The organism is Streptosporangium sp. NPDC049248 (assembly GCF_040678965.1).
GTDB classification, from domain to species: domain Bacteria; phylum Actinomycetota; class Actinomycetes; order Streptosporangiales; family Streptosporangiaceae; genus Streptosporangium; species Streptosporangium fukuiense.
The window spans coordinates 1-57,671 of record NZ_JBFAQY010000040.1; the positions used below are offsets into that span (position 1 = coordinate 1).

Annotated in this window: 50 protein-coding genes (1 of these 50 running past the window's edge); 33 read left to right on the forward strand and 17 right to left on the reverse strand. The window is 70.7% G+C overall.

Going from position 1 to position 57,671, the window contains the following annotated elements; genetic code table 11:
* The 3 genes from AB0K21_RS40970 to AB0K21_RS40980 form a co-directional block, all read right to left on the reverse strand.
* Window positions 1–4,673 (reverse strand): choice-of-anchor X domain-containing protein (locus tag AB0K21_RS40970; RefSeq protein WP_364157943.1); only part of this gene is annotated, 4,673 nt, incomplete at its 3' end.
* 671 nt (window positions 4,674–5,344) lie between these two features.
* Window positions 5,345–6,352 carry a 1-aminocyclopropane-1-carboxylate deaminase gene (locus tag AB0K21_RS40975; protein ID WP_364157946.1) on the reverse strand — a complete coding sequence of 336 codons (1,008 nt, stop codon included), beginning with the start codon at window positions 6,350–6,352 and terminating at the stop codon, window positions 5,345–5,347.
* A 28-nt stretch (window positions 6,353–6,380) separates the two neighbouring features.
* Window positions 6,381–7,076 (reverse strand): GntR family transcriptional regulator, encoded by a 696-nt coding sequence (locus AB0K21_RS40980; protein WP_364157949.1) that lies wholly within the window; start codon window positions 7,074–7,076, stop codon window positions 6,381–6,383.
* Between the two features lie 164 nt (window positions 7,077–7,240).
* On the opposite strand from AB0K21_RS40980, the gene AB0K21_RS40985 reads away from it, so the two are divergent.
* The 3 genes from AB0K21_RS40985 to AB0K21_RS40995 all read left to right on the forward strand — a co-directional run bounded on the left by AB0K21_RS40985 (window position 7,241) and on the right by AB0K21_RS40995 (window position 10,271).
* Complete coding sequence (locus AB0K21_RS40985) at window positions 7,241–7,942, forward strand: CBS domain-containing protein (RefSeq protein ID WP_343977993.1); 702 nt, start codon at window positions 7,241–7,243, stop codon at window positions 7,940–7,942.
* A gap of 464 nt (window positions 7,943–8,406) precedes the next feature.
* Entirely contained in the window at window positions 8,407–9,390 is a 984-nt protein-coding gene (locus tag AB0K21_RS40990; RefSeq protein ID WP_343977996.1) for a hypothetical protein, read from the forward strand.
* Window positions 9,391–9,563: 173 nt separating this feature from the next.
* Window positions 9,564–10,271: a hypothetical protein gene (locus AB0K21_RS40995; RefSeq protein ID WP_343977999.1), complete on the forward strand. Its 708-nt coding sequence runs from the start codon at window positions 9,564–9,566 to the stop codon at window positions 10,269–10,271.
* A 93-nt stretch (window positions 10,272–10,364) separates the two neighbouring features.
* On the opposite strand, the gene AB0K21_RS41000 is transcribed toward AB0K21_RS40995, so the two are convergent.
* Window positions 10,365–11,162 carry an IclR family transcriptional regulator gene (locus tag AB0K21_RS41000; RefSeq protein WP_364157954.1) on the reverse strand — a complete coding sequence of 266 codons (798 nt, stop codon included), beginning with the start codon at window positions 11,160–11,162 and terminating at the stop codon, window positions 10,365–10,367.
* A gap of 187 nt (window positions 11,163–11,349) precedes the next feature.
* Here AB0K21_RS41000 and AB0K21_RS41005 point away from each other — a divergent pair, with 187 nt between their 5' ends.
* The 9 genes from AB0K21_RS41005 (at window position 11,350) to AB0K21_RS41045 (ending at window position 22,332) form a co-directional block, all read left to right on the forward strand.
* Complete coding sequence (locus tag AB0K21_RS41005) at window positions 11,350–12,639, forward strand: flavin reductase (RefSeq protein WP_343978005.1); 1,290 nt, start codon at window positions 11,350–11,352, stop codon at window positions 12,637–12,639.
* Window positions 12,640–12,679: 40 nt separating this feature from the next.
* Complete coding sequence (locus tag AB0K21_RS41010; RefSeq protein ID WP_343978008.1) at window positions 12,680–13,957, forward strand: acyl-CoA dehydrogenase family protein; 1,278 nt, start codon at window positions 12,680–12,682, stop codon at window positions 13,955–13,957.
* A 38-nt stretch (window positions 13,958–13,995) separates the two neighbouring features.
* Window positions 13,996–15,435, forward strand: coding sequence for an aldehyde dehydrogenase family protein (locus tag AB0K21_RS41015; protein WP_364157959.1), 1,440 nt, complete (start codon window positions 13,996–13,998; stop codon window positions 15,433–15,435).
* A gap of 217 nt (window positions 15,436–15,652) precedes the next feature.
* A complete protein-coding gene (locus AB0K21_RS41020; RefSeq protein ID WP_343963055.1) occupies window positions 15,653–17,086 on the forward strand; it encodes an aldehyde dehydrogenase family protein in 1,434 nt (477 codons plus the stop codon).
* A 308-nt stretch (window positions 17,087–17,394) separates the two neighbouring features.
* The gene (locus tag AB0K21_RS41025) at window positions 17,395–18,921 is read left to right on the forward strand and encodes an ABC transporter substrate-binding protein (protein WP_343963056.1); all 1,527 of its coding nucleotides are present in this window, start codon (window positions 17,395–17,397) and stop codon (window positions 18,919–18,921) included.
* Window positions 18,918–19,871, forward strand: coding sequence for an ABC transporter permease (locus tag AB0K21_RS41030; RefSeq protein WP_343963057.1), 954 nt, complete (start codon window positions 18,918–18,920; stop codon window positions 19,869–19,871). The genes AB0K21_RS41025 and AB0K21_RS41030 overlap by 4 nt, the downstream gene beginning before the upstream one ends.
* Entirely contained in the window at window positions 19,868–20,695 is an 828-nt protein-coding gene (locus tag AB0K21_RS41035; RefSeq protein ID WP_343963058.1) for an ABC transporter permease, read from the forward strand. Before AB0K21_RS41030 ends, AB0K21_RS41035 begins: the two co-directional genes overlap by 4 nt.
* Window positions 20,688–21,602 (forward strand): ABC transporter ATP-binding protein, encoded by a 915-nt coding sequence (locus AB0K21_RS41040; RefSeq protein ID WP_364157965.1) that lies wholly within the window; start codon window positions 20,688–20,690, stop codon window positions 21,600–21,602. Before AB0K21_RS41035 ends, AB0K21_RS41040 begins: the two co-directional genes overlap by 8 nt.
* A complete protein-coding gene (locus tag AB0K21_RS41045) occupies window positions 21,595–22,332 on the forward strand; it encodes an ATP-binding cassette domain-containing protein (protein WP_343963060.1) in 738 nt (245 codons plus the stop codon). Before AB0K21_RS41040 ends, AB0K21_RS41045 begins: the two co-directional genes overlap by 8 nt.
* 3 nt (window positions 22,333–22,335) lie before the next feature.
* On the opposite strand, the gene AB0K21_RS41050 is transcribed toward AB0K21_RS41045, so the two are convergent.
* Entirely contained in the window at window positions 22,336–23,637 is a 1,302-nt protein-coding gene (locus tag AB0K21_RS41050) for an LLM class flavin-dependent oxidoreductase (RefSeq protein WP_364157970.1), read from the reverse strand.
* Window positions 23,638–23,710: 73 nt separating this feature from the next.
* The gene (locus AB0K21_RS41055) at window positions 23,711–23,992 is read right to left on the reverse strand and encodes a Dabb family protein (RefSeq protein WP_343963063.1); all 282 of its coding nucleotides are present in this window, start codon (window positions 23,990–23,992) and stop codon (window positions 23,711–23,713) included.
* Between the two features lie 88 nt (window positions 23,993–24,080).
* Between AB0K21_RS41055 and AB0K21_RS41060 the strand changes: the two genes are divergently transcribed.
* From AB0K21_RS41060 to AB0K21_RS41120, 13 genes are all read left to right on the forward strand, one after another.
* Window positions 24,081–25,715 carry a nitrilase-related carbon-nitrogen hydrolase gene (locus tag AB0K21_RS41060; RefSeq protein WP_364157974.1) on the forward strand — a complete coding sequence of 545 codons (1,635 nt, stop codon included), beginning with the start codon at window positions 24,081–24,083 and terminating at the stop codon, window positions 25,713–25,715.
* Window positions 25,712–26,518: an oxidoreductase gene (locus tag AB0K21_RS41065; RefSeq protein WP_364157977.1), complete on the forward strand. Its 807-nt coding sequence runs from the start codon at window positions 25,712–25,714 to the stop codon at window positions 26,516–26,518. The genes AB0K21_RS41060 and AB0K21_RS41065 overlap by 4 nt, the downstream gene beginning before the upstream one ends.
* The gene (locus AB0K21_RS41070) at window positions 26,515–27,426 is read left to right on the forward strand and encodes a dienelactone hydrolase family protein (protein ID WP_343963067.1); all 912 of its coding nucleotides are present in this window, start codon (window positions 26,515–26,517) and stop codon (window positions 27,424–27,426) included. The genes AB0K21_RS41065 and AB0K21_RS41070 overlap by 4 nt, the downstream gene beginning before the upstream one ends.
* A gap of 8 nt (window positions 27,427–27,434) precedes the next feature.
* Window positions 27,435–28,571, forward strand: coding sequence for an aromatic ring-hydroxylating dioxygenase subunit alpha (locus AB0K21_RS41075; RefSeq protein ID WP_364157981.1), 1,137 nt, complete (start codon window positions 27,435–27,437; stop codon window positions 28,569–28,571).
* Complete coding sequence (locus AB0K21_RS41080) at window positions 28,546–29,262, forward strand: hypothetical protein (protein ID WP_364157984.1); 717 nt, start codon at window positions 28,546–28,548, stop codon at window positions 29,260–29,262. Before AB0K21_RS41075 ends, AB0K21_RS41080 begins: the two co-directional genes overlap by 26 nt.
* On the forward strand, window positions 29,259–30,182 hold the full coding sequence (locus AB0K21_RS41085) for a hypothetical protein (RefSeq protein WP_343963070.1): 924 nt from the start codon (window positions 29,259–29,261) through the stop codon (window positions 30,180–30,182). Before AB0K21_RS41080 ends, AB0K21_RS41085 begins: the two co-directional genes overlap by 4 nt.
* A complete protein-coding gene (locus tag AB0K21_RS41090) occupies window positions 30,173–30,937 on the forward strand; it encodes an SDR family oxidoreductase (protein WP_364157988.1) in 765 nt (254 codons plus the stop codon). The genes AB0K21_RS41085 and AB0K21_RS41090 overlap by 10 nt, the downstream gene beginning before the upstream one ends.
* Window positions 30,934–31,566, forward strand: coding sequence for a hypothetical protein (locus AB0K21_RS41095; RefSeq protein WP_343963072.1), 633 nt, complete (start codon window positions 30,934–30,936; stop codon window positions 31,564–31,566). Before AB0K21_RS41090 ends, AB0K21_RS41095 begins: the two co-directional genes overlap by 4 nt.
* Entirely contained in the window at window positions 31,563–32,306 is a 744-nt protein-coding gene (locus AB0K21_RS41100; protein ID WP_343963073.1) for an arylmalonate decarboxylase, read from the forward strand. The genes AB0K21_RS41095 and AB0K21_RS41100 overlap by 4 nt, the downstream gene beginning before the upstream one ends.
* Window positions 32,307–32,523: 217 nt before the next feature.
* Entirely contained in the window at window positions 32,524–33,498 is a 975-nt protein-coding gene (locus AB0K21_RS41105) for a hypothetical protein (RefSeq protein WP_364157992.1), read from the forward strand.
* Between the two features lie 95 nt (window positions 33,499–33,593).
* A complete protein-coding gene (locus AB0K21_RS41110; RefSeq protein ID WP_343963075.1) occupies window positions 33,594–34,499 on the forward strand; it encodes a hydroxymethylglutaryl-CoA lyase in 906 nt (301 codons plus the stop codon).
* 71 nt (window positions 34,500–34,570) lie between these two features.
* On the forward strand, window positions 34,571–36,067 hold the full coding sequence (locus tag AB0K21_RS41115; protein WP_343963076.1) for an AMP-binding protein: 1,497 nt from the start codon (window positions 34,571–34,573) through the stop codon (window positions 36,065–36,067).
* 12 nt (window positions 36,068–36,079) lie between these two features.
* On the forward strand, window positions 36,080–37,330 hold the full coding sequence (locus AB0K21_RS41120; RefSeq protein ID WP_364157996.1) for a DUF4437 domain-containing protein: 1,251 nt from the start codon (window positions 36,080–36,082) through the stop codon (window positions 37,328–37,330).
* 20 nt (window positions 37,331–37,350) lie between these two features.
* Here the strand turns inward: AB0K21_RS41120 and AB0K21_RS41125 are convergent, their stop codons facing one another.
* Together AB0K21_RS41125 and AB0K21_RS41130 are read right to left on the reverse strand one after the other, a co-directional pair.
* Window positions 37,351–37,971 carry a hypothetical protein gene (locus tag AB0K21_RS41125; protein ID WP_364157999.1) on the reverse strand — a complete coding sequence of 207 codons (621 nt, stop codon included), beginning with the start codon at window positions 37,969–37,971 and terminating at the stop codon, window positions 37,351–37,353.
* The gene (locus AB0K21_RS41130; RefSeq protein ID WP_343963079.1) at window positions 37,968–38,102 is read right to left on the reverse strand and encodes a hypothetical protein; all 135 of its coding nucleotides are present in this window, start codon (window positions 38,100–38,102) and stop codon (window positions 37,968–37,970) included. The genes AB0K21_RS41125 and AB0K21_RS41130 overlap by 4 nt, the downstream gene beginning before the upstream one ends.
* Before the next feature lie 243 nt (window positions 38,103–38,345).
* On the opposite strand from AB0K21_RS41130, the gene AB0K21_RS41135 reads away from it, so the two are divergent.
* Entirely contained in the window at window positions 38,346–38,981 is a 636-nt protein-coding gene (locus AB0K21_RS41135) for a LuxR C-terminal-related transcriptional regulator (protein WP_343963080.1), read from the forward strand.
* Here the strand turns inward: AB0K21_RS41135 and AB0K21_RS41140 are convergent.
* The 4 genes from AB0K21_RS41140 to AB0K21_RS41155 all read right to left on the reverse strand — a co-directional run bounded on the left by AB0K21_RS41140 (window position 38,960) and on the right by AB0K21_RS41155 (window position 42,634).
* Window positions 38,960–39,862, reverse strand: coding sequence for an alpha/beta hydrolase (locus AB0K21_RS41140; RefSeq protein WP_343963081.1), 903 nt, complete (start codon window positions 39,860–39,862; stop codon window positions 38,960–38,962). The genes AB0K21_RS41135 and AB0K21_RS41140 overlap by 22 nt on opposite strands.
* Window positions 39,863–40,077: 215 nt before the next feature.
* Complete coding sequence (locus tag AB0K21_RS41145) at window positions 40,078–40,698, reverse strand: isochorismatase family protein (RefSeq protein ID WP_343963082.1); 621 nt, start codon at window positions 40,696–40,698, stop codon at window positions 40,078–40,080.
* A gap of 110 nt (window positions 40,699–40,808) precedes the next feature.
* Window positions 40,809–42,005, reverse strand: coding sequence for a CoA transferase (locus AB0K21_RS41150; RefSeq protein ID WP_343963083.1), 1,197 nt, complete (start codon window positions 42,003–42,005; stop codon window positions 40,809–40,811).
* On the reverse strand, window positions 42,002–42,634 hold the full coding sequence (locus AB0K21_RS41155) for a GntR family transcriptional regulator (protein ID WP_343963084.1): 633 nt from the start codon (window positions 42,632–42,634) through the stop codon (window positions 42,002–42,004). Before AB0K21_RS41155 ends, AB0K21_RS41150 begins: the two co-directional genes overlap by 4 nt.
* Before the next feature lie 319 nt (window positions 42,635–42,953).
* On the opposite strand from AB0K21_RS41155, the gene AB0K21_RS41160 reads away from it, so the two are divergent.
* Complete coding sequence (locus AB0K21_RS41160; protein WP_343963085.1) at window positions 42,954–43,640, forward strand: class I SAM-dependent methyltransferase; 687 nt, start codon at window positions 42,954–42,956, stop codon at window positions 43,638–43,640.
* 158 nt (window positions 43,641–43,798) lie between these two features.
* On the opposite strand, the gene AB0K21_RS41165 is transcribed toward AB0K21_RS41160, so the two are convergent.
* Window positions 43,799–44,374 (reverse strand): helix-turn-helix domain-containing protein, encoded by a 576-nt coding sequence (locus AB0K21_RS41165; protein ID WP_364158007.1) that lies wholly within the window; start codon window positions 44,372–44,374, stop codon window positions 43,799–43,801.
* 212 nt (window positions 44,375–44,586) lie between these two features.
* Here AB0K21_RS41165 and AB0K21_RS41170 point away from each other — a divergent pair, with 212 nt between their 5' ends.
* From AB0K21_RS41170 to AB0K21_RS41185, 4 genes are all read left to right on the forward strand, one after another.
* A complete protein-coding gene (locus tag AB0K21_RS41170) occupies window positions 44,587–45,342 on the forward strand; it encodes a glucose 1-dehydrogenase (protein ID WP_343963087.1) in 756 nt (251 codons plus the stop codon).
* Between the two features lie 145 nt (window positions 45,343–45,487).
* On the forward strand, window positions 45,488–47,116 hold the full coding sequence (locus AB0K21_RS41175) for an FAD-dependent oxidoreductase (RefSeq protein WP_343963088.1): 1,629 nt from the start codon (window positions 45,488–45,490) through the stop codon (window positions 47,114–47,116).
* 133 nt (window positions 47,117–47,249) lie between these two features.
* Window positions 47,250–47,882, forward strand: coding sequence for a helix-turn-helix domain-containing protein (locus tag AB0K21_RS41180; protein ID WP_343963089.1), 633 nt, complete (start codon window positions 47,250–47,252; stop codon window positions 47,880–47,882).
* On the forward strand, window positions 47,879–49,396 hold the full coding sequence (locus tag AB0K21_RS41185; protein WP_364158012.1) for an MFS transporter: 1,518 nt from the start codon (window positions 47,879–47,881) through the stop codon (window positions 49,394–49,396). Before AB0K21_RS41180 ends, AB0K21_RS41185 begins: the two co-directional genes overlap by 4 nt.
* Before the next feature lie 273 nt (window positions 49,397–49,669).
* Here AB0K21_RS41185 and AB0K21_RS41190 read toward each other — a convergent pair whose 3' ends face one another.
* Window positions 49,670–50,884 carry an acyl-CoA dehydrogenase family protein gene (locus tag AB0K21_RS41190; protein ID WP_343963091.1) on the reverse strand — a complete coding sequence of 405 codons (1,215 nt, stop codon included), beginning with the start codon at window positions 50,882–50,884 and terminating at the stop codon, window positions 49,670–49,672.
* Window positions 50,885–51,138: 254 nt separating this feature from the next.
* Complete coding sequence (locus AB0K21_RS41195; protein WP_343963092.1) at window positions 51,139–52,089, reverse strand: glucosyl-3-phosphoglycerate synthase; 951 nt, start codon at window positions 52,087–52,089, stop codon at window positions 51,139–51,141.
* A gap of 132 nt (window positions 52,090–52,221) precedes the next feature.
* Here AB0K21_RS41195 and AB0K21_RS41200 point away from each other — a divergent pair, with 132 nt between their 5' ends.
* Window positions 52,222–54,006 (forward strand): hypothetical protein, encoded by a 1,785-nt coding sequence (locus tag AB0K21_RS41200; RefSeq protein WP_364158017.1) that lies wholly within the window; start codon window positions 52,222–52,224, stop codon window positions 54,004–54,006.
* Between the two features lie 23 nt (window positions 54,007–54,029).
* Here AB0K21_RS41200 and AB0K21_RS41205 read toward each other — a convergent pair whose 3' ends face one another.
* A complete protein-coding gene (locus tag AB0K21_RS41205; RefSeq protein ID WP_343963094.1) occupies window positions 54,030–55,466 on the reverse strand; it encodes a helix-turn-helix domain-containing protein in 1,437 nt (478 codons plus the stop codon).
* Window positions 55,467–55,933: 467 nt separating this feature from the next.
* Here AB0K21_RS41205 and aceA point away from each other — a divergent pair, with 467 nt between their 5' ends.
* Window positions 55,934–57,226: an isocitrate lyase gene (gene aceA / locus AB0K21_RS41210; RefSeq protein WP_030909255.1), complete on the forward strand. Its 1,293-nt coding sequence runs from the start codon at window positions 55,934–55,936 to the stop codon at window positions 57,224–57,226.
* 175 nt (window positions 57,227–57,401) lie between these two features.
* Here aceA and mihF read toward each other — a convergent pair whose 3' ends face one another.
* Window positions 57,402–57,671, reverse strand: partial view of an integration host factor, actinobacterial type gene (gene mihF, locus AB0K21_RS41215; RefSeq protein ID WP_343963095.1) — the 3' portion only. 39 nt of this gene lie beyond the right edge of the window; the window shows 270 of its 309 coding nt (coding positions 40–309); the start codon falls outside the window, past its right edge; its stop codon occupies window positions 57,402–57,404.

The window sequence follows — 57,671 nt, forward strand, 5'->3', positions numbered from 1 at the left end:
CGCACCGGCGCGGCCGGCACCTGGAGCACCGGCGTGCCGCCGGCTTTGGCGCCCTGACCCGTCAACGACACGGTGAACGCCGCCTCGGCGCCCTCGGCGGTGGTGAACGTCAGCGCACCGCCGGCCGGGCCTTCCACGGTGGGAGCGAACCTGACCTGCACCGTGCACGCCTTACCCACCGCCAGCTCCACCGGGCAGTCGTTGGTTTGGGTGAACGGCCCGCCGGCCGCGATCACCCTCAACGGGATCGGATCGTTGAGCCGGTTGGTCAACGTCACCGTACTCGCGTAGCTGACCTGACCGACCTGCACCGGCTCCGGCCAGACGATCCCGGTGGTACTCAACAACGGACGAACCGTGGAGGTGACCTCCACCCCATTGTTTGTGATCTTGGGGTCGGACACGGCCAGGCTGTCCGCCATCGCGTGGGTCTTGAACTCGGTGCCGTCGGCGGTGCCGGCCGGGATGGTCGCACTCACCTCGACGGTGGCGCTCCAGCCCTTCTCCAAGACCTTGACCGTGTTGCGGAACCCGCCCTTGATCGGCGTGCACTTGCCCCGCCAGGTGTCACAGGCCGCGCCGGTGACGCCCGGGGGGGTGAACACATCCAGCCGGACATCGGTGGCGGTGTCCTCACCGGTGTTGGTCACCGTGGCCGTCCAGGTCACCTTCGCCCCCGGGCCCGGCTCGGTGGCCGACACCGCGGCGCTGACCTCCAGATCAGCTTGCGCCGTGGTCGGGGTCAGCAGGAACGACCGGTCCCGCTCGGGGAAGCCTTCGCTGTCCGGCGAGCGGTCGCGCACGTAGCCCTGCACCAGGATCTGGCCTGAGGAGTTGATGTCCTGTACCTTCCTCACGCCCATGCACGGCTGGATCGTCTTCAGGGCGTCCTGCGGGCACAACGGCCGAGACAGCACACCCGCCAGCGGGTACTTCGTGCCGTCCACCCACATCATCGGCTGCTTATGCCAGCCGAGATAAGGCTCCTGCTCGAAACCGACGATCACACCGTTGTCGTTGACCGCGGCCGCCTCACCCACACCCAGATCGGTCGGCTTGCCGTCCTTCCACACATGGGCGCGCTTGATCGTTTTGCCCTCGTCGCGGCCGCACCGCAGGGTGCCGACCACCAGACCGGCGTTGTTGATGTCGGAGGTTTGGCCGGCCGTCGCCGCACACCCCTTCACCGTGCCCGCGAGTTTGGTCAGCACACCATCGGTGTAGACCGCCGGACCCGAGTCCCGGGGGAGACCAGCGGCGTCCCGGCCAATCGCGTAGCCGCCCGTGACCGCACCGCGGCCGTTGATACGCGGGAGGTGGTTGGAGTACGGGTCGTCGTCGTAGCCGAGGCCCTCAGCGTACTCGGAAGGCAACGCAACCGCGGCCCCCCGGTCCCATATCACGTACCTGCGCACACCCGCATCACCGAACACCTGGCCGTTGTCGTTCACCGCGATGGCGGCGCTCACCGTGTTCGTCGCACTGTTGCCCGGCTGCAGATCGGTCACCGACCCGTCGTTGCGCCAGATAACGGCGTGCCGGGAGTTGCGGCCGTTCACCGACGCCACCGCCCAGCCGGACACATCCCCAGCCTGGTTGATGCCCAAGGCGCCGGCCCCGCACCTGTCGGTACTGCTGGAGCCGTCGGTGCAGGCCGGACCCCCCAGCTCGGTCACCTGCCCGTCCTGCCAGCGCACCGCGTGCGCCTTGCCGTCCTTGGTCACCGTGGCCGCGACCTGACCGCGGTCGTTCAGCGTCTCCACGTAGGTCCTCGAGGCGTCCCCGCCGGGCAGCGTGCCGATCTCGGTCACCTTGTAGGTGCCGAACCGTGCCTCCACCGTGTGCGCCTCGTTCATGACCAGCGTCAGCGCACCCGCGCCCCGCTCCTGACCATCGACCACCCACCCGATCGGAACACGCCCGGCCTCGGGGGTCGCGGTCACCGTCACCGTGGTACCGGGCCGATAGACCTCCTGCGCCGGCGACGCCGCCACCGAACCACCCGGCCCGGCCGATAACGTCAACGCGAACTCCCGGGTGTCCGGCTGCTTGACCTCGATGACATCAAGCGCGTCCCGCACGCCCTTGGCCGTGTCGGCCTTCACAGTGACCGCATACACGCCGTCAGCCAACGGCTCAGACGTGCCGCCGTACACGCCGTCACCGGCCGAACCGTCCCCGCCGGCCCCGTCATCGCTCAACGTCAGCTCAACACGGGTGGCGTCCTCCGCGAGCAGGACGGCCTTCACCGGCGCCCCGGTCACCGGCCGCCCGTCATCGGTCACGGTGGCCGACACCTTCACCCGGCCATCCTCTGACGGCTGCCGGACCTTGACCGCCACCTTCACCGGGTTACCCGCGACCCAGGCCACCACACCGGCCGTGACCGGCTCGGTGCCCGTGTTGGTAAGCTCCAGCTTCCAGGCCCCGGCCTGCGGCTTGGCGACCCTCAACCCCTGGATGGGCTGCTTGGCGGCGTCACCACCACCGGCGTACGACGCGGCCGGCTTGCCTGAGGGATCACGCAACAGCATCCCCACCGTCGCCGGCAACGCCCCGGTGACACCGAACCCCGTGCCCGAGGGAACATCCAGCGGCACGCTCACCGTCTCACCCGGCGCCACCGTCACCGTAGGCGTCGCGAACGTCGAGGCAGCGTTGACGACGGCATCGCCATCGCCTTCGGCTGCGGTCGCGAGTGCGGTGCCCTCATCACGCTCCCCGGCGACGTCCTCAGCCGACTTCGCGTCCGGCCGCATATTCGGCCCGAACTCCACACCACCCGGATTGCTGGTGCTAGCCAGCACCGACGCAAGCCGTGTCTGAATGTAGGAGAGGGAGTTCGCCGGCATCTTCGAGTGACTAGTCAGGGTGTAGGGGATATCGGTATATGTGAACTTCGCGCTCGATTCCGGAACGTATGAGTCACCGTCTTCGGTCGGTAAGGTGACGTCACCGTCTTCATCAAACCCGGTGCAGTATACGCCGTTGCCCACGCCCACGAGATTGGAAGCCGTCACACCCTTCAGGTCGGTGACGTACTTGTTGAGGACTGTTTTGGCGTAATGCTCGCTCGTTTCGAGCAGGGCCGGCCAGTAGGACATAGGGGCGTTCACTTTGCCCAAACCGGCGATGATCATGTCCGCACAGGGAGTTCCCCTGTTCGGTGTGCCCATCTGGAGCATGCGATTCACCGCCGGCTTGCCGTCCCACGACTTCGGCATCAGGGTAAAGATGTATCCCCGGGCGATCAGGCCGCCCATGCCATGGCCGATGAGGTCGACATGGTTCGCGCCCTCCTTTTCGCGCACCTCCTCGACGTAATCTGCGACTTCCTTGGCGTTATCAAGGAGGTTCAGGGTCCCCTTGAAAGGGAGCCACACATTACCGGTTTCGAGTGTGTCGACCGCATATTTCTTCAGTCCCGGGTGAGCGGACGCCAGGATAGACGCGTAGTCGCCCCATGTTTCTTCGGCGTCGCTCTTGAAGCCGTGCACCAGAACCGCCGGCTTCGGCCGGACGATGATCGGCTCGGTTCTGCTGACGCTTCGATCACCGCCGGTGAAGAGCTGCGCGGTCATGGCGCGCTCCGAACGCGCTCGGCCCTTGTGCCAGGCGAAGCCTGCGGTGTCCCAGACCACCTGCCTCGTGATGGTCTCGTTCGGGGCGAAAATCAGGTCGATCCTCCCCCCGGGCAGGGTCTTAGCGGACACGTCCTCGACCAGCTGCAGCTGCGCGGACGCGGGCTGGTCGGTGCGGTTGACGGTCTCGACGGTGATGCGGACCTCGTTGCCGTCGACCGTCCCGTTCTCCGGCACCGGCACCCACTCCTTCAAGGGGTACAGCCGCGTCTCAAGTTTGAGCGACTTGATGGTGGGCGGAGTGAGTCCCAGGTCGAGCAAGAAGGCGTGGTCCTCAAGCGACGAGTCGTACCGGCCGACAACGGCGACCTGGCCGAGGTCGTTGATACCGGTGGCATACCTGAGGTTCACGTCCCAGCCCGCCGCTCGAACCGGGTCGGTCAGGTCGGTTCCGTGACCGTTCACATATATAGCGGCTCGTGGCCCGCCGTTAGAGGCGTACATCATTCCCGCGCCAATGCCGGAGTTGTTGATCGCCTCCACCCTGCCGCCGAAAGGGGTCGTCTGCTCCACGGCCCTGCCGCCTCCATCCCAGATGATGGGGATGTCAACGCCACCGTCCTTCCCGTAGCCGGAGACCTGGCCCTCGTCATTGACGCCGGTGGCCCGGGTGTCGGTACCGGCGAACTTCAGAAGGTCTCGGCTCATGTTGAGGGGCTCGCCGGGCTTGGTGCGGAAGGCGGAAAAACCGATGAGCGGACCAGGGTCTATGTCGGCGAAACCGACGACCGAACCGGAATTATTCAGCGAGCTAGGCTCAAAGTACTGATCCTTGAACGCTTGGAGCTTCAATAGAGAACCGTCGGCATCGCGTATCCAGCCCATGCCCGCGATTTGACCGCGGTCATTGATAGCCAGTCCCCGCCCGTCCAGGGGAGTTGCTTTGCCGTCTTTGAAGAGAAAGGAGCGCGTCGTGTCGCCGGTGGTGACAACCACCGCGCCGTCGTCGTTGACGTCCCAGGCGATACTCGCGCCGATGTCGCCGCTGAGGCTCCCGTGAATATCCGTGACGGATCCATCGGAAAACAACACGGCTTTAGGAGGCCTACTGGGATAATTAACGTTCCCGATCGCCCCAGCGACCTGGCCTTTGTTGTTGATGCTGTTAAGGTAGGCACTATTGCCCTCGAGGGAGCCGAGATCGATAAGCTTGACTCCGGACTCCGCGGCCGCCACTTTCTCGCCCCGAGATGATGCTGAGCCGGACGCCGCCAGCGCGGGTAAGGGTATGACGAGGGAGCCGACCAGCGCGGCTATCAGGGGAAGTGTGATCCGCTGAGCGGAGGCACGATTTGATAACCAGCGCAAAGGAGTGACTCCATGACTATGGCCGTGCCCTCCGAGCACGACTGGGGAATGTCGGTCACCGATCGTGACCGGTCGCGCTTGTGGGCCGCTTGGCCTCGATTGCAGCGAGCTTGTCGAAGGCATGCGGCACCGCCGTGGTCGATCGAGAGAGCTTCACACTCCGCACCTTCGACCCGGAGACAGGCGAGCCGAACGGACCCATCAGCGCGCACGACTTCGCGCGTGAGCTGATCCATGCCTTGGATCTCTGCGAGGACGCCCGGTGCTACGTTCCTCAAAGGCAGTGGCTAAACCGGCGACGTAGCTGTCCGGTGACCGCTGGTGGGCGTCCCCAGCCCCAAGGTTTGGCCCGCTGGTTGAGCTGGGCGGTGGCGATGCGGGCGGGGACGCGGGGGTCAGCGGAAGAGCGCGCTGTAGGCGTTGACGGCGGGCTGCCCGCCCAGGTGGGCGTAGAGCACGTTGGAGTCCGGGCCGATCTCACCGCTGCCGACCAGGTCGATGAGCCCGGCCATGGACTTGCCCTCGTACACCGGGTCGATGATCATTCCTTCCAGGCTGCCGGTGAGCCGCATCGCCTCCAGCGTCGAGGAGACCGGGATGCCGTAGAGGTCACCGGCCCAGCCCTCCAGCACGGTGATCTCGTCCTCCCGCAGGTGACGCCCGAGACCGATCAGCTCGGCGGTGTTGCGGGCGATCCTCTCCACCTGCGCCCGGGTCGCCTCGATCTTGGCGGAGGCGTCGATGCCGATCACCCGGCGGGGACGGTCCTGGCCGGCGAACCCGGCGATCATCCCGGCGTGGGTGGAACCGGTGACGCTGCAGACGATGATCGTGTCGAAGAACACGCCGAGCTCCCGCTCCTGCTGCTGGACCTCGTAGGCCCAGTTGGCGAAGCCGAGGCCGCCGAGGCGATGGTCGGAGGCCCCCGCCGGGATCGCGTAGGGCACGCCACCCGCCTGGCGCACCTCCGCGAGAGCCTGCTCCCAGCTGTCCCTGAAGCCGATGTCGAACCCCTCGTCGACCAGCCGCACCTCGGCACCCATGATCCGGGAGAGCAGGATGTTACCGACCCGGTCGTTGACCGAGTCGGGCCAGTCGACCCAGCTCTCCTGGACCAGCAGGGCCTTCAGCCCCAGCTTGGCCGCGACCGCCGCGACCTGCCGGGTGTGGTTGGACTGCACGCCGCCGATGGAGACCAGGGTGTCGGCGCCCTGGGCGAGTGCCTCGGGGATCAGGTATTCCAGCTTGCGGGTCTTGTTGCCGCCGAAGGCGAGACCGCTGTTGCAGTCCTCCCGCTTGGCCCAGATACGCGCTCCGCCCAGGTGCGCGGTGAGCCGGTCGAGCGGGTGCACCGGGCTCGGCCCGAACAGCAGGGGATAGCGGGGAAAGTCCGCGAGGGACATGTCGTACTCCTTGGGTTTCCGGGGCGATTCAGCTTGAAAGTCCCCACGCGCCGCCGGCCGCGTCCCCGGTCGCCGAGTCCAGCAGGGGTGCGAGGGTCTGCCAGTTGGCCCGCGCGGCCAGCGCGGCGCCGTCGGCGTCCCCGGCCGCGCACAGCGCGATGATCTCGTCGTGCATCTCCACGGATCCCCGGCCGGTGAGCGAGGAGAAGCGCAGCCGCTCGACCCGGCGCAGCGCGGGGGTGACCTGCTCGAGCACCGACCTGACCACGTTGTTCGCGCACGCCGTGACGGCGACCTGGTGGAAATCGTCGTCGGCGGCCAGCGCCCCGTCGACGTCACCGCGCCGCAGCGCCACCGCGAACCGCTCGTTGGCCTGACGCATCAGGTCGAGTTCCTCGCCCGACAGCACCGGCACCGCTTCGCGTACGGCCAGTTCGTGCATGGCCGCGGCGACGGACTGGGCGTTGCGGGTCTCCCTGTCGTCCAGCGGGCTGACGATGGTGAACCGGCCCGGTTTCGTCTGCACGAGACCTGCCTGTTCGAGACGGGCCAGTGCCTCGCGGATCGGCGTGCGGCTGATGCCCAGCCAGCTGATCAGATCGGCGTCGTTGAGACGTTCGCCGGGCGCGAGGGTGCCGTCGACGATCGCGTCGCGGAGGGCGCGGTAGGCGTCCTCCCGCAGCAGGGACCTGGCGACGAGACCTTGGTTCTTCGGGACCGGCATGCAAAATATTGCACATCACACTTTGCGTATTGTCAATCGGCCCCGAACGCCGGACGCGCCTCACCAGGACCGAAAGACCACCGATGAAGGACTTCCGACCCTCACCCCGGGACGCGTCCCGCTGTCCAATGGAGGAGAGGCCTTCCCCCTTCGAGGAGGAAACGATGCGCGTGAAGGTGAACGAGGTCATGACGCGAGCTGTCGCGTCGGTCAACGGCAGCACGCCGTTCAAGGACGTCGCCGAGGTGCTCATCGCCCACGGGGTGAGCGCGGTGCCGGTCGTCGACGCCGAGAACCACGTCCTCGGCGTCGTCTCGGAGGCGGACCTGCTGGCCAAGGAGGAGTTCAAGGAGCAGTACTACCGCGAGGGCTACCGGCCGCCGCTGCGCGCCCGGCTGCGGTACCGGCTCAGCCGGGAGGGGCGTTCCGCCCAGGAGAAGGCCCGGGGCGACACCGCGGCCGAGCTGATGACCGCGCCCGCCGTCACCATCACCCCGAACGCCCCGGTGGTGTCGGCGATGCGACTGATGGACGAGCGCGGCGTCAAACGCCTGCCGGTGGTCGACCGTGAGGGCAGGCTGGAGGGCATCGTCAGCCGCCAGGACCTGCTCAAGGTGTTCCTGCGCACGGACGACGAGATCGCCCGCGAGATCAGGGAGGACGTCCTCGATCACTCCCTGTGGGTGGACACCTCCCAGGTGAAGGTCACCGTCAAGCAGGGCATCGCGAAGCTGAGCGGTCACATGGCACGGCACAGTGACGCGCTGATCGCGGCCCGGATGGCGCTGCGGGTCCACGGGGTGGTCGACCTGATCGACGAACTGGAGTGGGACGAGGACGACACCCCCGCGTGGCAGGGCCGGTAGGAGTACCCACCCGGACGTCACGCCGGCGACCGGGGTCGGCGGCGCCTGGAACCTGCCTCCTCATCAGCGGGCACGGAGAAGCCGCCCGCGCCGACCAGCGGCGCGGGCGGCTTCTCCGCGCCCGCACCGGCCCGCCGGGAGGCGAGCCACGCCCCGGACGACAGCTGGAACGTTCCCCGGAAGATCAAGCGATTCCGGGCATTGCATCGCGCGGACCTGAAGCCATACTGTGCGAAACAACGTTTCCATTTTTGCGAAACGGTGTTTCCATTTTCTCTGCCCGGAACCCGTGAAGGGGTGCCTCTTGACGCGTATCGATCAAGGCGTGATCTAACCCCGCGCTCGCCCCGGCCGGTGCGTTCACGACCGTGCCGGACGGCGTCATCCCGGGTTTCGGGAGCATCGCCGGATCTGCCGGCCCCGCCGGGCCGGTACCACCCCCCACCGAGCACACAGGGAGAAAAGTGAAGGTCAACGTCAACAGACGTCCCCGGAGGATCATGGCCGCGTTCGCCGCCGTGATCGGCGTGCTCCTGACGACCACGATCATGGCCGCCCCGGCCGCGCAGGCCGCCACGGCGTGCGGCGGCTACTCCTCGAGCACCACCACGTGTGTCACCGACTCCACGACCATCGCGGGAACCTCGTACAACCTGACCTGGTACCTGCCGAACGGCACCGCCACGGCCCTGATGCTCGCCCAGCACGGATTCAGCCGCAACTGCTCGCATCTGCGCAACACCAGCAAGGCGATCGCCGAGAAGGGCGTCATGGTGTTCTGCGTGGACGCCGACATGAGCAACGGCAACCCCGCACTGGGCAACCAGCTCGGCGACCTGCTCGGCTCTCGCGCGATCACCCCGCCGAACGGCAAGGCCCTGCCGGTGAAGTACATCGTCGGCGGGCACTCGGCCGGTGGCCACTTCGCGAGCGTCGTCGGCGCCCGCCTGGCCGGCAACGGCTACTCGAACCTGAAGGGCGCGATCCTCTTCGACGCGGTGGCCGCCTCGGGCTTCACCGAGAACCTCCTCGCCGTCTCGGCCGGCAACACCCGCCCCGTCCTCCAGATCGCGGCGCGGCCGAGCGTCATCAACCTGTTCAACAACTCCTTCGGCGCGCTGGCGGCGCTCGGGTCGAACTTCGTCGGCATCCAGCTCGTATGGACCAAGTACACCCTGGGCATCCCCTCCGGCGGCAGCTGCCACATCGACTCCGAGGGCGAGAACACCGACGCGATCGGCATCCTCGGCGCCACCTGCTCCCCCAACGCCACGCAGACCTCCTGGCTGCGGGACTTCGCCTCGACCTGGGCGCGGGACCTCGCGACCGGCTCGTACACCGCCTCCCACTACTGCACCGACTCCGACAACCTCTCGACGTGCGGCACCAAGGCCAACGTCGTCCTCGGCGGCGGCCTGCCGCTCGCGGCGGTCATCCCGAACTCCTGACACCGGGATCCGCCAGACATGAACGGTGCCGCCGGACGGAAACGGTCCGGCGGCACCGTGCGTCGAAGGGCCCCGTTCGAAAGGGGCCGGCTCTCCCCGGCCCGCCCCCCTTTCCCATCGTGTTTCGGACACTGTAACTTCGTTTCCAAACTTGACGATTAAGGGAGTGTTGAGTGGGACCTCATCCGCACGGCTGGTGGATCGTGCTCCACCTGGTGCTGTTCGTCTTCTGGCTGGGCGGGGACCTGGGCGTCTTCTACTCCAGCAGATCCGTGCTGAATCCGGCACTGACCCCCGCCGCTCGCGCCACCGCACTGAAGATCATGAGCGGCCTGGACCTCGGCCCGAAGATCTGCCTGGTGCTCTTCCTGCCCAGCGGGGTGACGCTCATGGCGCTCGAACCGCACGGGGCCGAACTCTTCGGCGTGCGCCTCTTCCCGCTCTGGTCGGTCCTGCTCGTCTGGGCCTTCGCCGCCCTCTGGCTGGTGCTGACCGTGGCCGACCACCGCACCCACGGCCGATTCCCCCGGGTACGGCAGGCCGACTGGGCGATCCGGATCGCGCTGGTCGCCGCGATCGTCGGGGCGGCGGGCTACACCCTGCTGGCCGACCGTCCGTTCGGGGTGGACACGAACCCCCGATGGCTGGGGGCCAAGCTGCTGCTCTACGCGCTGGCCCTCGCGGCCGGACTGGGCATCCGGCTCAAACTCCGCGCCTTCGGCCCCGCCTTCGGCACCCTTGTCAGCACGGGATCGACTCCGGAGGTGGAGCGCACGTTGCGCGGCTCCGTCGACGGGTGCCTGCCCTATGTCTGGGTGATCTGGGGCAGCGTGCTCGCGGCGGCCGTGTCGGGCGTGTTCAAACCGGGGGCGCTTCTCTGAGGGCGCCCCGCGCTCGCCCCGCCTCACCGTGACGGCTCCGGGAGAGAACCCGGCCGGCACGGGGGGGCGGGGCACCTCACCGCCGCGGACGAATCAGCGGCGGTGACCGAGCTGGGCCGAAAGACGGTCGGCGGCCTCGACCACCAGGGGCGCCGACTCCTGCAGGTGTGACTTGAACCGGGTGCTCGGCCCGGACACGCCGATCGCCGCGATCACGCCGCCGCCATGGTCGAACACGGGGGCGGCGATCGATGTGGCGCCCTCCTGCCGCTCACCGTAGGAGGTGGCGTAACCCCGGCGCCGGATCGCGGCCAGCTCGGTGTGGAGCTTGGCCGGATCGGTGATCGTCTTGTCCGTGAGCGCCTCCAGGCCGTGCCGGCCCAGATAGCCCTCGACCTCCTCCTCACGCAGGAACGCCAGGATGGCCTTGGAGGGACCACCGGCGTGCAGCGGGTAGGGGATGCCGAGCGAGACCTCTATCCGCAACTCCTGCTCGGGGACCACCTGCTCCACGTAGAGGCGGGTGTCACCGCGCCGTACCGACAGCGTGGCGGTCTCCTTCGTGCGGGCCGCCAGCCCGCGCAGCTCGGGGCCCGCCATGGCGCGCAGGTCGGTGCGGGCCAGATAGGCCCGGCCGAGCGCGATCGCGGCGTGCCCCAGTGAGTAGCGCCTGGTGACCGGGTCGGCCGCGATGAGCTCGCGGCTGCGCAGCGCGGTCAGGATACGGTGCACGGCCGCCTTGGTCAGGCCGAGCTCCGCGGCGATCTCGGTCACCCCCAGATCCGGACGGTTGCTGCGCCCGAACAGCAGCAGCACGTCCATCGCGCGTTCCACCGCCGCGATCGACCGGCTCTGGCCGTCGCCCTCGTCCGCAGCATCCGCCGGTCTCACGCTGGTCCTCGCTGACACCCGGCCCTCCTCTCCTCTTCGCAGGAGTCCACTCTACGGCGAGAGATTTCCCCATTGGAAACACGATCAGCTCCGCCTGGAAACACGGTCACCCCCGCGTTGACACCGGCCACGCAATCTCGTTACCTTCAGCGGTACAACGTTTCCAACAGTGAAACAGCGAGGGGCAGTGGCTACTGACGGTGTTTCCTTCCGCGCGGTGCTGGCGCAGTGGCCGAGCGGCGTGGTCATCGTGACGACCGGCACCGCCGGCGGCGAGTGGCACGGCATGACGGCCAGTTCGTTCTCCAGCGTCAGCGTGGATCCGCCGATGGTCCTGGTCTGTCTCGCGAAGACCAGCCGGACCCACCGCCTGGTCGAGGAACGGGGAACGTTCGCCGTGAGCATCCTCGGCAGGGACCAGGCGGCGCTCGGCCGCCGGTTCGCCGGGCAGGAGCCCGCGCCGGACGGCCTGTTCGCCGACGCGCACTGGGGCACGTGGGTGACCGGCTCCCCGGTGCTCGCCGACTCGATCGGCTGGCTCGACTGCCGGGTCGCGCACGCCTACCCGGGCGGCGATCACACGATCTTCGTCGGCGAGGTGCTGGCCGCGGACACGCCCCGGCGGGTGGCTCCCGTGCTGTTCCACTCCAGGGCCTGGGGCCAGCTCGCCGACCCGCTTCCCGACGAGGTCGCCGTCGCCGACACCGGCCTGCTGTCGATCCTGCGCACCCGCGGCTACGAGGAGGCCCGGCTGGCCAGGATCTCCCGCGCGCTGCGCGCCGCGGGCACCAGGGTCCGGCTGTTCGACCCGTACGGCGATCCGCTTCCCGCCGACGACCTCGACCCGGTCACGGCCTCCGCGTTGATCGCGGAACCCACCCGGGTCCAGTCCGCCGTTCGCGCGGGTGCCGGGGTGGTCGAGTTCGTCGTCTCGGCGGAGGAGTACAGCGCCTCCGCCGCACGTGCGGGCGCCGGCCCGCCGGCCCTGGAGAGCGCGGCCGCGACCGTGGAGGCCGCCCGGCGGGCGGGTCTGACGACGGTCGCGCACATAACCGAGTCCTTCGCCGAGGATCGCGCGGAGGCCGTCGTGTCCGCGGTCGGACGGCTGGCGGACCTCGGCTGCGACGAGATCGGGCTGGAGGAGGGCAGGCTCCCCGCCTCCCCGCTGCGGGTGCGCGAACTCCTGCGGGACGCCTCCGCCTCGGCCCGGTCCGCCGTCCTGCGAGTCCGCCTGCGAGAGCGGAACGGGATCGGCATGGTCAACGCGCTGGTCGCGATGAAGAGCGGGGTAGGACACTTCGACACCACGCTCGGCGGAGTGGACGGCTCACTCCCCGGGGAGGACGTGCTCTTCCTGGCCTCCCAGCTGGAGGTCGCCAGCTCCGTCGACCGTACCGCCCTGGTCGCCGGCGCCACCGAGCTGGAGAGCTCCTGGGGTTCTCCCCTGCCCGGACGCACCTACCGATTCGTCAGTTGAACCCGTACCACCCGACTCCACCTGCCTGAGGGGGCACAACGTGACCGACAAGCTGACCGGCGAACGTCTCGTCGACGACATGACCGATGCCGAGCGCGCCCGCGCCGCCCGGGTCGAGGCGGTGCTGCCCGCGCTGCGCGCCGCCGCGGCCAAGGCCGACGAGGACGGCCTGTTCCCGATCGAGCACCTTGCGCTGTTGCGCGAGGCCGGGCTGCTCGGGCTGGTGGTTCCCGAGGAGTACGGCGGGCTCGGCGGCACGCTGCGCGACCTGGCCGCGGCCACCTTCGCGATGGGTACGGCGTGCCCGTCCACGGCACTGGCCTACTTCTTCCACAACACCAGCGCCTCCCGGGGGCTGCTGCCGCTGGAGGCGATCGAGGCGGGCCTGTTCACCGATGAGGAGGTCCCCGTGGTGCGGGCCTTCGCCGAGAAGGTGCTGACCCGGATGGCGTCCGGGACGTGGCTGGCCAACTTCGCCTCGGAGTCGGTCAAGAGCTCCGGCGCCAACATCACCATCGCCACCACCGCCCGCCGTACCGAGGGCGGCTGGGTCCTGGTAGGCGAGAAGTCCTTCGGCTGCGCCACCGGGGTGGCCGACTACTACCTGACCACCGCCAAGCTGGAGGGGTACGACACGGCCGAGGGCCTGGTCACCTTCTTCGTGCCGCGTGACGCGCCGGGGGTCTCCGCCCGCGCGCCGTGGGACGGTCTGGGCATGCGGGCCACGGCCAACAACGGCATCCGGCTCGACGGCGTGTTCATCCCCGACGACGAGGCGCTGACGATCCCCGGGGCGTTCACCCGGATGCTGCAGATGAGCCGGGGCAGCTTCGTCGGCAACCAGCTGGCCATCTCCGCCGCCTACACCGGGTGCGCGCAGAACGTCTACGACGTCGTGGTCGAGGAGCTCACCAAGAAGACCTTCGCCGACACCGGGCGGCCGATCGCCTCCAGCCCGATGCACCAGGTGCTGTTCGGCGACATGACGGTGAACCTGGAGACCGCCTACCTGTGGCTCCGCCGCCAGCTGCAACTGGAGACCGCCGAGCCGCCGCTGCGGTCCAAGCCCGAGGTGTTCCGGCAGTGGCGGATGGGCAAGGGCTCGGTCACCGAGGCGTGCTTCCAGGTCGCCCTCGGCGCGTTCAAGGCCTCCGGCACCTCCGGCGCGATGATGGGCGGCGTGGTCGGCCGCGCCCTGCGCGATCTCGCGATGGGGCTGGTGATGACCTTCCCCGCCGAACGCGGCAAACTTGAGGCCGCCCAGATGGTCACCCAGGCCAAGGAGAACGAACTGTTCGCCACCGCGGACCGTCCGTGACACGACCGGGCGCACCCGAGAGCAGCCCTGGAGCATCCATGATCGACATTCCCGAAGTCCAGGACCTGGTCGACGGCACCTGGACCACCTGTACCGACGACCTGGGCTTCGACCTGGAGGACCCCGCGACGGGCAAGCCGGTGACCCGGGCGGTGGGCACCTCCGCCGCCCGGGTCGGCGCGGCGCTCACCGCGGCCGAGAACACGTCGGCCTCCTGGGCGGCGACCTCGCCTGAACGCCGGGCCGAGATCCTCGGCTCCGCCGCCGACGCGCTCGAAGCGCGGATCCCGGCGATCGTCGCCCTGGAGTCCTTCGCCACCGGCGTGCCGATCCGCCAGACCGCCCCGCTGGGAATGATCATCGGGGGCGCGTTCCGGCTGGCCGCGGGACAACTGCGCGAGGGCCTGCTGCTCAGCACCGAGACCCGTGAGGACGGCCGCACGGTGGAGGTGCACCGGCTTCCCCTGGGCCCCGCCCTGTGCCTGGTGCCGTGGAACGCCCCCGCGCCGATGGCGGCGCACAAGACCGCCAGCGCGCTCGCCGCCGGCTGCCCGGTGATCCTCAAGGTGAGCGAATACGCCCCCTACGGCTCCCAGCTGCTCGCCCGGGTCCTGCATGAGACGCTCCCCCCGGGTGTCTTCCAGCTCGTCCAGGGCGGCCCGCGGACGGGCGAGCGGCTGGTCGGCGACCCGCGCGTCCGCGCGGTCTCCTTCACCGGCGGCCTGGCCGGGGGCCGGTCGGTCGCCGCCGCCTGCGCCGCCGGCCTGCGCCCGGCCCAGCTGGAACTCGGCGGCAACAACCCCCTGGTGGTCCTGCCCGACGCCGACACCGAGACCGCCGCCCGGGCCGCGGCCGACCTGCTCACCACGCTCAACGGCCAGTGGTGCCGGGCACTGGGCCGCCTCATCGTGCCCCGCGACCGCCTCGGCGAGCTCGTCGAGGCCGTCGGCGAGCGGCTGCGCGCGCTGCGCGCCGGCCCCCCGCTGGAGGAGGAGACGGACTTCGGCCCGCTGATCCACTCCGTCCATCTGCGGCGGGTCCGCGACGCGATCGCCGCCGCGGGCGGCCGGGCCGTGTCGTACGGGACCGTACCGGAGGACGGCAACTTCCTGGCCCCCACACTGATCACCGGCACCGACCTCACCGACGAGATCTTCGGCCCCGCCGCGGCGGTCGTCCCCTACGACACCGTGGACGAGGCGGTCGGCCTGGCCAACGCCACGCCGTACGGGCTGGAGGGGTACGTCGTGGGAACGGACGAGGAGCGGGCCCTCACGGTCGCCCGGCGTGTCCGGGCCGGCGAGGTGAAGGTCAACGGCTCCAGCGTCATGAGCCTGCACCTGTCCACCCCGCGCCCGGCCTGGGGCCTGTCCGGCCTGGGCGAGGAGGGCACCCACGAGACCCTCCGTTTCTTCACGGGCGCCAGAGTCGTCGGGGTGGAGGGCGGCTTCGCCCTCCACGGAAGACGGCGACCGTGAGGAGTGTGCCGCCGGCCGGGACAGGCCCGGTGGGCCCTGCCACGGCGCTCGCGCCGGCCGAGCTGACGGCCGCGCGAGCGCGCCCGCCGCGCACCGGCCTGATCTCCTCTCGTGACGCCCGCTGACCGGGGGCGGGGCGCCGTGCGGTCACGGGCCCGGGGCGGGCCCCCGTCTCGTCCGTACCACCGCGGGACAAGAGCCCGCGTAGGGAGATCCGATGCGTGAGACCGTGATCGTCAGGGAGAACCCGGCTCGCGTCGACGAGCTCGTCGGAAGCGTGCCGGTCACGGACCCCACCGGGGTGGACGAGGTCGTCCGCCGGGCCGACGACGCGTTCCGCGAGTGGTCGCGGATCCCGGTCGCGGAGCGGGTCGCCACCCTGCGGCACGCCGCCGACGCCGTGTCCGCCCGGCTGGAGGAGCTGGCGACACTGCTGGCCCGGGAGACCGGCAAGCCGCTGGCCGACTGTCACGGCGAGATCGGGTTCGCCGTCACCTTCCTGCGCTGGGCCTGCGACCGCGCCCCGGCGGCGCTGGCCTCCCTGGAGGTCGACGACGACGCCGGGCGGCTGGTGGTGCGGCGCAAGCCGTACGGGGTGGTGGGCTGCGTGACCCCGTGGAACGCCCCGATCATCCTGGCGATGCTCAAGCTGGGGCCCGCGCTGGTGGCGGGCAACACGGTCGTGCTCAAGCCCGCCCCGCTGGCACCGCTGACCGTCACCGAGATCACGGCCATGCTGCCCGCCGCCTGGGTGATCCACGGCGGCGCGGAGACCGGCCGCGCGCTGGTCGGTCACCGGCTCGTCCGCAAGGTGGCGTTCACCGGCGGTGAGGCCGCCGGGCGGGAGATCGCCGCGACGGCCGGGGCGATGATCACCCCCTCGGTGCTGGAGCTGGGCGGCAACGACCCGGCGGTCTTCCTGCCGGACTACACGCTGACCGACGCCGACTACGAGCGGCTGGTCATGGCCTCGTTCGCGACCAGCGGGCAGGTGTGCATGGCGGCCAAGCGGCTGTACGTACCGCGGGCGCGGAGCGCGGAGTTCACCGAGGCGTACGTCGCGGCGGCCGAACGCGTCCTGGTGGTCGGCGACCCCCTGGATCCGGAGGTCACCATGGGGCCGGTCATCTCGGCCACCGCGGCCTCCCGGATCCGCGCGCTGGTGGCGACCTCGGTGGCCGTCGGAGGCGGGAGGGCGGTGCCGCTGGGCCGATCCGCCCCCGGCCATGACCCGGGATCAGGATATTTCGTGACTCCGCAGCTGGTCATCGGCCTGGACGATCACGCGCCGCTGGTGGCCGACGAGCAGTTCGGCCCGGCGGTACCGCTGCTCGTCTACGACGACGAGGACGAGGTCCTGGCCCGCGCCAACGCGGGCGAGCTGGGCCTGGGCGCCTCCGTCTGGTCCGCCGACGAGGAGCGCGCCTTCGCGCTGGCGGACCGGTTCGAGGCCGGGTTCGTCTTCGTCAACACGCACAACCGCACCGGCATGTCGCTGCGCGCGCCCTTCGGCGGGGTCAAGCGCAGCGGCTACGGCCGCGAGTACGGCGAGGAGGGACTGCTGGAGTACGTCCAGTCCACGGTCGTCCACGCCCCGGCCGCGTTCCGTCCCGGCGGAGGCGGTATGGCCGCGGGCGCCTACCCCGGCTGACCACACCTTTCCGAAGACAGGCCGCGAGCGCCCGGGGCGGCCCGGCGGGCATGCCCCCGCCGCGCCGCGGCCGTCCAGCGGTCTCCGCGTTCCCCGCGTTCCCCGCGTTCCCCGCGGCCCGCACGGCCTCCGCGACCTCCGGCCATGACAGGTCATGACAGGTTGCGGATGTTCGAAGCGCACCGCGGGAGAAGTCCCAGGGATCTCCCCCAGCCACGGGGCCGCACCCCTTGACGATCTCCCAATCCCCTCCTAGGTTTCCTCTATCGTAACGGCGTATCTCATAGAGATACAGGAAAGGTGGCGTCGTGGAACTCACTCGCCGAAGGATCCTGCAGATGGGCGGGCTGGCTGCCGCGGCGCTCGCCACCGGGTGCGCGACCACGCCGAAGACGGCCGGAACGGGAACGGCCGCGGCGGGAGCGGCCGGCGCGCCGCTCGTCGTCGCCTCCCCGGCCCTGACCAACTCCCTCGACCCGGCCGCCGCGCTCTCCAATGTGGGAGCCACCTTCAGCGCCCAGGTCTACGAGCCGCTGCTCACGTTCGGCGCGGACGGCAAGCTGGAACCGGCTCTGGCCACCGCCTGGCGCGTGATCGACGAGCTCACGGTGGAGTTCACGCTCCGCCAGGGTGTGAAGTTCCACCGCGGCGGCGCCTTCGACGCCGCCGCGGTCAAGGCCAACGTCGATCGGCTGCTCTCCGGTGACCCGGCGTTCGCCTTCCGCGTCGGGCAGATGGGCACGCTCTCCGGCGCGGAGGTGGTCGGCCCGGACACCGTGCGGATCACGACGGACAAGCCTGACCCCATCCTGCTGAACCGGCTGGCCAGGCTGGCCATCACCGACCCGGCGATCTTCAAGGAGAAGCCGGGCAGCGTCGCCTCGGGCACCGGCCCCTTCAAGGTCACCGCCTACGCCCCGGCCAAGAGCATCGACCTGGAGGCGTTCCCCGACGCCTGGCGGAAGTCCGAGAGCGTCAAGTCCGCCCGCATCGTCTCCATCCCCGACCCGGGCACGCTGACCACCGCGCTGCGCACCGGCGAGATCGACGGCGCCTACGGCCTGCCGCCCTCGGTGGCGGCGGAGCTGGCCGGCTCGTTCGTCGTGAAGCCCGTCCCGGCCGGATCCTGCGCGATCCTGAGCATGATCGGCGAGGTGGAGCCCAAGCTGCGCGACAAGCGGGTGCGGCTGGCGCTCAACCTGGCCGTCAACAAGGAGGAGTTCGTCGCCTCCGGGCTGTCGGGCTACGGCGAGGTGCCCAACGGGCAGCTGCTCCAGCCCGGCTACCTCGGTCACGACCCCTCGCTGGAGGCCTTCCCGCACGACCCCGAGCGGGCCAGGGCCCTGCTCAAGGAGGCCGGCGCCGAGGGCCTGACCCTGAACATCGCCACCACCGCCCTCTTCAAGCAGCAGGCCGAGATCACCGCCGGCTACCTCGCCAAGGTCGGGATCAAGTGCGAGGTGGTCATCCAGGACCTGTCGAGCTTCATCACCTCGCTGCTGAAGAAGAGCGAGACCCCCCTGCTGTACTGGCAGACCGACTACGTCGACCTGCACGACATCTCCGGCGTCAACCGCCTCGGCCCGCAGCCCAAGGGTGTGCAGCGGCACGTGGAGGACGAGGAGTACATCAAGCTGTTCGCGAGCAGTCAGACCGAGATGGAGCCGGCCAAGCGGGAGACGATCATCAAGGCGATGGCCAAGCGGCTCCATGACGAGGCCGGGGTGGTCTTCCTGGCCTGGCCGCAGACGGTCTACGTGCACTCGTCCAAGTCCGACCTGACGCTCAACAGCGACGGCAACGTACTGCTCGCCGAATCCAGGAAGGGTGCATGAAGACAGACCGTACGGGCCCGCGCGTGCTGCGCGCGGGCGCGGTATGGCTGGTCCGGCTCGCCGTGACGGTGCTGGGTGTACTGACCCTGCTCTTCTTCCTGCTGCGTCTGTCCGGTGATCCCGCCGCGGTCCTCGTGGGCCCCGGCGGCACCCTGGAGGACATCGAACGGGTCCGCCGCGAGCTCGGCCTGGACCTGCCGCTGTGGACGCAGTACGGCGCGTTCCTCGGCGATGTCGCCCGGCTCGACTTCGGCGTCTCCGCCTACACGGGGGAGCCCGCCATCTCGGCGGTGCTGGTCCGGCTGCCGCTCACCCTGCAGGTCGTCGGTGCCACGCTCGCGCTCGCGCTGCTGATCGGCGTCCCGCTCGGCATGCTCGCCGCGGCCCGGGCCCGCCGTCCTTCCGGCCGGGCGATCACGGCGGGCGCGGCGGCCGCCCAGGCGGTCCCGAACTTCGTGCTCGGCATGCTGCTCCTGCTGGTCTTCGCGCTCTGGCTCGGCTGGCTGCCGAGCTACGGATCGGAGAGCCCGCTGCACTCGGTGCTCCCGACGTTGACCCTGGCCGCCTTCACCGTCGCCCGCGTCGTGCGGCTGGTGAGGGCCGGCCTGCTGGAGGCGCTCTCGCAGGACTTCATCCGGACGGTCCTGGCCAAGGGCGGCAGCCGCCTGCGCGTGCTGGCGCGACACGCGCTGCCCAACGCCTTCCCGCCGGTGCTCGCCTTCCTCGTGGTCGACAGCGCCTACCTGTTGTCCAGCACGGTGATCGTCGAACAGCTCTACGCCTACGACGGGATCGGCAAACAACTGGTGGACGCGATCTTTCAGCGGGACTACCCGATCGTGCAGGCGACGGTGTTCGTGGTGGCGGTACTGGTGGTCGCGGTCAGCGCGGTCGGCGACGTGCTCGGCGCGCTCGCCGACCCCAGGGTCAGAAGGGAGGCGGCCGGATGAGGCCGTCGGTGCGGATCGCGTTGGCGGGACTGGTGCTGATCGCGCTCGCCGTGGCGGTCGGGCCGCTCCTGCTCGGCGTGGACGCGCTGGAGCAGGATCTGCCGGCCAAACTGGCGCCGCCGTTCTGGATGGAGGGCGCGCTGGCCGGCCACCCCCTCGGCACCGACCAGCTCGGCCGCGATCTGCTGGCGCGCGTCCTGGTCGGCGGGCGGACCTCGCTGCTGGTGGGCTTCGCGGCCAGCACCCTGGCCTGCGCGGTGGGAATCGTGGTGGGGCTGCTCTCGGGCTACCTCGGCGGCTGGATCGACCGGTTGATCATGGGCCTGGGCGACCTGTGGATCGCCTTTCCCTTCCTGGTGCTGGCGATCGCGACCATCGGTGTCGTGGGCTCCTCGACCCCGATCCTGGTCACACTGCTCACCCTGGCCGGCTGGGTCACCTCGGCCAGGGTGACCCGGACGATCGTCAAGCAGGTCAGGGGAGAGGACTACGTGGCCGCCTCGGTCGGTGCGGGCGCCGGTCACCTGAGCGTGCTGACCCGGCATCTGCTGCCCGCGGTGGCCAGTGCCAACCTGGTGATGTGGACCTTCGTGGTCGGCACGATGGTGCTCGTCGAGGGCGGCCTGTCCTTCCTCGGTCTGGGCGTGCGTCCCCCCGCCCCCTCCTGGGGCACGATCCTCAGCGACGGGCGCGAACTGCTGGAGACGGCCTGGTGGATCCCGCTGTGGCCGGGACTGGCGCTCACCCTGACCGTGCTCCTGGTCAACCTGCTGGGCGACGGACTCCGTGACGCCCTCGATGTTCGGATGGACGACCATGCTTGAGGTGAAGGACCTGGTGGTGACCGCCGGCGGCGTGCGGATCGTGGACGGCGTCTCCTTCGAGGTACGGCCGGGCGAGGTGCTCGGCATGGTCGGCGAGTCGGGCTCCGGCAAGACGATGACCATGCTCGCGGTGGCCGGTCTGCTGTCCGGCCCCGCCAGGGTCGCCGGGGGGACGGCCGTCCTGGACGGCACCGAGCTCACCGAGGCCAGGCTCGAACGGCTCAGGGGACGCCGGATCGGCTTCGTCTTCCAGGACCCCGCGACGTCGCTCAACCCGCTCATGCGGGTCGGCACGCAGATCTCGGAGGTGCTGCGGATCCACGGCGTGAGTCGCGGCGAGGCGCGGCGGCGGGCCGCGGAGCTGCTGGAGCAGGTCGGCCTCGGCCCGGAGCGGGCCGGGAGGTATCCGCACGAACTCTCCGGCGGGCAGCGGCAGCGGATCGTGATCGCGATGGCCATCGCACTCGGGCCGTCGCTGCTGATCGCGGACGAGCCCACCACCGCTCTGGACGTCACGGTCCAGGAGCAGGTCATGCAGGTGCTGCGTACCGCGCAGCGGGAGACGGGAGCGGCGACCGTGCTCGTCAGCCACGACCTCGGCCTCGTCGCCGAGGCCGCACACCGGATCGCGGTGATGTACGCCGGCCGCCTGGTCGAGACGGGAACCGTGGAGGAGGTCCTCGGCGCGCCCCGCCACCCCTACTCCGCCGCGCTCATGCGGTCCCGGCCGCGAGTCGGCACGGGCCGGGGGCCGCTGCCGGTGATCCCCGGGTATCCACCCGCGCCGAAGTCACGACCACCCGGCTGCGCGTTCCATCCCCGCTGTCCCGTCGCGCTCGACCGCTGCGCGAAAGAGACCCCGCCGCTCGTCGGCGGCGTGGCCTGCTGGGCGGTGCAGGATGGCTGAACCGCTGCTCCGCGTCACGAACCTGCGCAAGAGCTACGGCGCGCTGCACGCGGTGGACGGTGTGACGTTCGAGGTCGACCGGGGCGAGACGCTCGCGATCGTGGGCGAGTCCGGCTGCGGGAAGTCGACGCTGGCCCGGTGCGTCGCGCGGCTGACGCAGCCCACCGGTGGGAGCGTGCGCCTGGACGGGGTGGAGCTGGCCCCCCTGTCACGGCGGCGGCTGCGCCCGCTGCGATCCCGTTTCCAGCTCGTCTTCCAGGATCCCTCGACCTCGCTGAATCCGCGCTGGACGGTCGGGGAGATCGTGCGGGAGCCGCTGCGCCTGCAGGGCGTGCGCGGGGACGTGCCCGGCCTGCTCGCGGAGGTGGGCCTGGACCCGGGACTCGCCGACCGCCACCCGCACCAGCTCTCCGGCGGGCAGCGGCAGCGGGTGGGCATCGCGAGGGCGCTGGCCCTCTCCCCCGACCTGCTGGTGCTCGACGAGCCGGTCACCGCCCTGGACGTCTCGGTGCAGGCCCAGATCATCAACCTGCTGCTCCGGCTGCAGGAGGAGCGCGGCCTGGGCTACCTGTTCATCTCGCACGACCTGGCCGTGGTGAGCGCCGTCGCCCATCGGGTCGCGGTGATGCGCGCCGGCCGGCTGGTCGAGACAGGGCCGGCCGAGCAGGTGCTCGGCCGGCCCTCGCACGACTACACCAGGGCACTGGTCGCGGCCGTCCCCGGCACCTGACCGCTACGCGTGTGCCACGACCGGGCGCGCGAGACCGTAGTGCCCGCGAAGGGTCCGGCCCTCGTACTCGGTACGGAACAGGCCCCGGCGCTGCAGTTCCGGCACCACGTGGTCGACGAAGTCGTCCAGGCCGCCGGGCAGCGTCGGGGGCATCACGTTGAAGCCGTCGGCGGCGCCTTTGACGAACCATTCCTCGATCTGGTCGGCGATCTGCTCGGGGGTGCCCGCCACCACGCGGTGCCCCCGGTTGCCGGACAGGCGGCGGATCAGCTGTTCCAACGACAGGTTCTCCCGCCGGGCCATGTCGACGATGACCCCGGCCCGGCTCCGCTGGCCCTCGACCACCCCGGGGATGTCGGGCAGCGGCTGGTCGAGCGGGTGCTCCGTCAGGTCCACGCCGAGCATCTCGGAGATCGTGGCGACGGTGGACTCGGGAACGACCAGCGCCCCGAGCTCCTCCTGCAGCTGTGCCGCCTCACGCTCGGTGGAACCGACGATGGCCGACAGGCCCGGCAGGATCGCCACCTCGTCGGGGTTCCTGCCGTGCTTCACGACCCGCTTCTTGAAGTCGGCGTAGAACGCCTGGGCCGAGTAGATGACCGGCTGCGCGGTGAAGACGGCATCGGCGTAGCGGGCGGCGAACTCCTTGCCGTCCTCCGAGGAGCCGGCCTGGACCAGCAGCGGCCGGCCCTGCGGCGAGCGGGGGATGTTCAGCGGCCCGCTGACCTTGAACCGCTCTCCCTGGTGTTCGACGGCGCGGACCTTCTCCTTGTCCGCGTAGATGCCCTCCGCCTGGTCGCCGAGGACGGCGCCGTCCTCCCAGCTGTCCCAGAGCTTGGTGACCACGTCCACGAACTCGGTGGCCCTGGCGTACCTGACGGCGTGCGGCGGAAGGCTCCCGCCGAAGTTGCGCGCCTCCGACTCGCTGGCCGAGGTGACGATGTTCCACCCGGCGCGGCCGCCGCTGATGTGGTCCAGCGAGGCGAACTTGCGCGCCACGTTGAACGGCTCGTTGTAGGTGGTGGACATGGTGGCGATCAGGCCGATGTGCTCGGTGACCACCGCCATCGCCGCCAGCATCGTCAACGGTTCCAGTCCGCCCAGGGTGTGGTACTTGATGTCACCCCAGAAGGACAGGGAGTCGGCCAGGAACACCGAGTCGAGTTTGCCCCGCTCGGCGGTCCTGGCCAGCTCCTGGTAGTGCCGGATATCGGTGACTCTGGATGGGTCCGCGCCCGAGGTGCGCCAGGCGGCCTCGTGGTGACCCACCCCCATGAGGAAGGCGTTCAAGTGGAGCTTTCTCATCTCATCCTCCAGCCCCGCGTGGTGTTTCTCATAGAGAAACTTTGTTTCGAGGAAGGAGACTAGCAGGATTGGATCACGAGTCGTGGTCCACCACGGCACGGGCTGCGAGCCTCGGGTGGAGCCAGGCCGCCACCTCGAGATGCGCCGGGTGCTCCTGGTATCCGCGCAGTTCCTCGGCGGACTCGTGCCGCGTGATCAGGCACAGGTGGTAGGAGACCGGCGACCCGATCACATCCAGGCCGACGACGAGATCCCGGATCTGCTCGACCCGGCCTCCCATGCCTTCCAGCAGCTCCCCGGCCTTCGGCGCGTCCCTCGGGTCGGCGAACTTCATCAGCACCACGTGGGTCAGCACGATTGCCTCCTAGACATTTCCTCCGGTTTCGCGAGATCCTATGTCTCGGAAACACCGTTTCTCTAGACGTAACAATCGAGGAGTGCACATGGTACGCGTCGCCGCGGCGCAACTCGAGACGGGCCAGGACCCGGCCGCCAACCTGGCCGCCTGTCTGCGCGCGATCGACTCGGCCGCAGCCCAGGGAGCCGAACTGATCGTGCTGCCCGAGTTCTGCAACCACCTGTCCTGGTACGAGGACCGCGCGCACGCCCGGCGGCTGGCCTGCCGCCACGGGGACCCGTTTCTCACCGCGATCTCCGAGCGGGCCGCCGGGCACCGCGCGTATGTCAAGATCGGTGTCACCCTCGCCAGGGAGGACGGGCGCACCACCGGCGCCTCCCTGCTCTACGGCCCGGACGGCGCCCTCCTCGGCGAGGCCGACAAGCAGACCCTGATGGGCGCGGAGAACGACCACCTCGATCCCGGGACGGCCGTGGGCCCGGTGATCTCGACCGAACTCGGGCGGCTCGGCATGTACGCCTGCATGGAGGGCGTGATCAGCGAGGTCACCCGCGGGCTGACGCTGCGCGGCGCGCAGGTGCTGCTCAACAGCCTGAACTCGTTCGCCGTGGACGAGGCGAGCCTGCACATCCCCGTCCGCGCCGCCGAGAACAAGGTGTGGGTGGTCGCCGCCAACAAGGTCGGGCCGCTGATCCCCGCCGACATGCTGGAGTCCGTCGGCGCCGGGCTCGGCGTCCCGCCGGAGTGGCTGCACGGCGCGGGCGAGAGCCAGATCGTCGCCCCGGACGGCACGGTCGTGGCCAGAGCACCGCGGGCCGGCGAGGCCGTGGTCGTCGCCGACATCGACGTGACCCTCGCCGACTCCAAGCTCCGCCCCGACGGCACCGACATCCTCGCCGCCCGCCGCCCCGCCCTCTACCGGCCGATCGCCGCCGAGCCCCGCGGCCGCCGGGCGCCCGCCGGAGCCGAGCGCCTGACCGCTGCCGTGGTCAGACCCCGCGACGAGCCGGGCACCGCCGAAGAGCTCATCGGACAGGCGGCCGCGGGCGGAGCGGAACTGATCGTGCTCCCCGAGCTGTGCGGGGTGAGTGCCGAGGAGGCGGCGCGAGCCGTCCGCGGGACCGCGGCGCACGTGGTGCTCAGCGAGATCCACCAGGGGGCGCACGAGGGACTGCTGATCTCGGGCGAGGGGGTCGTGGGACGGCAGCGTGCCCTGCACCCCGTCACCCGGCACGCCGGGCGGGTCACCTCGCTGGGCGACGGCCTGGAGATCTTCGAACTGCCCTGGGGCCGGCTCGCCGTCATCGTCGGCGACGATGCCCTGTTCCCCGAGACGTTCAGGCTGGCGGCGCTGGCCGACGCGGACGTCGTCGCGGTGCCGTTCACCCCCTCCGAAGCCTGGGAGCTGGAGTACGGCCTGTTGGAACGGGCCGCGGAGAACCGGCTCAACGTCGTCGCCGCCGGCCACGACGGACCGGCCGGCCTGGCCGGGGCCATCTTGGCCACCCCCCGGGACTTCACCCTCTGGACCGCCTGGGAAGGCCCGTTCAGCGGCCGCATCAGCCACCCGATCGTCACCCCGGTCAAGAACGGTGACCGCTCGGTAAGCGCCGATCTCCACCCGGCGCAGGCCGTCAACCGACACGTCTCACGCGGCACCGACCTGGTGGACGGCAGACCGTGGCGGCTGGTGGACGCACTTCAGAAAGGAAACCGATGAAGGAAACGTTGCAGTACGTCGAGCAGATGCTCGACGAGTCCCCGGTCATCGACGTCACCGAGACCTTCGAGCAGCTGCGCACGATACTCGCCGAGCTCAAGGCGAAGATCGACGCCAGGTTCGAGCTGACGCGCGACCCCTCCAGCGACCGGTTCGACAGCTACGGCACCTATCCCGACGGGCCCGGCGGCCGGATCGAGGCCTACACCGGGCCGGAGATGGACTGGATGGTCCACTCCTGGCTGGGCAACCCGAAGGCGAGCTTCACCAACCTGCACCTGACCGCCTGGCTGGGCCCGCAGATCAACGTGCCGCACCTGGGCATCGCGCTGCTGGTCTGGCCGGAGGGCTGGTTCTACCAGGACTTCATCCCGCGGGTCAACCCGGTCGAGCACGGCGACTACCACGACCGCTACTACGCGCCGCTGGACGCCGACTGGGTGCGGTTCAAGGAGGAGAACCCGGACTTCACCTGGTTCACCAGCCGGGCCGGGTTCGTTCGCGCGAGCCTGTCGTCCAACGCGTACTGCTACTCCTTCCCGCGCGCCCAGCAGCACATCAACGTGGTCCGCGAACTGCTCCACGCCCGCGTCGACCGCTGGCTGCGCTGGGTGGACGAGGCCGACCCGGTGCCCGAGGCCGACCGGCCCGCGCTGGCCGCGACCGACCTGGCGATCCGCCGGAACATCGCCGACCGCGACCCGGCCAACGTCATGGGCGTGCGCTACTTCGGCGAGGAGACGACCGACAAACTGGTCCGGGCACTGTGGGGCGGCGACCGCGTGCTGCCGAGGCCCACATGATCCGATCGCTGTGGTGGGCGGCGAAGACCGGGGGCGACCCTCCGTTCGACACCTCGCACCTGAAGGTCTACTACCCGGCGGCGCCGGACGGTGACCGGCTGACCGGGGTGTTCCGGCCGGAAGGCGGGCCGTACCCGGTGGTGCTGTTCCTGTCCGGGATCAACGTGGGTCAGGACGCCTACCGATGGCTCGCGACCGAGATCGCGGCCGCCGGGTTCGTCTGCGTGACCTTCGACCGGGTGGGCGAGTTGTTCGGCGGCGAGTACGGGCTGACACCCGGCGTCGACCTGGACGCCGCCCGGCCCGGGAGCTACGGCTCACGCCCGACCTGCCCGGCGATCTCGGAGATCCTGTCCGCGCTGGCCGAGATCGACCTGCTGAAGGGCGCGATCGACCTGGAGCGGGTCGCGCTCGGCGGGCACTCGGCGGGCGGCTCCCTGGTCCTGCAGTCGGCCCGGCACTTCCCCGAGGTGAAGGCCGTGTTCGCCTACGGCGCGCACACCATGGTGGCCACCATGCTGGGCTGGCCCGCGGGGACCGTGGTGCCCGCCCAGGTGGACTGCCCGGTCCTGCTCTCGGTCGGCACCAGGGACGGCGTGATCATGGGCAGCTCGGACCGGTACGGCCAGGAGGAACACCCGGCCGATCCCGTCACCCGGACGTTCGACGAGGCACTCACCGACCGGGACGGATCCCACCTGCTGGCCGTCATCGAGGGGGCCAACCACTTCGGGATCGCCGACCCGGTGGACCCGACCGCCGCGCGGGCCTTCCTGGACCTGCCGGCCGAGGCCGAACCACAACCGGTCCTCGCCGGACTGATCACCATGTTCCTGCGAACACACCTGTGCGGTGACGACCACGCCCGGTCGGAACTCGACGGCCTGCCTGGCCTGCATCGCCGTTAGGAGGAGAAGTGCTGAAGAACTTCTGGTACGCGGTCGAGTTCGCCCACGTGGTCGACAGCAGGCCGCGACGGATCACCTGCCTCGGTCAGGACTTCGTGATCTGGCGCAAGCGCGACGGCAGCGTGGCGTGCCTGTCCGACCTGTGCGTGCACCGCGGCGGCGCACTGTCGATGGGCAAGGTCGTCGAAGACCGCGTCGTCTGCCCCTACCACGGCTGGGAGTACGAGTCGGACGGCGCCTGCATGAAGATCCCGGCCAACCCGCCGGGGCGGGGCATCCCGAAGAAGGCGCGGGTGGACGCCTACCCGGTGGTCGAGAAGTACGGCATGGTCTGGGCCTTCCTCGGCGACCTGCCCGAGGAGGAGCGGCCGCCGATCCCGCACATCCCCCAGCACGACGACCCCAGGTACCGCGCCGTCTACTGGGAGACCGTGCTGGAGGCCAACTACGAGCGCGCCCTGGAGAACGTGGTCGACGCGGCCCACACGCCGTTCGTGCACGGCAGCGCGTTCGGCGACCCGGGCAGGCCGGAGATCCCCGACTACGAGGTGACAGAGACCGAATGGCACGCGGAGGCCGACGTACAGTTCAGCCCGCCGCCCGCGCCCGGCATCTGGGGCATGCTCTACCGGACCAAGGAACGCCAGCCTGTGGTGGTGAGCAACGGCTGGTACCTGCCGAACATCGTCAAGCTGCACGTGCGGCTGCCCTTCGGCGACCTGATCCTGTACGACCACAACATTCCGCTCAACAGGGACCGGACCCTCGTGAAGATCGTCGGTTACCGGACCTTCTACACCGGCAAGTGGGCGGACGCCAGCGCGGCCAAGCGGATCGGCAAGATCTTCGAACAGGACCGGCCGATCGTCGAGAACCAGCGGCCGGAACTGCTGCCCTTCGACCTCTCCGCCGAGCTGCACATCCGCAGTGACGCCCTCCAGGTCTCCTACCGGCGGCGCCGCCAGCAGCTGATCGACCGGGGCTGGTGGATCGGCGAGGACGACGACGCCGACAGTGCCGCCGCGCGCCGCGAGGCCACGGTGATCCCCTCCCCGGCCCGCCGCGACAATCCCGAACTCGCCCGCGCCTGGGTGCACAAGCCCCGAGGAGAGAACACCGATGAGCCTGCCCGCCGCGCTGAATGAGCGTGTCCTCGACCGCCTGCTCGCCGCCACCGAACTGTCCCCCATCGCGGACACCGATCTGACCAGCCCGATGTCCCCCGCCCCGGTGGGCCGGCTGCGCACCTTCGGCCCTGCCGCCTCGGAGCCCGCGGGCGACGCGCGACCGGCGAAGGTGGTGGCGGTCAGCCTGGTGGTGCCGATGATCGGGCTGGACAGTCACATGATCTTCGCGTTCACCCGGCCGGAGTCGGCCGTGCCGCACTTCACGCTGGACGCGGTCGCCTCGGCCGACTATCACGCCATGCACCTGGACCTGATCCCCCGCCTCGAACTGGCGACCCATCTGGGGTATCTGGACGCCTGCTTCCTGCCGCTGACGGAGCCACTGGAGGCCGCCTGGAGGATCGACGGCGTCTCCCCCGCCGCGATCGGCCCCCGCCAGCGGGCGATGATGTCCCCCTGGATGGTGGTCTGCCGGGCCACCGAGGATGCCTTCGCGAAACTCGGCCCGACCGTCGACACCTACCTCGACCACTGGCTGAGCCTGCTCGAGGCGGGTGTGCCGGATCAGGGCGACACCGACCTCGCCGCCCGGGACACGGCCAACCGGGCCAACCTGTTCAGCCCGGAGGTGGACCCGGTCTGGCACCAGGTCACCCGGCTCATCGGCGCGGAACAGTCCGACCTCGTACGTGGAGAACTGATCTCGTGACCGACACGACGCAACCCAGCGAATGGCAGCGGCGCATCGCCGGAGAGTGGCACGGCCGCCCCTCCCTGTTCGACGCCACCGGCACCTGGCAGGGATACGAGGACATCCGCCGCTCCTCGGACTTCGTCGACGGCGTGACCACCTACTACATGGACGGCGGCCTGGAGGGCGGCGGCCCCATGGCCGGAAGGTTCCGGCTCGGCGCCCCGTTCGCGTTCGGCGTCGTCGACTCCGACGCCAACCGCGTCTACACCGGCCCCGACTTCTACGGCACCGGCCAGCCGTACGGTTCCTTCGTCGACTCCCACTACTACGGTCCCGGCTGGCAGGTGGACCTCAACACCTGGAACCAGGTCCTCGCCGACGACGACGTCCAGGTCTACTCCTCGATGCTCTACCAGGGTCCCGCCGTGGTCGGCTGCTTCAACGGCCTCTACACCCGAGACCCCGCCAAGGTGGCGGACTGGCTGGCGGCCGAGACCCGGAACGGGCCGGTGCCCCACATCCTGCCCACCAAGACCCCGGGAGCCTTCTCCGGCACCTGCGAGGTCTTCGGCGCCGACCAGAAGCCGCGCGGCACCGTGGACGTCACGGTCGAGGTGGAACCGCTGGACCTGCTGCGGGCCCGCCACCACGTCACCTGGTCCGGAGCCCTGGACCGCCGCCACACCGTCGAGGTGCGGCGTGACGGCTTCCGCTCCTTCTACGAGGGTCCCGAGGCCTGGGGCAACGCGCAGGCGTACGGCCGGGCGAACTACTCCAGCCTGCACTTCCGCGACGTCTGGAAGCTCAAGGGGCGCGAGTTCATGATCGACGCCACCCCGGGGATGAGCGCCGGCAAGACGATGGCGGTCGCCTACGAGCTGTTCGACGGCAACGTGCTGTCCGCCGTCGTCCACGGGGTACTTCGATGGTCGTAGTCGTGACGGGCGGCACCAGGGGCATCGGGCTCGGGCTGGTCAGGGAGTTCCTCTCCCGCAAGCAGCGAGTCGCCTTCTGCGGCCGCAGTGACGAGTCCGTCAAGAAGGCGCTGGCCGCGCTGGACAGCGATCAGGTGCTGGGGATGGCGGCGGACATGGCCGACCGCGCCCAGGTTCAGGCGCTGTGGGACGCGGCCGTCGACCGGTTCGGCTCGGTCGACATCTGGATCAACAACGCCGGGATCTCCCAGACACGCGGGCCGCTCTGGGAGCTCCCGGCCGCCGAGGCGGCGGCGGTCGTCGACGTGAACCTGACCGGTGTGGTCAACGGCAGCGCGGTCGCCATCAGCGGGATGATCGAGCAGGGTCGCGGCCACGTGTGGAACATGGAGGGTCTGGGCAGCGACGGCCGTACGGTCGCCGGTCTGTCCGTCTACGGCGCGAGCAAGCGGGCGGTGACCTACCTCACCCTGGCACTCGCCAAGGAGGTGCCGCCCGGTGTCTCGGTCGGCCTGCTCAGCCCCGGCATGGTCGTCACCGACCTGCTCATCCACGACTACACGCCGGACGAGCTGGCCAAGGCCGCCCGGATCTTCAACATCCTGGCCGACCGGGTCGAGACCGTCACCCCGTGGCTCGCCGAGCAGGCGCTGACCCGGACCCGCAACGGCGCCCACGTCCGCTGGCTGACCCAGGGCAAGATCCTCGCCCGGTTCGCCTCGGCCCCCTTCTCGAAACGCCGGGTGATCCCGTGAGCGAGTATCCCGTCCCCCTCGCGGTGGAGGACTTCGTCCCGGTCGTGCTGACGACGTGCGGTGTCATCCTGCTCACCCGGCATGTGGACGCCAGATACCGGCCGGGTGTGTTGCTCGCCGCGGTTCTCATCGGTGCCGGCGGGCTGGCCAAGGCGTCGTGGAAGCTCACCGTCGCGCTCGGCGGCCCGGACCTGACCTGGCTGGAGCAGCTGCTGTTCCCGCTGCTCACCGCCGGGTTCGGGCTGCTGGCCTGGATCCTGGTCAGCCACCACCACTCCCGGACGCCCCGCTGGGTCCCGCCGCTGGTGATCGGCCTGTCCCTGCTGTGCGCGGGTGGCGCCGCGCTGGCCGGGGGCATGTTGCCGCTGCTGGTCAGCACCACGGTCTTCGCCACTCTCAGTGGCGTCCACCTGATCCTGGCCGCCCAGCGGAACCGCGACCCGCTCACCGCCGCCCTGTTCGGCCTGCAACTCCTGGGGTTCTTCATCCTCAGCCCGCTGGCCGCCCGACCCGACCAGACGCTGGCCCTGCAATGGGTCGAACAACTGTCCAACAGCGCGGCACAGGCCGGATTCGCGATCGCCGCGTTCCGGCTGTGCCGCCCCCGACGGCTGGAGGCCGTACGATGACCGACGCGCTCGGCTGGCGCCGCAAGTTCGGCGTGATCGCCCCGTCCACCAACACGATCGTGGAGCCGGACTTCTACCGGATGACCGTTCCCGGGGTCACCGCGCACTTCAGCCGCATCCACATCCGCGACCAGAACATGGCCGGGAACGAGGGCATGGAGCGCCTGCTCGACCAGATCCGCGAGGAGATCGGCTCGGCCTGCGAGCGGGTGATGACCTGCGAGCCGGACTACATGGTGATGGGCATGTCCGCCGAGACCTTCTGGGGCGGTGTCGAGGGCAACCGGCAGTTCGTCAAGCAGATCCACGACCTCACCGGCCTGGAGGTGGCGACCGGCGCGGAGGCGTGCGAGCGGGCGCTGAACCTGTACGGCGCGCGCAGGCTCGGCGTGGTCACCCCCTACCAGCCGGTCGGCGACGAGAACGTGGTGCGGTTCTTCTCCGAGATCGGTTTCGACGTGGTCGCCATCGAGGGCCTGAAGTGCCCCACGGCCGTGTCGATCGCGCACGTCACCGAATCCACCCTGCGCGAGGCGCTGATCGAGGTGGACTCCCCCGACGTGGACGCGATCGTGCAGTGTGGCACCAACCTGTCCATGGTCGGCCTGGCCGACGAGGCCGAGCGGTGGCTCGGTAAGCCGGTCATCGCCATCAACGCCGCCACCTGGTGGATGGCGCTGCGCGACAACGGCGTCGAGGACAAGGTGTACGGCGCGGGCCGGCTGCTGCGCGAACACTGAGGGCCCGTCCTCGACCACCTCACCCCGGCCGCGCGAACACCAGAGGCCCCGCCTCCCTGCCGTCCCACTCTCGCCGCGCGAGCACTGAGGGCCCACCCCGGCCGCGCGAACACCGGGGGCCCGCCTCCCCGCCGTCCCACCTCTCGCCACGCGAGTGCCGAGTACGGTCCTCGACCGTTTCTTCCCCATGCCGTAAATCACCCCCACTGGAGGAAGCATGCCTATTTCCACTACGTCCACTCGGCGGATTCGCGCCGGGCTGGTCGCCGCGGCGCTCACCGTGGCGACCGCGCTGACGCCGTCGGCGGCCCTCGCCAACGGTGCCGCCGTGTCCACCGTGTCCACCGCGGCCACCTTGACGTCGCCCTCCTGGGTCGGCCAGTACGAGACGCAGATCGGCAACGACCCGGCCACCGTCTACTACCCGGCCGCCCAGACCCCCCTGCCGGTCGCCCTGCTCCTGCAGGGCGCGAACGTGCCCAGGGAGAGCTACAGCGAATTCGCCAAGATCGTCGCCGGCTTCGGCTTCGCCGTGGCCGTCCCGAACCACCAGCGCGCCGTCGGCCCGATCTCCGGGCTCTTCCCCGAGCAGTCCCAGACCAACGCCGCCGTGACGTGGGCGGCGGCGGAGAACACCCGCGCGGGCTCCCCGGTCGCCGGACGGCTGGACGCCAACCGGCTGGTCCTGCTCGGGCACTCCTTCGGCGGGGCCGCCGGGCTGTTCGCCATCGGCAACACCTGCACGGTCCCGTTCTGCTTCGGGCCCGTCTACCAGCGTCCCGCGGCGCTGCGCGCGGCGGTCTTCTATGGCGCGAGCACGACGACGCCCGGCGGCGGCGCCGTCCCGATCGCCAACGCCGGGGTACCGGTCGCCCTCGTCCAGGGCGGCCTGGACGGCAACAACCTGCCGGCGGCGGCCCTGGCGACCTACAACGGTCTCGGCGCGGCACCCAAGGCGCTCGTCACGGTGACCGGCGCCAACCACTTCGGTCTCACCGACACCCAGACCCCGGCCGGCGCCGTTCCCGACGCCACCCCGCAGACGCTGACGCAGCAGGAGAGCATCGACGCCGCGGCCAAGTGGAGCGGGCTGTTCCTGCGCGCCTCGCTCGGTGACACCCTGGCCGCGGCCTACGTCTACGGCTTCGGCGACGCCTCCGACCCGAAGGTCACGGTGATCTCGCAGCGCTAGTTGCATACAATCTGCTGACAAAATCTCAAAAATCATCGTATATGTAGATTCATTGCATACAACACTGATACACCTGGAACATGTCTTCTCCCCGCATGAACATCGTTGAGGTGGGGCCCCGGGACGGTTTGCAGAACGAGGCCGTCCCGGTCGGCACCGACGCCAAGGTGGCCTACATCGAGGCACTGGCCGACGCGGGCCTCACCCGCATCGAGGCGGTCAGCTTCGTCCACCCCCGCCTGGTCCCCCAGATGGCCGACGCCGAGCAGGTGATGGCCCGCGTCCCCCGGCGCGACGGGCTCAGCTACATAGGTCTGATCGTCAACGGGCGTGGCCTGGACCGGGCCCTGGCCGCGGGGGTGGACGAGGTCAACGTCACGATCGTGGCGACCGAGACCTTCTGCCGGCGCAACCAGGGCATGACGGTCGCGGAGGCGCTGGACTCCTTCGCCGGGATCGCCGCCCGCGCCCACGCGGCCGGGCTGCGGGTCACCGCGACCGTCGGGGCGGCCTTCGGCTGTCCCTTCGAGGGCGAGGTGGCCCCCGGCGGCGTGGCCGAGCTGGTGCGGCGGTGCGCGGACACCGGGGCCGACGAGATCGCGCTGGCCGACACGATCGGCGTGGGCGTGCCCGCCGACGTGCGGCGGCTGACCGGGGCCGTGCGCGAGGTCACCGACCTGCCACTGCGGTTCCACTTCCACAACACCCGCAACACCGGCTACGCCAACGCGCTGGCCGCGGTCGAGGCGGGCGCCACCGCGCTCGACGCGAGCAGCGGCGGAATCGGCGGCTGCCCGTTCGCCCCGGCGGCGACCGGCAACATCGCCACCGAGGACCTGTCCTACGCACTGCGCCGCTCGGGCATCGCCACCGGCGTCGACCTCGACCGGCTGCTCTCGGCCGCCTCCTACATCGGTGAGCGGCTCGGCGCGCCGCTGCCGGCCCTTCTCGGGCGCGCGGGCGACTTCCCGCCCGCCTCCCCCACCCCGGCTCTCCGTTGACGAACGCGCCTCGCGCGCAACATGCTACCAATAATGGAAAGCCGTTTCTCCATGCGAAACATGAGGATCTCATGCAGCTCTCCATCGCAGGCGGAATCCGCGAGCTCGCCGCGGCCGCTCCCACGACGGTCGCGGTGGTCGACGGCGACCGGAGACTGACCTATCGCGGCCTGGACGACCGGTCCAGCCGCCTGGCGAACGCCCTGCTGGCCGCCGGACTGCGGCCGGGCGAACGGGTCGCGCTGCTGCTCGGCAACCGGATGGAGTACCCGGAGGCCGCGGCGGGCATCGCCAAGGCGGGGCTGGTCATGGTGCCGCTCAACCCCCGGCTGACCCCCGGCGAGACCGCCTACATCCTGGGGCACTGCGCCGCCCGCGCCCTCATCCTGGACGAGGCGCTGGCGGCGGCGGTGGACGGCGTCGAACTGCCCGGCACGGTCCTGTCCATGGGCGGCAACCGGCTCGGGCCGTCCTACGACGCGGCCCTGGCCACAGTGGGCGCGAGGGACCCGCGGATCGAGGTGGACGAGCGCGAGCCGTTCTGCGTGGCCTACACCTCCGGCACCACCGGCCGCCCCAAGGGCGTGGTGATCAGCCACCGGTCGCGGTCGCTCACCTTCTACGCCTCGGCTCTGGAGTGGGGCCTGGGCCCCGGCCGCCGGACGATCGCCGTGGCCCCGATGTACCACGGCGCCGGGTTCGCCTTCGGTTACGCGCCGGTGCACACCGGCGGCACGGTCGCGATGCTGCGAGGCTGGGACCCCGAACGGCTGCTGGCGATGATCGAACGTGAGCGCGCCCAGTCGGTCTTCCTGGTGCCCACCCACGCCCACATGCTCCGCGCCCTGGGCGAGAAGGCGCTGCGCGACCACGACCTGTCCTCGCTGGACACCCTGTACTTCAACGCCGCCGCGCTACCGCGCGCGCTGAAGGAATGGGTGCTGGACACCTTTCCCGGCGTCGGGGTGCACGAGCTGTACGGCTCGACCGAGGCCGGGATCATCAGCGACTGCCGCCCGGCCGACGCCCGCGACAAGATCGGCTCGGTGGGCCGCCCGTGGTTCATGACCGAGGTCAGGGTGGTGGACGACGAGGGGAACCCCGCCGACCGGGGCGAGCTGTTCAGCCGCTCGCCGTACCTGATGAACGGCTACCTGGACGACCCGGCCGCCACCGCCGCCTGCACCACCCCCGACGGGTTCCTCACCAGCGGCGACATCGTCGAACGCGACGAGGACGGCTTCATCTACATCGTCGACCGCAAGAAGGACATGATCATCTCTGGCGGGGTGAACATCGCCCCGCGCGAGGTCGAGGAGGTCCTGACCTCCTTCCCCGGCGTCGCCGACGCCGCCGTCGTGGGCCTGCCCGACGAGCGGTGGGGCGAGCAGGTGGCCGCCTTCGTGGTCGTCCTGCCCGGCGCCGCGGTCGACGCCGAGGCACTGGCGGCGCACTGCCGCACCAGGCTGGCCGGCCCCAAGCTTCCCCGGCAGGTCGAGTTCGTTCCCGCACTACCCCGCAACGCCGCAGGAAAGATCCTGAAGCGCGAGTTGCGTGACAACCACTAAGGAGAACCGTTCATGCGGCCGCATGTCGAAATGATCCACGAGGACGACTACATCTGGCACGCCGCCGAACTGCCCGGCGGCGAGGGCAGGGCCAGCGAGCGACGGCTGTCGGCCGACGAGGAGGACGGCTCCGGCTCCCTGCGCCTCGACTTCCACACCGACTGGGGCCGCGGCCCCGGCATCCACCATGCCAACACCGAGTACTACGTGCTCGACGGCTCGATGACGTACGGTGGCCGCCGCATCGGCAAGGGCGGCTACCTCTACCTGCCCAAGGGCGTTCCCGCCGACGCCGTCACCTTCGCCGAGGGCACTCGGATCCTGCACTACCGCGAGTACGGCGACGCCGGCTTCGACCCCGTGCAGAGCCTGGCCGCACCTCGCTGGGAAGGGGCTCGCGAGGACGTCATCGTCATCGACTCCGAGGCCATGCGGTGGGACGCGGTGCCGAACGCCGGGCCGATGCCCGGCCTGTTCATCAAGTACCTGCACGTCGACCCGGTCACCGGTTTCTACACCCGCCTCGTCCACGCCCAGGAGGGCTGGGCCGACCACCGCCTGGCCCACCACCCCTGCTACGAGGAGGCGTACACCGTCCAGGGTCACATGGAGTACAACTTCGGCACCCTGGACCTGGGCACCTACTTCTTCCGCCCCGCCCGGGTCAAGCACGGCCACTTCACCACGATGGAGGGCGGCGCCACCTGGCTGCTGCGCTCCGACGGCGAGCTGCACAACTGGTACACCGAGAACGAATGGGTGCGCTGGGGCGGCGAGGCCATCAACTACGGCCCGGAAGGCGGCCGGATGCGCTGGTCCCAGTCCGCCCACGACCTGGGCCGGGGCCCCTCCCGCCGCACCGAGCAGGACCTGGAGATGCTGCGGGCGTCCCTGGCGTACGCCCGCGAGCAGGGCGCCGTCGACACGGACGTCCACCCGCACGGCCAGGGCACCGACAAGAGCCTCATCGCCATCGCCAAGGCCGTCGACGCGGCCCGCCTGCAGGGCGGTCACGGCGACCACGACCACCCGCACGACCACCCGCACGACCGCGAGGAAGGGCACGCGCACGGAGCGCCCGCCCTCGACTGGGGCGCCGATCCCGCCACGCTGGAACACCCCGACGAGCGCACCGACGCGGGCGCCCACGACCGGGGACATGGCCGGGCCTGGAAGTCGGGCGACCCCATCCCCGCCCCCGTCATCTCAAGCCTTCCCGTCCGCTCCCGCTCCCGCGGCTACTGGGACGGCGAGGGTCTCTGACCGCACAGCCGTATCCCGGGTCAGCCCCTTCCCGAGCCGACTCCGGCCGCCCCTCGTCTGCCATCGCGGTCGACCGTCGCCGCGATGGCCGCGAACAGTACGGCCTCACCCGCGTTGCCCAGGATGGGCAACGCCACGGCGGCACCCGCGGTCGCCAGGAGCGCGGCCGCGCCCAGGAAAAGCCAGGGCGTGCGCCACCGCATCCACAGCACGATCCCCACGACCAGCAGGATCACCGTGGTGATCAGCGCCGGGATCGGCGGGCCCGACGGATCCGCGGAAACGTAACGCAGGGTGTCCGACCACCATCGGGGCTCCAGCCGCAGATCCGCCAGGCCCACCACCTCGAAGACGATCAGAACGCCGGCCAGACCCCACGCCGGAACGACCGGTCCGCGACGCACGAGGGCCGCCCCGTGGACGATGAGGAGCGGGGTGAGAACGGCATGGACGGCGAAGCGGCCGGTGTTGAGCGCCTCCAGCCCCGGCCCCTCGCCGATCAGCCGCCCGGCTCCGACGACCGCCGAGTCGTAGGCGACCCCCATCCCGACCACGAACGGGATCCACCGGCCTGATCGCGCCAGTTGTACGGCCAGAGCCAGCTGGATCAGGGCCAGCCCGCCGTACAGGACCGAGATCACGGCTCGTGGCCGACGACGGCTCCGGCGGCGACCGTGAGCGGGATCCGCCCCTCAGGTCCCTCGGGCGGTCCCTTGGCCGCCGAAACGGCCCCACGGTCGACGGACTCCATCCGCGCGCCCCTGTCCGGCACAGTCGCCTCCTAGACGTTTCCTCTGGTTTCGCGAATCCTACTTCTTGGAAACATTGTTTCTCTAGAGGTAACATGAGTACACATAGATCTCGATCGAGGGCGGCTCTCCTCCGGCGCCCACCACGCGGGCGATTGACGGTGGCGGCCCGCCCGCGACATGCTCTTGAACAGCCGACGACATGTGGCCTTCGATCCCCGCGACGCGAATGAATCCGTTCGGAGGAGACCAGCTATGGTGCGGTCATGAAGGGCCGGTACCAGGTGTATTTCGAGCGCGCCTGGATCCCGATCACAGCGGTGGACAGGCTCGGCAGGGTCAGGGAGAGCAACCCCGCCTTCCATGCCGCGGTGGCCCGCACCGCCGAGGAGCTGGACGGCCTCCCGGCCGAAGAACTGCTCGCACCCGGCGAGATCGACACACAGCGGCCCTACTGGCAGATGCTGGCCCTCGGTCGGCTCGACGTCTACCGGACCCGGATACGGCTCGTCCGCGGGAACGGCACCGTGATCCGCGCCCGGATCAGCGCCTCCGTCGAACACCGCACCGACGGCCTGCCCTGGCGGGTGGTGACCGTACTGGACGAGATCTCCTCCGCCGCGCCCGCGCTGAGCCCGCTCCAAAGCACGGTGCTGCAACTGGTCACCGAAGGCGCGTCCAACGCGCAGATCGCCCGGCGGTTGTACCTGACCCGCCAGGCGGTGGACTATCACCTGGTACAGCTGCGCATCAAGCTCGGCGCGGAAAGCCGATCGGCGCTGGCCGGACGGGCCTTCGTGCTGGGCCTGTTCGTGCCCGGCATCTGGCCGCCGACCCTGCACCCGCCCCGGACCGCCGAGGCGGGTGCGCCGGAGGCCCGCTACCGGACGCCGAGGAACTGAACGTCCGGGTCGGTCTGTGCGGCCGTGCCCCAGACCGCGTCGTACTGGGCGGCGTCGTCTCGGAGGTAGTACAGCAGCCAGGCGGTGGTCACCCGGCGGGTGATCGTCTGCTGGGCGGCCCGGGTGATCGAACCGCTGTCGCAGCCGAGGCCGCCGGAGTCGGTGAAGCCGCAGTGGAAACCACCGGCGATCGTGCGCAGCTGCTTGGGAGCGAGCTTGGCGTTGTAGATGGGGATCTGGTGACCCGACGGGCCCGCGACGGTGTCGCCCGCACCGGCGACCAACTGCATGGGAACCGCCGTGGTGGCCGCGGCGGCCACGGCCGAGGGGTTGGTCTCGGCCGCGGCCAGGTTCGTCACCGTCCGCACCGCCGGGTTGCGCGCGGCGGCCAGCACGCTGGCGCCGCCGCCCATCGAGTGCCCCGACAGCCCCAGCCGGTCGGTACGCACGTGGGCGTTGAACCGCGACCCGGCGACGGTGTTCTGCGCCACCATCCAGGTCAGCGCGGCGTTCAGGTCATCGGCGAAGGCGCTGTGACTGGGGAGCAGGCCGCCCTGCGAGGTCGGCATGACCGTGATCACGCCCCAGGAGGCCCAGTGGCCGCCCAGAGAGGCGTACTTGCTGATGCTCTGAAAGAACCCGTGGCCGAAGGCCACCACGGGGAACTGCCCGGCCGCGACGGCCGTGTTGCTTCCCGCCGAGGTCGCGGGGTAGTAGACCCGGGCACTGAACGAGCGACCGGAGGCCGAGACGCTGACGTCGGAGTAGCCGACCGGGTGGGAGCCCGGGGCGGACAGGTCGGCGGCGAGGGCGGGGGCGGCCGTGAGGAACAGGAAGGGGATCAGGAGGATCGCACAGACCCTGATCGTCCAGGAGCGCATGATGCTTCACCAGCTTTCACGCGGGGGGTTGTTACCTGAATTTTGGAAACTTCGATTCTCCTATGGCAACAGTGAGAGATCCGGACTAGGCAAATGCCAAAAGGGTCCAGGGAACACGTCCGCGAGGTCGTCGCAGGACGGCCCGCCCGTACGTGGGGACCGGCGGCCGGTCCCCACGTACGGACAGGCCGCGGACCCGGCCGGGTGGGTGATCCTCATACGGTCGGCGGACCGAACCGTTCCAGCACCGCCGCCTCGTCCCACACCTCGCCGTACTTGGCCTGGATGTCGAACAGGTTCGCCTCGTGCGGCCGGGGGTCGCGGTCCCCGACCGCCTGCCGCACCACGACCGGCACGAACCCGTGCTGTATCCCGTCGACGGCGGTGGCGCGCACGCAGCCGCTGGTGGACACGCCCGCGATGACGAGCGTGTCCACCCGCAGCGCGTTGAGCGTCGAGGCCAGCACCGTACCGAAGAAGGCGCTCGCGTACTGCTTGACGATCACCGTCTCCCCCGGCCCGGGCGCGACCTCCGGCATCAGCTCGCCGAGCGGCCCGCCACCGTCCACCAGGTGGCGCAACGGGGCCACCTTGCGGAAGAACAGGCCGCCGTCGACGCCGCCGGGGCCGAAGGCGACCCTGGTGTGGATCACTGGAACGCCCGCCGAACGGGCGGCGGCCAGGACCCGCGCGGCCGAGTCCAGGCAGTCGCGCGAACCCATGTAGAGCTCGGCGCCCGGTTCGAAGTAGGCGCGCATCAGGTCGATGAGGATCAGCGCCGGACGCTCCCCGAAGGGCAGGGAACGCCCGTACACCTCGTCGTGGTCCCTGATCACACGCGGCTCCGGAGCCGGCGGGCACCCGCCGCGCGGTGCGCGAGAGGTTCCTCGGGCGTGAGAACGCGGACGGTGGGCTGGTGGGGCATTGGGGGGGGCTCCTTTTGGTGTCAGATGACTCCGGCGGCCGACAGGCCGGTGAACTCCGCCTCCGTCAGGCCGAGAAGCCCGCGGTAGACCTCTTCGTTGTGCTGCCCGAGCGCGGGCCCGGCGCTGCGCACGCTTCCGGGGGTGTCGGAGAGCTTGGGGACCACGTTCTGCATGGCCAGCTCGCCGAAGTCCGGGTGCGGGACGCGGACGATGGCCTCACGGGCGGCGAAGTGCGGATCGGCGAACATGTCCTTGGCCGTGTAGACCCGCCCGGCCGGGACACCGCCCTCGTGCAGCGACCGGAGCAACTCCTCCGCGGGGATCCCCGCGGTCCAGGCCGCGATGATCTCGTCAAGCTCGGCCATGTTCGCGCCGCGCGCGCCGTGGGTGGCGTAGCGCTCGTCGGCGGCCAGCTCGGGCCGGCCCATCAGGGTCGCCAGGCGGGTGAAGACGCTGTCCTGGTTGGCGGCGACGAGGATGGTGTCGCCGTCCTTGGTCGGGTAGACGTTGCTGGGCGAGACGTTGGGCAGCACGGTGCCGGTGCGCTCACGCTGGTAGCCGGCCTGCTGCCATTCGGGCACCATCGACTCCATCATGGCGAGCACCGCCTCGTAGATCGCCGAGTCGACGACCTGGCCCCTGCCGCTGCGCTCGCGCTCGTGCAGCGCGACGAGCGTGCCGACACAGGCGTGGGTGGCGGCCAGGGAGTCGCCCAGCGAGATGCCGGCACGCGCCGGCGGCCGGTCGGGGTCGCCGGTGACGTGGCGGATGCCGCCCATGGCCTCGCCGATCGAGCCGTATCCGGCTCGGGGGGCGTAGGGGCCGCTCTGGCCGAACCCGGTCACCCGGGTGATGACCAGGCGGGGATTGATCTCGTGCAACCGGGCCGGGGACATGCCCCAGCGCTCCAGGGTGCCGGGCCGGAAGTTCTCCAGCAGCACGTCCGCCCGCTCCACGAGCCTGATGACCAGGTCCTGCCCCTCGGGGGTGCGCAGGTCGCAGGTGACCGACTTCTTGTTGCGGGCCACGACCGGCCACCACAGCGACTGGCCGTACGGCTTCTCCCGGCCCCACTGGCGCATGGGGTCGCCCCTGCCGGGGTCCTCCACCTTGATGATCTCGGCGCCGAAGTCGCCGAGCAGCTGGCCGCAGAACGGCCCGGCGAGCAGCTGGCCGAGTTCGACGACCCGGATGTCTCCGAGCGGAAGGCCTCTCACGTCTTGTTCTCCTGACGACGGGGACCGAGCAGGGACGCGCGGGCGGAGAACAGGTGGGCGCGCATCACGGCCTCCGCCCATTCGGGGTCTCCGGCGCGTACGGCCGCCACGATCTCGATGTGATGGTTGACGCTGCGGCGCATGGCCTCGGAGTCGAAGGCTCCGTAGGTGCGCAGCAACACGGGCGAGTGGACCAGCGAGCTGATCGACTGGGCGAGCACCTGACTGCCGCCGAGCCTGACCAGTGCCTGGTGGAAGTCGGCGTTGAGGCGGTAGACCGCCTCGACGTCGCGGCGCTCCGCGTGCTCGGCGAGGGTCACCGCCAGCTCGTGCAGGCGCGCGATGTCCTGCTCCGTCGCGACGGCCGCCGCCTGCCGGACGGCCAGTCCTTCGATCCTGGCGCGCAGCTCGAAGATCGTCTCTAGGTCGGCGCGGGGGTACACCACGACTCTGGCGCCCTTGTTGGCCGTGATCTCGACCAGCCCCTCGGCCTGCAACCGCCGCAGCGCGTCGCGGACCGGGGTCCGGCTGACGCCCAGCGCCTCGGCCAGCTCGACCTCACCGAGGTGGTCGCCCGGCTCGTAGTGACCGTTGAGGATCAGGCTACGCAGGCTATCGACTGTCGACATGTATACACCCTTACCGAATATTCCCCAAGAATGGCACTTGGGGAGGAAAATGACAAGATTTTGCATACAACTTGAGAAGTGTCGGTACGGTGATCGAGAACAACGGCTTCCCCGGCGGACCGAGCCGGAGATCGGCCCCGCACTCCCGCGGTCGCCCCCGGTGAACGCGGCCGGACGACGCACCGCCGAGCTTCGCCATGTGACGCCGTCGACGACGGACGGCCGGGCCGGGCCGGGCCGGGGAACGGACGTCGCCCGAAGGCCACCACTCCGTTCTCTCCGCCCGCGTCCCGGCACGCCGCCGCACAGAATGGAGATCATGACTCCACGACGGCTCTACCAAGGCACAGGCCCTGGACCGATCACCCCGGACGGCTGCTCGGTCGAGTACTACACCACCCTCACCCCCAGGGGCGAACCCGAACTCGTCCACGACGCGATCCCGGCCGGGGCGAGCATCCTCGAGCTCGGCGCGGGCGTGGGCCGGATCACCCACCGCCTGCTGGAACTCGGGCACGAGGTCGTCGCGGTCGACGAGTCGCCCGAGATGCTCGCCCACATCCGCGGCGCCGAGACCGTGTGCTCCCCCATCCAGACCCTGGCCCTGCCCAGAACCTTCGACCTCGTGCTGCTGATGTCGTTCGTCATCGAAACCGCCGACGACGACCTGCGCGCCGCGTTCCTGCGCACCTGCGGCGCGCACGTCTCCGCCGACGGCTGCGTCATCCTGCAGCGCCAACCCCCCGAGTGGTACGACACCGTCCAGCCGTTCGAACGCGACGCCGGCCCCGGTCACACCGTCAGCATGACGCGGGTCAGCCGCCCCGCCCCCGGCCTGCTCGACGCCACCATGGAGTACACCATCGGCGAGCGGCGCTGGACCCAGACCTTCGTCAGCCACCGCCTCGACGACGACCGCCTGGAACACGAACTCAACCAGGCGGGCCTGACCGTTTCCGGTTTTTTGGACGGCGACCGCGGGTGGGTACGCGCCACACCTCTGTGACACCCGCCTCTTCCCGAACGGCCGGAGCAGAGCCGGCAGCGGCCCGCCGGTGACACCGGGCACCAGGCCGCCGCCTCACCGAAGCGGTCGTCGCGAGCCCGTCCGGGGAGAGCCCCCGTCTCACCCTTGCCCCGGCCCGTCCGCGAACCGTGCGGCGCTCATCCGCCGGAGACGGGCCGGGGCTCGATTCCGTGGCGGAGCAGCGCCCACACCCGCTCGGCGGTCGTGCGCCGCTCGGCGGCCGGGAGCCTGGCGAGCAGCCCGGCGAGCATGCCGACGGCCAGTACCAGGTCATCGGCGGTGACGTCCTCGCGGAGCCGACCGGCGCGCCGGGCCTCGGCGAGCGTGCCGGCCAGCAGGCCGGCCACCCGGTCGCGCACTTCGACGACGCGGAGATCACCGGCCGAGGGCACGCTGACCATGTCGATGAACGCGGTCGAGGCGATGGTCTGCTCGGTGAGCAGAGCCAGCATGTCGGCAAGGGTGGTGCCGGGTTCGGCGGCCAGCGCCTCCAAGTCGGCGACACTGTCCTCGAACACGGCCAGCGCGAGGCTGACGCGGTCCGGAAAATGCCGGTAGAGGCTTCCCTGGCCGACTCCGGCCACGCGGGCGACCGTGGTGAGCGGTGCGTCGTATCCGGCGTCGGCGAAGACCTCGCGGGCGGCCGCTATCAGCGCCGCCCGGTTCTCCGCCGCCGCACCGGGTCCTCTGTTGGGTCGACGCGTGACAGTCACAGCGGCTATGTTAGCAACCGGACGATATAGTCCGGTTATTTCCGGAAGTGCCATGAATCATGACGCCGGTCCCCCGCCACAGGTACGGCGGGGCATGCTCGGCCGTCGCGATTCGGCGCGACACGACCACCACGGCAACAGCACCGCCTTGACCCCGGGCCGCACCGCCGGAGCCCTGGCACCACCGCCGCCCCCACCGAAAGGACGCCCCCTTGACCACCGGCACCTTCGACGACCGCGTCGCCCTCATCACCGGCGCGGGCTCCGGGATCGGCAGGGCGATGGCCGTCGCCTTCGCCAAGGCCGGCGCCCGCCTCGTGGTCTGCGACATCGACCCCGACAGCGCCAGGCGAACCGCCTCCGACATCGGAGACGCCGCCGTCCCCGTCACCGCCGACATCTCCGACGAGGCGTCGGTCGCCGCGCTGGTCGAGACGGCGATCAGCACGTACGGACGCGTCGACGTACTGTGCAACAACGCCGGCATCGTGGACACCATGGCCCTGCCCGCCGACATACCGGTCGAGTTGTGGGAGCGGGTGCTGCGCGTCAACCTGACCGGCACCTTCCTGGTCACCCACGCCGTCCTGCCGCACATGCTGCGCCAGGGCGGCGGCGCGATCGTCAACACCGCCTCCGAGGCCGGCATCCGCGGCGGCGCGGCCGGCGCGGCCTACACCGCGTCCAAGCACGGCGTCGTCGGCCTGACCCGCAGCCTGGCCTGGGCGTACGCCAAGGACGGCATCCGCTGCAACGCCATCCTGCCCGGCCCCACCATGACCGGCATCGCCACGAACACGACCTTCGATCCGACGGGCACCGCCCGGCTCGGCCCCGTGCTCGCACTCGGCGAGCGGATGGCCCAGCCCGAGCAGATGGCCGACGCCGCCCTCTTCCTGGCCTCGGACGCCGCCTCGTTCGTGAACGGCGCGATCGTGCCGGTGGACGGCGGCTGGTCCGCGGCCTGAGACATACCGGCCCGTCCGCGCACCGGCATCTCTGTTGACTCGGCGAGCACTCATCGCAGAGACTACGACCTCAACCGGACGCAACTGTCCGGTTCTGTGGGAGTTCACCGACAGAGCCGTCGCCCGCAATCCGAAGGAAGTCACGATGACAGATCAGTGGGACAACCTCGTCGACGTACTCGTCGTGGGCTCGGGCGCGGCGGGCCTGACCGCGGCCATCGCGGCGGCCGACCGCGGGATGGACGTCCTGATGGTGGAGAGCACCCCGAGATGGGGTGGCACCACCTCGGTCTCCGGAGGCGGGCTGTGGATGCCGGCCAACCCGCTCATGATCCGGGCCGGTGCCCGGGACTCCGCCGAGGAGGCCCTCCGGTACATGAACGACGTCATCGGCGACGCCGGACCGGCCTCCTCGCACGAGCGCAGGACGGCCTTTCTCCAGACCGTTCCCGAGGTCGTGACCTTCCTCGGCCGCCGGGGCGTCAGGTGGAGGAGATCCCCCGACTACCCCGACTACTATCCGGACCGGCCGGGCGGCAAGGTGGGTCGCTCGATCGAGGTCGCGGCCTTCGACACCAAGCTGCTCGGCGACTGGTACGCCACCTCCCGCGCCAAGGACAGCATCCCGCTCCCGCTCATGACCGACGACGTGTGGTTGCTGGCCCGCGCCTGGTCCACCCCCGGCGGCTTCGTCCGCGGCGCACGCTTCGTCTTCCGCTCACTCGGCGCCTTCGCCGGCGGAAAGCGCCCGGTCGGCATCGGCGGCGCACTCGCCTGCTCGCTCATGCACATCGTCCGCACCCAGCAGACCCCCGTCTGGCTCTCCGCACCGCTCGTCGACCTGATCCTGGAGGACGACGGCGTGGTGGGCGCGGTGGTCGAAAAAGACGGTCGGCAGCGGCGGATCCGCGCCCGGCACGGCGTCGTCCTGGCCGCCGGAGGCTTCGCGAACAATACCGAGTGGCGTCTGAGGCATCACGGCGTCCCCGGCTACTCCTCCGCCCCGGAAGGCGATCTGGGCACCGCCATCGAGCTGGGCGCCCGGGCGGGCGGCGCGCTGGAACTCATGGACGACGCCTGGTGGGGCGCGTCCCTGGTCGGCCCCGACGGCACGGCCCGCTTCCTCGTCTCGGAGCGGTCCTTCCCCTTCTCGATCATCGTGGACGCGAACGGCGAGCGCTTCACCAACGAGTCGGCGTCCTACATCGACGTCGGGCACGCCATGCTGAGTCACGACGTGACCGGCCCGATGTGGATGATCACCGATGTCCGGCACACGCGGCGCTACCTGAACTCCGCCCTGATCGGGCAGGCCAGGAAGTGGAGCCGCGCCGGCCTCCTCGTTGAGGCCCCCACCATGGAGTCGCTGGCCGCGAAGATCGGCATCGATCCCGCACGGCTGCGCGCCACCGTCGGGCGCTTCAACGGCTTCGCCCGCACCGGCGTCGACGAGGACTTCGACCGTGGCCGTACCGTCTACGACAACTACTACGGAGACCCGCGGGTCAAGCCCAACCCCAACCTCGGCCCCCTGGAGAAGGGCCCCTTCCGCGCGGTCCGCGTCTACCCCGGCGACCTGGGCACCAAGGGCGGCCTGCTCACCGACGAGCACGCCCGCGTCCTGCGCGAGAACGGCTCGGCCATACCGGGCCTGTACGCCGCGGGCAACACCACCGCCTCGGTCATGGGCCGCACCTACCCCGGCCCCGGCTCGACCATCGCCCCCGCCGTCGTCTTCGGCTACCGCGCCGCACGGCACGCCACATCCCGCTGACCTGGGCACCACGACCCCGAACACGGCGGCGGCCACCGGCGCGCGGACAATGCCGGCAGCCGGCGACGTGAGGCTTTCAGACAACGAGGTATCGTTTAAGACATAAATGTCGCAAAAGATACGGAGTTGACTGATGGCTGTGAGTCGCGATCAGATCATCGTCGCCGCGATCCAGCACCTCAACCACGACCCTGCCGCCTCGATGGCCGACATCGCCGAGGCGACCGGAGTGAGCCGCGCCACCTTGCATCGGCACTTCAGCGGTCGAGAAGAGTTGCTGCTCGCGCTCGGCCACCGCGCGCTGGATCGATGGGAGGAGGCCCAGGACAGGGCCGGGATCGAGCAGGCCGCCCGCTCCGCGGAACCGGTAGTGATCACCACCGCTCTGCGGGAGATGCTGAGTGGGCTGATCGACGAGGCCGAGGAGTACAACTTCGCGCTCACCGACCTGGTGATGTCGGTGCCCGAACTACGGGAACGCGGTGATGAGCTGGAGGGCAGGGAGATCCTGCTCTACCAGGCGGCCCAGCGCGCCGGGGTCCTGCGGACCGACCTGCCGGTGCGGTGGATCAGCAACACGGTGTACGGCCTGCTGCTCGCCGTACGGGAAAGCCTGAACCGGGGCGACGTCGCCCGGCGCGACCTTCCCGGGATGCTGCACGAGACCTTCTTCCGCGGCGCCGGCGAGCACGATCCTCACCATGGCGGAGATGATTCGCAGGGCAGTGCCGGGGAACATGGCCCGCAGGGCGGGAGGAGGGCATGACGCGCACCTCCTACGCACCGTCGACGGAGCCCGGTGTGTCGCGGCGGCGGCGCTGGGCCGGGCTGGCGGTACTGTCGGCGAGCCTGCTGCTGGTCGTCATGGACATGACCATCCTCAATGTCGCCCTGCCCGCGATCTCGGCCGACCTGCGCCCCGGCGCGGTCGAGTTGCTGTGGATGGTGGATGTCTACGCGCTGGTGCTGTCCGGTCTGCTGGTCACGGTGAGTGCACTCGGCGACCGGTGGGGCCGCAAGAAGATGTTGCTCACCGGCTTCGCACTGTTCGGACTGGCCTCCACGGCGGTGCTCTGGGCCGACTCACCCGGCGAAGTGATCGCGGTGCGGGCGATGCTCGGCGTCGGCGGCGCCATGATCATGCCCTCCACACTGTCGATGATCCGCACCCTGTTCACCGAACCCAGGGAGCGGGCGACCGCGCTGGGCGTCTGGGCCGCGATGGCCGCCCTGGGCGGCGCGCTCGGGCCGATCCTGGGCGGGCTGCTGCTGGAGCACTTCAGCTGGCACGCGGCGTTCCTGGTGAACGTTCCGGTGATGACGGCGGCGATCGTCGCCGGCCTCTTCCTGCTCCCCGAGTCACGCAACCCGCGCCCGGGCCGCTGGGACGTGTTCGCCACGGCACTGTCGATCACCGGGATGGTCGCCCTGGTCTACTCGATCAAGCAGTTCGGTAAGGAGGGTCCGGCCGACATCGGCCCGTGGGTCACCCTCGGCCTCGCCGTGGTGACTCTCACCTGGTTCGTCCGGCGTTGCCTGAAACGCTCCGATCCGCTGCTGGAGGTTCGCCTGTTTCGCAGCCGGCCGTTCACCGCGGGCACGATCGCCGCGCTGAGCACGTCGATCGCGATGGCGGCGATGATGTTGCTGATGGCGCAGTGGATGCAGCTCGTAGGCGGCTACTCCCCGCTGGAGACCGGCGTGCGGCTGCTGCCGACCGCGCTGGGCGCGCTGGTGCTCTCGCCGCTGGCGCCCTCGCTGGCGGTGCGCCTCGGGACCCGCCCGGTGCTGGCCGGAGGGCTGGTGGTGTCCGGGCTGGGATTCGGCGTGCTGTACGCCGCGCCCGCCACCTATCCGTGGATCGCCGTGTCGCTGCTGCTGATCGGGCTGGGTATGGGCTCGCTGGCGATCGCCTCGGCGGTCATCATGGCGGGTGCGCCTCCAGAGAAGGCGGGCAGCGCCGCCGCGATCGAGGAGACCAGCTACGAGCTGGGCGGCGTACTCGGCGTCGCGGTGCTTGGCAGCGTCGCCGCCGCCGTGTACCGGGAGGCGTTGCCGGCCACCGCGGGTGATGCCGCCCGCGAGTCGCTGGCCGCCGCGATCGAGGTCGCCCGCCAGGCCGGAGCCACGGGGAGGCACTTGGCCCAGCAGGCCAAGGCGGCGTTCACCTTGTCGTTGGAGATGACCGGGCTGGCCGGGGGCGTGCTCATGCTCGCCGCCGCGCTCGCCGTCTGGTGGCTCGTCCCGCGCGACCTCGACGTCACCGCCGGGCACAACTGATCGCCACACACCGCCGACCAGGGGTCGAACGGTGTTGACGCTCCGGCCCGCAAGGCAGGCACCGCCGGACGGAGCGGAGTTGCGCGGCGGTCCGGGCGAGATCGTGGATTCGCCCCAGACGCTGTTACCGCCGACGCGCAGGACGCCGCCGCCGTACGGGTCGGCGGTCAGCGTGATCTGGGCGATCTGGGCGCCGTTGACGTACCGGCGTGGTCGCCGCCACCGTCGCGCTGTCCCCCATCCCTCAACGCCTCTCAGCGGAAACCGGCATCTTCAGCGAACGGGCAGGCCGGTCACGGCGCGACCGATGATCAGGCGCTGGATCTCACTCGTCCCCTCGAAGATGGTGTAGATCTTGGCATCGCGGTGGAAGCGCTCGACCGGGTGGTCGCGGGTGTAGCCGGCTCCGCCGAGGATCTGGATGGCCTGGTCGGTGACCCAGACCGCGGTCTCGCCGGCGACCAGCTTGGACATGGAGCCCTCGGCCTGGCCGAAGGTGCGGTTGTTGCGGGCCATCCAGGCGGCACGCCAGGTCATCAGACGGGCGATGTCGACGCGGGTGGCCATGTCGGCCAGCAGGAAGGCGATGGCCTGGTTCTCACCGATCCTGCGGCCGAACTGCTCGCGCTCGCGGGCGTAGTCGCGGGCGTACTCGTATCCGGCGCGGGCGATGCCGACGGCCATCGCCGCCACCGAGGGGCGGGTGGTCTCGAAGGTCCGCATCGCGCCCTGCTCTCCGGCCCGCTCGCCGGAGCGGACGCGGGCGAGCCTGGCGTCGAGCTTCTCCCTGCCGCCGAGCAGGCAGGCCCCCGGCACGCGCACGTTGTCCAGGACGACCTCGGCGGTGTGGGAGGCACGGATGCCGTGTTTCTTGAACTTCTGGCCCATCGACAGGCCGGGGGTGCCGGCCGGGACGACGAAGGACGCCTGGCCGCGGGCGCCCAGGGAGGGGTCGACGGAGGCGACGACGACGTGGACGTCGGCGATGCCGCCGTTGGTGGCCCAGGTCTTCACACCGTTGAGGATCCAGTCGCCGCCCGAGAGGACGGCGCGGGTGCGGATGGCGCCCACATCGGAGCCGGCCTCGGGCTCGGAGGCGCAGAACGCCCCGAGCCTGACCTCCGAGGGGGTGCCGAACATCTGCGGGAGCCACTCGCCCAGCTGCTCGGGGGTACCACTGGCCGACAGGGCCGCGGCGGCGAGGCCGGTGCCGACGATGGACAGGCCGATGCCCGCGTCTCCCCAGAAGAGCTCCTCGAAGGCCACGGTCAGGCCGAGCCCGCTCGGCTCGAACCACTGCTGGGCGAAGAAGTCGAGGGAGTAGAGCCCGATCTTGGCGGCCTCCTGGATGATCGGCCAGGGGGTCTCCTCGCGCTCGTCCCATTCGGCACCGGCCGGGCGGACCACCGAGCGGGCGAAGTCGTGCACCCAGTCACGCACCTCGCGCACGTCGTCACTCAGCTCCGGGCAGAAGCCGCTCTCGCTCATCGTCCGTGCCTCCTCAGCGTGCGTTACCAACGGTAACACCCAAACTTTACCGGCGGACGGACCGCTCCGCGCAACCGCAGGACCGCCCCTTCTGCGGCAACGACCGGCGAGCGGCCCCGCTTTCCGAGATCTCCTTCACCGCCGCCGGCCTTCCCGAGGCCCGGCTCACCGCCGTGCGGGAATGCCACCGGGCCGCGCACTCCCGAGCATCGCGGGCTCCGTACGCCGCCCGGGATCACGCCCGCGCGACGTGGTCAGCGAGCGGCGCGGTAGGCGGGAACAGTGATCATCGGCGGGCGTTCGGCGACGGCGACGTCCCGGACGCTCACCTGGTGGCCGCTCGCGCCCCGGCGGAACTGGGCCAGGCGGGGCGAGGGGCTGTGCAGGGAGACCATCATGTTCTGGCGCTCCAGGCGCGACCAGGAGGTCTGCAGGATCTGGGCGGCCATCCCGCCGAGCGCCTCCGTCGACTGGTGGGAGTGGACCCGGCGGCCCAGGTCGACCTGGGCCAGGGCGTCCAGCCCGGCGAGGTCGAGCAGGTCGATCAGCAGGCCGAGCTCCACACCGTAACCGGTGACGAAGGGCACGCTCTCCAGCACGGACCTGCGCCCGGCGTACTCCCCGGCGAGGGGTTGCACGAATCCGGCCAGCAGCGGCCAGTGCAGGTTGAGCAGGGGACGCGCGACGAGCTCGGTGACCCGGCCGCCACCGCTCTGCACGTTCTGCAGGGGCCGGTCGTAGCAGCCCTTGACGTAGACCACCGCCTCGTCGGCGAGCAGCGGGCCGAGCAACCCGGTCACGAAGGAGGTGCGGAACTCGCGCAGGTCGGCGTCGATGAACACGAGCAGGTCACCGGAGGTGGCGGCGAGGGACTTCCAGAGCGCCTCGCCCTTGCCGTCCAGCGGTTTGAGGTCGGGCAGGACCTCGTCCTGCGCGATCACCGTCGCTCCGGCGCGCGCGGCGCGCACCGCGGTGTCGTCGACGGAGCGGGAGTCGATGACCACGAGCTCGTCGACGAGCGGCGCGGCCTCCATCAGGTCGCGGCGGATCGCGGTGACGATCTCCCCGACCGTCTCCTCCTCATCGCGCGCGGGCAGCACGACACTGATCGTCGTCTCACCCTTGGCTCTCAGCAGCTCCGGCAGCGACCAGTCGCCCGAGGATGAGGTGCGCTCGCGTAGCCATGCCTCGACCTCAGGCAGCACAGCCCACCCTTCCCATCACCTCGGTACTTACGGGTATCACCTTATGTGGCGCTGATTCCGCGCAAGTACCGGCTCCCGTCCCCACCGCACGGGTGGGAAGATCAGTCCAGTCCGGCATGAGGAGGGGAAGGCATGGACCCGGTAGCCGTGCTGCGGGCGGCACGCGCCGTCCGCGACGAACTCGACAGCTTGATGGGTGGTGCCTCCGCGGAGCTTCGCGACCGGCTGGATCCGCTGCTGGCCGAGGCCGGCAGCCGGCCTCCGGGGCAACTGGCCGACGCGATCGTCATGCTGATCGCCCAGTACGGCCCGGCCTGGAACCGGCTCTCCGCGCTGCTGAACCTGGAGCACGGCCTCGCCGCCGCACAGGCGGTCCCCGTGCCCACCGACACGGGCCCGCAGGATCTGGGCGGGGCCGGGTACGGCAGCGGATACCACGATCCGCCCCCCACAGGTGCCATGAGTCTCGACTGGATGCGCCCCGACCAGGCGCCGCCGTCCGAGACACCGCGGGCACCCTCCCCGCAGGCACCGCCGGCGCCGCCCGCCGGGAGCCGAGGCTCCTCGATGCTCGGCCGGCTGACCGGGGCCTTTCGCAGGCGGCGCGGGGACTCGCCCGCCCCGGCGCCCGAGTCCGAGTGGGAGGGGATCCCGCTGATCGAGGCGCCCACCGAGTCGGTCTCGGGCTGGGGCACGGAGGTGTCGATCGGCGTCGCCCCGGGCCGGGGGCAGGACGGCGGCGCGGCACCGCGCGAGCCGGTCGAGCTGGACATCCAGCTCGTCGCCGAGGGCTTCGACGCACCGGGCGGGTGGCAGGTACGGCTGCGCGTCGACGCGGCGTCGCCCTACCCCCGCGCGACGGTCAGCCTCGTCGCCCTCGCGCAGCAGGAGCCCGAGGTCGCCCGGCAGATCCAGGCGATCTGTTCGGTGCGCGGCCAGGTGGTCGGGTTCGGCCTGCGCTCGATCACGCTGCACGGCTCGCCCGGCAGGCTCGGCCGGGAGGAGCCGCCCGAGCCGGTCGCCGGCACCCGGATCCGTCCGGCCCTCGTGGGCGAGCCGGCGGACGTCACGGTGGCCATCGTCCACGGTGACGAGCCGGGACGGCTGTGGTGGACCTACCGGTCGCCGCACTTCGTCACCCCCGACCGGGCCGAGCTCTGCGACCTCGGCATGCGGGCCTCGGAGTTCGGCCGGCAGCTGACCGGGCAGGGTCGCCTCTCCGAGGAGCTGGGACGGAAGGTCGGCTCGCGCGTGCCCAGGGGGTTCTGGGAACTGCTGAACGCGGTGGCCGGCCGGGTGGCACCGCGCCGCCCGAGCGTGCTGATCCTCTCCCAGGAGCCGCACGTGCCCTGGGAGCTGGCCGTGCTGGAGCATCCGTACGACCCCTCGCTCCCCCGCTATCTGAACTGCCAGGCGGTGACCGGCCGCTGGCCCCTCGGTGGCCGGCGCCCCGAGCTGCCGCCCCCGGTGAGCGCGCGGGCGGATCATGTCGCGGTGGTGTACGACGAGGCGCAGGCGCACCCGCTGGTGACCGAGTACGGCGCCACGCAGGTCTCCTCCGCGCTCGGCGACGTCCTGGGCGTGCTCGGCCAGGGGCCGGACGTCGTCCACCTCACGGCCGGCGGATCCGCGGCCGAGGCGCTGGGCCGTGACCTGGCCGGCGCCCCGTTCGTCTTCCTGGAGGAACCGGGGGACGCCCAGGCGTTCCTGCTCGCCGGCGCGAGCGGGGTCGTCGAGCCGCTCTGGCCGGTCGGCGGGGGCCTGGCCCGGGAGTTCTACCGGCGCTGCCTCAGCGGTGAGCCCCCGGCCGAGGTGCTGCGGTCCATGCGCGCTCAGGCCCCCGACAGCGCGGGCGCCTACCGGTTCCACGGCCACCCGTCCCTGACGCTGCGCCGGACGCCCCCGCCCGCGGAGTGAGCCACCGGGCCCGGACCGCGTGCTCAGTGGATGGCGTGGCGCTCCAGGAAGGTGTAGACGTCGGCCTCGTCGACGCCGGGGAAGGATCCGGGCGGCAGCGCGGCCAGGATGTGGGAGTTGCCCCGGGCCGAGGGCCAGGCGTATCCCTCCCAGCGCTGGGTCAGCTCGGCGGGCGGGCGGCGGCAGCAGTCGCCGTTGGGGCAGTCCGACTTGGTGCGATTGACGGTCTCGCGCCCGCGAAACCAGCGTGACTCCCGGTACGGGACACCGAGGGTGATGGCGAAGTCACGCTCGCGCGACGGGTCGACGTGGGCGACGCAGAAGTAGGTGCCGGTGGGCGAGTCCGAGTACTGGTAGTAGACGGAGAAGCGGTCGGGAGACAGGAAGACCTGGCGCCCGGACCACTGCAGGCACATGCGCTGGCCCTCGATCGCCCCCTGCTCGTCGGCGGGAAAGACGATGCCGTCGTTCTCGTACGCCTTGTAGATGATCCCGCCGGCGTTGTTGCGGACGAAGTGGCAGCTCAGGTCGAGGAAGTGGGTGGCCAGGTTGGTGAAGCGGTGCGCGGCCATCTCGTAGGAGACGGCGAACACGTCGCGCAGGTCCTCCACGCTCAGCGCCCGGTCCTTCTTGGCCTCCCTCAGGTACGGCACGGCGGCCGTCTCGGGCACCAGGATGGCGGCGGCGAAGTAGTTGGCCTCGGTCCGCTGGCGCAGGAAGTCCGCGAAGTCGCGGGGCTTGTGGTGCCCGAGGGAGAGGTGGCCCAGGGTCTGCAGCAGGATCGTGCGGGGGGTGTGCATGCCGACCTGCTCGTGCTTGACGTAGATGCGCCGGTTGCGCAGGTCGGAGATGGAGCGCACGGTGCGCGGCAGATCCTGGACCGTCTGCACGGTGTAGCCGAAGTGGCTGACCAGCGCCTGCACCGTGCTCTGCGACAGCGCTCCGGAACGGTAGCCGACCGCGGCGAGCGCCTCGGCGGCGGCCCGCTCGATCTCCGCGAAGTAGTTGCCCTGTTCACGCTGCTTGCGGCGGAGCTCGGCGTTCGCGGCACGGGCCTCCTCGGGGGTGGCGGTGCCCTTGGCCTGGCGTGAGCGCAACTCCCCGTAGAGGCCGAGGATGTGTTCGAGCACGTCGTTGGGGACACGCGCGGAGACCTTCAGCCTGGCCAGGCCGAGCCCGGCGTACAGGGGGTCGCGCTGCGCCTCCTCCAGGGCCATCTCCAGCTGCGCCCGCCGGTTGGGGGCCTGCCTGCGCAGTAGTTCCTCGATCGGCACGCCGAGCGCGGCGGCCAGGGACTTCAGCAGCGACAACTTCGGTTCGCGCTTGCCGTTCTCCAGCAGGGAGAGCTGGCTGGGCGCCCGGTTCACCCGTTCGCCCAGGTCGGACAGGGTGAGGCCGCGCTGCTTGCGCAAGTGCCTGAGACGCTGGCCGAACGCGATGAGATCGAGCTCCTGCGTCAAGGAAAGCGGTTCTTCACCCACCAAAGATGCCATAGCACGATGCTAAACGAAATTTCCTAGGAAATTTCACAGCCCCACGCGCCACCTGGGAGAACGTCGCCGCACCCACGCCGGGAATTCCGATCTGCCCCGTGGGACGGAGGAGGCGGGGCGCCGCCGCGGCCTTGGGGGCACCGCGGAGACCGGCGCCGAGGTGACGGTGTGACCGATGGTGACCGACGGTGACCGTGGGGCCGGATTCCGGAGCCTCGGCCTCCGGCGCCCCACGACCGGCAAGCCGCAAAGCGCACTACCGGAATTGGTCTAGTCCATAGCGAAAACTATGAAGTTCTTCCCATCTGAATACCGATGAGTATTGATGATAAAGGAAGAATCTTCATTCTTTCGTTGGAGTCGGCCTTGTTCGACCGTTTTGTCGGGGCACACACTCGGACTAAGGCACCCAGGGGACGAAAAGGAGTTACACCATGAGTGATCGCCTCAAGGGAGCCGCAGACGAGCTGCGGCGCGAGTGGGAGACCAACCCTCGCTGGAAGGGCACCGAGCGGACGTACACGGCCGAGGACGTGGTTCGACTCAGAGGGTCCGTCCAGGAGGAGCACACTCTCGCCCGGCTCGGCGCCGAGCGGCTGTGGGACCTGCTGAACACCGAGGACTACGTGCACGCCCTTGGCGCGCTGACCGGCAACCAGGCAGTGCAGCAGGTCAAGGCCGGTCTGAAGGCGATCTACCTGTCAGGCTGGCAGGTCGCCGCCGACGCCAACCTCGGCGCGCAGACCTACCCCGACCAGAGCCTCTACCCGGCCAACTCGGTCCCGGCCGTGGTCCGCCGGATCAACAACGCGCTGCTGCGCGCCGACCAGATCACCTGGTCGGAGGGCGACCAGGACGCGCCGCACTGGCTGGCGCCGATCGTGGCCGACGCGGAGGCCGGCTTCGGCGGCGTGCTGAACGCCTTCGAGCTGATGAAGGGCATGATCGCCGCGGGTGCCGCGGGCGTGCACTGGGAAGACCAGCTCGCCTCGGAGAAGAAGTGCGGCCACCTGGGCGGCAAGGTGCTCATCCCCACCGGCCAGCACATCAAGACCCTCAGCGCCGCCCGCCTGGCCGCGGACGTGCTGGGTGTGCCGACCCTGGTCATCGCGCGGACCGACGCCCAGGCCGCGACGCTCCTGACCACCGACGTCGACCCCCGTGACCAGGCGTTCACCACCGGCGACCGCACCGCGGAGGGCTTCTACCGGGTCCGCAACGGCGTGGACGCCTGCATCGCCCGCGGCCTGGCCTACGCGCCCCACTCCGACCTGCTCTGGATGGAGACCTCCACCCCGGACCTGGACGTGGCCCGCGAGTTCGCCGAGGCCATCAAAGCCGAGTACCCCGACCAGATGCTGTCCTACAACTGCTCGCCCTCGTTCAACTGGAAGAAGCACCTGGACGACTCCACCATCGCCAAGTTCCAGCGCGAACTCGGCCACATGGGCTACAAGTTCCAGTTCATCACGCTGGCGGGCTTCCACTCGCTGAACCACTCCATGTTCGACCTCGCCAGGGGCTACGCCGAGGACGGCATGACCTCCTACGTCCAGCTCCAGGAGGCCGAGTTCGCCGCCGAGGCACGCGGCTACACCGCCACCCGCCACCAGCGCGAGGTCGGCACCGGATACTTCGACCTGGTCAGCACGGCCATCGCGCCGGACTCCTCCACCACGGCCCTGAAGGGGTCGACGGAGGAGGAGCAGTTCGCAGAGGCTCACTGACTCTCCGGACCGCGCTCGCCCAGACGACTTCCGGGGCATGGAACGGTTCCCCGGGCGAGCACGACGACCAGGTCGTCGACCGAGGCCCCGCCGTACGGATCTCCCCCTAATCCGTGCGGCGGGGCCTTCCCGTACCCGTGGCGCGCCCTGAGGCGACCACGCGGGGGCGGTCGCCTCAGTGGCCGACGGCCTCGATGAGCTTGCGGCGCTGCTGGGCGCCGAGACCGCCCAGCCTGCGTGCCTCGTCCACGTCGGCCTGCGCCATCAGCTGCGCGGCCTTGACCGTTCCGACTCCGGGCAGCGCCCGGAGAGCCTGGGAGACCTTGATGCGCTTGGCGATGTCGTCCTCGCGGCCAAGCAGCTGCTCCAGGCTGAGAGCACCGTTCTTGACCTCGGCGAGAAGCTTGGCACGGGCCGTACGGGTCTCGGCGGCCTTGACCAGGGC

What these genes read in the sequence shown, in the direction of transcription:
- AB0K21_RS40975 (WP_364157946.1), bottom strand. Translation starts at nt 6,352, where the DNA reads ATGTCCCTCGCGGACTTTCCCCGCTATCCCCTGCTGTTCGGGCCGAGC.
- AB0K21_RS40980 (WP_364157949.1), bottom strand. Translation starts at nt 7,076, where the DNA reads ATGCCGGTCCCGAAGAACCAAGGTCTCGTCGCCAGGTCCCTGCTGCGG.
- AB0K21_RS40985 (WP_343977993.1), top strand. Translation starts at nt 7,241, where the DNA reads ATGCGCGTGAAGGTGAACGAGGTCATGACGCGAGCTGTCGCGTCGGTC.
- AB0K21_RS41015 (WP_364157959.1), top strand. Translation starts at nt 13,996, where the DNA reads ATGATCGACATTCCCGAAGTCCAGGACCTGGTCGACGGCACCTGGACC.
- AB0K21_RS41020 (WP_343963055.1), top strand. Translation starts at nt 15,653, where the DNA reads ATGCGTGAGACCGTGATCGTCAGGGAGAACCCGGCTCGCGTCGACGAG.
- AB0K21_RS41030 (WP_343963057.1), top strand. Translation starts at nt 18,918, where the DNA reads ATGAAGACAGACCGTACGGGCCCGCGCGTGCTGCGCGCGGGCGCGGTA.
- AB0K21_RS41035 (WP_343963058.1), top strand. Translation starts at nt 19,868, where the DNA reads ATGAGGCCGTCGGTGCGGATCGCGTTGGCGGGACTGGTGCTGATCGCG.
- AB0K21_RS41040 (WP_364157965.1), top strand. Translation starts at nt 20,688, where the DNA reads ATGCTTGAGGTGAAGGACCTGGTGGTGACCGCCGGCGGCGTGCGGATC.
- AB0K21_RS41045 (WP_343963060.1), top strand. Translation starts at nt 21,595, where the DNA reads ATGGCTGAACCGCTGCTCCGCGTCACGAACCTGCGCAAGAGCTACGGC.
- AB0K21_RS41050 (WP_364157970.1), bottom strand. Translation starts at nt 23,637, where the DNA reads ATGAGAAAGCTCCACTTGAACGCCTTCCTCATGGGGGTGGGTCACCAC.
- AB0K21_RS41060 (WP_364157974.1), top strand. Translation starts at nt 24,081, where the DNA reads ATGGTACGCGTCGCCGCGGCGCAACTCGAGACGGGCCAGGACCCGGCC.
- AB0K21_RS41065 (WP_364157977.1), top strand. Translation starts at nt 25,712, where the DNA reads ATGAAGGAAACGTTGCAGTACGTCGAGCAGATGCTCGACGAGTCCCCG.
- AB0K21_RS41070 (WP_343963067.1), top strand. Translation starts at nt 26,515, where the DNA reads ATGATCCGATCGCTGTGGTGGGCGGCGAAGACCGGGGGCGACCCTCCG.
- AB0K21_RS41080 (WP_364157984.1), top strand. Translation starts at nt 28,546, where the DNA reads ATGAGCCTGCCCGCCGCGCTGAATGAGCGTGTCCTCGACCGCCTGCTC.
- AB0K21_RS41090 (WP_364157988.1), top strand. Translation starts at nt 30,173, where the DNA reads ATGGTCGTAGTCGTGACGGGCGGCACCAGGGGCATCGGGCTCGGGCTG.
- AB0K21_RS41100 (WP_343963073.1), top strand. Translation starts at nt 31,563, where the DNA reads ATGACCGACGCGCTCGGCTGGCGCCGCAAGTTCGGCGTGATCGCCCCG.
- AB0K21_RS41105 (WP_364157992.1), top strand. Translation starts at nt 32,524, where the DNA reads ATGCCTATTTCCACTACGTCCACTCGGCGGATTCGCGCCGGGCTGGTC.
- AB0K21_RS41110 (WP_343963075.1), top strand. Translation starts at nt 33,594, where the DNA reads ATGAACATCGTTGAGGTGGGGCCCCGGGACGGTTTGCAGAACGAGGCC.
- AB0K21_RS41115 (WP_343963076.1), top strand. Translation starts at nt 34,571, where the DNA reads ATGCAGCTCTCCATCGCAGGCGGAATCCGCGAGCTCGCCGCGGCCGCT.
- AB0K21_RS41120 (WP_364157996.1), top strand. Translation starts at nt 36,080, where the DNA reads ATGCGGCCGCATGTCGAAATGATCCACGAGGACGACTACATCTGGCAC.
- AB0K21_RS41135 (WP_343963080.1), top strand. Translation starts at nt 38,346, where the DNA reads ATGAAGGGCCGGTACCAGGTGTATTTCGAGCGCGCCTGGATCCCGATC.
- AB0K21_RS41140 (WP_343963081.1), bottom strand. Translation starts at nt 39,862, where the DNA reads ATGCGCTCCTGGACGATCAGGGTCTGTGCGATCCTCCTGATCCCCTTC.
- AB0K21_RS41155 (WP_343963084.1), bottom strand. Translation starts at nt 42,634, where the DNA reads ATGTCGACAGTCGATAGCCTGCGTAGCCTGATCCTCAACGGTCACTAC.
- AB0K21_RS41160 (WP_343963085.1), top strand. Translation starts at nt 42,954, where the DNA reads ATGACTCCACGACGGCTCTACCAAGGCACAGGCCCTGGACCGATCACC.
- AB0K21_RS41175 (WP_343963088.1), top strand. Translation starts at nt 45,488, where the DNA reads ATGACAGATCAGTGGGACAACCTCGTCGACGTACTCGTCGTGGGCTCG.
- AB0K21_RS41180 (WP_343963089.1), top strand. Translation starts at nt 47,250, where the DNA reads ATGGCTGTGAGTCGCGATCAGATCATCGTCGCCGCGATCCAGCACCTC.
- AB0K21_RS41185 (WP_364158012.1), top strand. Translation starts at nt 47,879, where the DNA reads ATGACGCGCACCTCCTACGCACCGTCGACGGAGCCCGGTGTGTCGCGG.
- AB0K21_RS41190 (WP_343963091.1), bottom strand. Translation starts at nt 50,884, where the DNA reads ATGAGCGAGAGCGGCTTCTGCCCGGAGCTGAGTGACGACGTGCGCGAG.
- AB0K21_RS41200 (WP_364158017.1), top strand. Translation starts at nt 52,222, where the DNA reads ATGGACCCGGTAGCCGTGCTGCGGGCGGCACGCGCCGTCCGCGACGAA.
- aceA (WP_030909255.1), top strand. Translation starts at nt 55,934, where the DNA reads ATGAGTGATCGCCTCAAGGGAGCCGCAGACGAGCTGCGGCGCGAGTGG.